Source organism: Microbacterium sp. NPDC087868, from assembly GCF_044900755.1.
In the GTDB taxonomy this organism is placed as follows: domain Bacteria; phylum Actinomycetota; class Actinomycetes; order Actinomycetales; family Microbacteriaceae; genus Microbacterium; species Microbacterium galbinum.
The window spans coordinates 1,061,753-1,107,697 of sequence record NZ_JBJDNO010000001.1 but is presented as its reverse complement, the minus strand read 5'-3'; the positions used below and the strand labels follow the sequence as shown (position 1 = coordinate 1,107,697).

Sequence of the window (45,945 nt, the reverse complement as noted above, 5' to 3'; positions counted from 1 at the left end):
GTATTTCGGTGTCGCCTTGGTTTAAGGAGTAAACTATTGTAAGTGTTTTGGTTAGATATGGGGCGGTATGGGGTCCCCCCCTCTGTATGGTCCCCTGAGCCTGTCGAAGGGCCCGATCCGGCCACCGTGTTACTTGTTGACGCTGAAGCCCTGCGAGTTGCCGTACTCGACCAGCGCGTCCTGCCAGGCGATGAGGCCCTCGTTCAGGTCGGTGCCGTTCTGGTAGGCCTGGCCGACGGTGTCACCGAAGATGCTGATGCCGTAGACCTGGTAGGGGAGGTAGCTCCAGTCGGGGACCACGTCCTCGGCCGCTGCGGCGAGCACCTCGTTGATCTTCTGGCCGCCGAAGTACTCCGGGGCGTCGGAGAGGAACTCCTCGCTCGACAGCTCGGCGGAGGTCGACGGGAAGCCGCCGCTCTCGAGGAAGAGCGAGATGCTGTCCTCGGAGTTGTTGAGCCACCACAGGAATCCGGCCGCGAGCTCCGGGTTCTCGCTCTGCGTGGTCACGGCCTGGCCGCCGCCGCCGTTCTCGGCGCTGGCGGGGGTGCCGTCGTAGGTCGGCATCGGAGCGACGCGCCAGTCACCGGCGCCGTCGGGCGCACCCGAGATGAGGTTGCCGGGCATCCAGGCGCCGATCACGAGGGTGGCGATGCTGCCGTCGCCGAGGGCGCGGAACCACTCGTCGCTCCAGCTGCTGACCGGGGCGACGAGGTCTTCCTCGACGAGACGGTTCCAGTTCTCGGTCCACTTCTTCGAGCCCTCGTCCTGAAGGTCGATCGTGACGTCGGTGCCGTCGGTCGAGAAGGGCTGGCCGCCGGCCTGCCAGATCATCGACGTCGCGAAGCCCGCGTCGCCGGTGTCGTTGGTGATGTACGCGTCGGGGTTCGCGGCGTGGATCGCCTTCGCGGCCTCGTAGTACTCGTCCCACGTGGTCGGCACGGCGATGCCGGCGGCGTCGAAGACGGCCTTGTTGTAGAACAGCGCCATGGGGCCCGAGTCCTGGGGGAGGCCGTAGATGGCGTCACCGTCGGTGACCGAGTTCCAGGTCGAGGCGGTGTAGTCGTCCTCGAAGTCGCCGAAGCCGTACTGAGACAGGTCGACGAAGGCATCCGTGAGGGCGAACTGCGGGAAGGCGTAGTACTCGACCTGCACGACGTCGGGAGCACCGGAGCCCGCCTTGATGGCGTTCTGCAGCTTCGTGTACTCGTCGGTGTTGGTGCCGGCGTTGACGACGTTGACCTTGACGTTCGGGTACTCCTCCATGAACGCCGCGGCCTGCGCCTCGGCGGAGGGGGTCCACGACCAGTACGTGATCTCGCCGCCCTTCTCGAGCGCGGCCTCGACCGAGTCGAACGATCCGTCGCCGGCGGCGCTGCCGCCGCCGGTGCCTCCGGTGCTGCAGCCGGCCAGGGCGAGAGCTGCGACGGTGCCGGCGGCGAGCACCGTCAGGGTGCGGCGCGCAGCGGGGTGAGGAAGGTGCTTCATTGCTGTGTCCTTTCGGGGGTGCGATCCAGCATCGGATCGACGTTTTCTGCGATGCGAGGTGCGGGAAGAGGGGTGCTTACTGCTTGACGCTTCCCGCGGTGAGACCTGACTGCCAGAACCGCTGCAGCAGCAGGAAGGCGATCACGATCGGGATGATCGTGAGCAGCGAGCCCATGATCACCAGGTTGTAGATCGGCTGGGATCCGGCCCCGATCGCCTGCGAGCTCCACTGGTTCAGGCCCACGGTGAGCGGGTACCAGGCGGGGTCGGAGAGCATGATCAAGGGCAGGAAGTAGTTGTTCCACGTCGCGACGACCGTGAAGAGGGCGACGGTCACGATGCCGGGTGCGAGCAGGCGCATCGAGATCGTGAAGAACGTGCGGAACTCCCCGGCGCCGTCGATGCGAGCGGCTTCCAGCAGTTCGGTGGGCACGGATTCCGAGGCGAACACCCAGATGAGGTAGAGGCCGAACGGGCTGATCAGCGAAGGGATGATGACCGCCCAGGGGGTGTTCGTCAGACCCAGCTCGCTGAAGAGCAGGAAGGTGGGCACCGCCAGCGCCGTGCCGGGCACCGCGACCGCACCGAGCACGATCGCGAAGACGGCGCGTCGGCCGGGGAAGCGGTACTTCGCCAGGCCGTAGCCGGCCATGGTCGCCAGCAGCGTCGCGCCGCCCGCGCCGACCACGACGTAGAGCAGGGTGTTGCCCAGCCAGCGCAGGAAGATGCCGTCGCGGAACGAGAACGTCGCGACCAGGTTGTCGATGAACGCGAAGTCGTCGGCGAACCAGAGGCCGAACGAGCTGAAGAGGCCCGACTGCGTCTTGGTCGAGCTGAACAGCAGCCAGACGAGCGGCACGAGCGTGTACAGCGCGTACACGACCATCACGATCAGCAGCGTCTTCGACGACCGCGGGTTCATCGGGTCGTTGCGCTTGCGTGTGGAGCGGGCGAGGGGGAGTGCCATCTCAGCGCACCTCCGACTTCGAGCCGCGCAGTTGCACGACGTAGGCGATCACGGCCGTGATGATGCCCATGATGATGGCGATCGTCGCGGCGTAGTTGAACTGCTGGCCCGCGAACGAGAGGTTGTACGCGTACATGTTGGGGGTGAAGTACGTCGTGATCACGTTCGGGGCGAGGGGGCGCAGGATGTTGGGCTCGTTGAAGAGCTGGAAGCTGCCGATGATCGAGAAGATCGTGGCGATGACGAGCGCGCCGCGCACGGAGGGGATCTTGATGGAGAAGATCGTGCGCCAGGCGCCGGCGCCGTCGAGCGAGGCCGCCTCGTACATCTCGGTGGGGATCGTCTTGAGCGAGGAGTAGAAGATCAGCATGTTGTAGCCGACGAACTGCCACGTCACGATGTTTCCGATCGACACGAGGATCCACTCGCGGGCGAACGGGGTGATGAGGTCGCTGCCGAGGAAATCGTTGAAGTTCGACGTCAGACCGAACTGGTCGCCGTAGATGTAGCCCCACATGAGCACCGCGACGACGGCGGGAACCGCGTACGGCAGGAAGATCAGGATGCGGAAGAACGAGGCGCCGCGCAGGCGCGCGCTGTCGAGGGCCAGGGCCGCACCCAGGGCGAGGGCGAGCATGATCGGCACCTGCACGACGAGGAAGATCAGCACTCGGCCGAACGCCTCCCAGAACTGGGGGTCGGTGAGGGCGCGCACGTAGTTGTCGACGCCGACGAACGCGTTGCCGCCGATGAGCTTCTCCTGGAAGAAGCTGAGGTACAGGGCGTACGCGAGCGGGGTGAGGAACACCAGCGCGAACACGAGCATGAACGGGCCGACGAAGGCCCATCCCTTCCAGTCGCGCTTCTCGCGGCGGCGGATGCCGGCGGCTCCGGGGGCCGCAATGATTTCAGTCGTCATCGACGAGACCTTCTCCAAGTCCAGGCGCTCACTGCGCCGTGTGTCAACGTCAACATATGCGATGCGCTGCTAGTGTGTCAACGTCAACACATGAATGGATGATCAATCGTGTCCCTGGAATCCTCGACAGAGCAGTCGCCGCGGCGGCGAGACCCCTCGATGGAAGACGTGGCGCGCGAGGCCGGCGTCTCCGGCCAGACCGTCTCCCGGGTGGTGAACGCGCGCGGCTACGTCGGTGCGGCGACCAGGGAGCGCGTCGAGCAGGCGATGCAGCACCTCGGCTATCGGCCGAACAGTGCGGCCAGGGCTCTGCGATCGGGCCGCTTCCGCGCCATCGGCGTGATCATGTTCTCGTTCAGCTCCTACGGCAACCAGCGCACGCTCGACGCGATCGCCGTGCGCGCCTCGCAGATGGGCTACGCGCTCACCCTGATCCCGGTCGAGTCCAGCGCCCGCGAGACGGTGGCGGGCGCGTTCCGCCGTCTCGAGGAACATGCCGTCGACGGCATCATCATCGTGGTCGAGGCCCACCAGCTCGACGAGGCGGAGGTCGAGATCCCCGACGGGTTGCCGATCGTGCTCGTCGACTCGAACCGCGGATCGACGCATCCGTTCGTCGACACCGACCAGGCGCAGGGCGCCCGGCTCGCCACCGAGCATCTGCTCGACCTCGGGCACGAGACCGTCTGGCACGTGTCGGGGCCGACCGAGTCCTACTCCGCCGAACGTCGCCGCGAGGCCTGGCGGTCGACGCTGGAGGCGCAGGGTCGCCGGGTTCCCGAGATGATCCCGGGCGACTGGAGCGCTGCCTCCGGGTACCGGGCCGGTGTCGAGCTGCGCGATCGCGACGACGTCACCGCCGTGTTCGCCGCCAACGACCAGATGGCGATCGGTGTGGTGCGCGCGTTCCGCGAGGCAGGCCGCGACATCCCGAGCGACGTCAGCGTGGTCGGCTTCGACGGACTGCCCGATGCGGCGCAGATCTGGCCGCCGCTCACGACGGTGCAGCAGCACCCCGAGAGGGTCGGCGCGCTCGCGGTCGACGCGCTGCTCGCCGAACTCGACGGGGGAGAGGCCGCGCAGACGCCCCTCGTCGGCACCGAACTCGTCGTCCGCGAGAGCACGGCACCCCCGCGCCCCGCTCCCTGAGCGATGGACGACGGGCGACGAACCGTCGAAGCGGGTGGGCTCAGCGCCAGATCGCGGCGATGGCGGCGTTCGCGGCGGTGAGGATTCCGACGAGCCAGAACATCACCGGGGGCACGGATGCTCCGCGCTTCTGCCGCGCGGTGCCGATGCCGAGCAGTGCGCCGATGACGAGCAGCAGCACGAGCTTCACGCCGATCTTGACGTAGTTCAGTTCGTACGAGATGCCCCACGGGGCGGCGAGAGCGAGACCGGCGACCGCGGCGATCGCCATGCCGATGCTCATCAGCCGCGTGAAGACGCGCTTACCGCCGAAGGCCTGCGCCGCCCACGCTCCGAAGAGCACGGCGAAGCCCATCAGGTGGACGAAGAGAACGATGTGGCGCAGGGTCTCCATGACCCTCACCGTACGATTCCGCGCCTTCCCTCCGCTACGAAGGGAAGGCTGGCCTCAGCGCGCTCTCAGCCCCGCAGCTCCTTGATGACGAGGGCGGTGCGCAGCGCGGCATCCGCTGCTTCGGCGCCCTTGTCCTCCTTCGATCCCTCGAGACCCGCACGGTCGAGACCCTGCTGCTCGTCGTCGAGAGTGAGCACGCCGAAGCCGACGGGCTTGCCGGTGTCGAGCGAGACGCGGGTGAGGCCATCGGTCGTCGCCGCCGACACGTACTCGAAGTGCGGGGTGCCGCCGCGGATGATCACGCCGAGCGCGACCACCGCATCCGCGCCACCGGCGAAGGCGGCCTGTGCGGCGACGGCGAGTTCGAAGGATCCCGGCACGCGCACGAGGCGGTGCGTGGCCCGCGCCTCGTTCAGCACGCGCTCGGCCCCGGCGATGAGGCCGTTCGTGATCTTGTCGTGCCAGGTGCCGGCGATGATGACGACGTCGAGTCCGCGTCCGTCGATGTTCCCGGTCGTGGGTGCTCCTGCGCCGCTCATGCGTCGTCCTTCCGTCCTGCGAGGGCGGCCTTGAGCTCGTCCTCGCCGATGATGTGACCCATGCGGTCACGCTTGGTCTCGAGATACTGGTGGTTGTTGGGTCCGACGCCGACGATGAGCGGCACCTGCTCGACCACGTCGAGGCCGAGCTCGCGCAGCTGATTCACCTTGTCGATGTTGTTCGTCAGCAGGCGCACCTTCGACACGCCGAGATCGGCGAGGATGCCGGCGGCCGCCGCGTATTCGCGGGCATCGGCCGGCAGCCCGAGAGCGAGGTTCGCGTCGACGGTGTCGAGCCCCTCCTCCTGCAGGCTGTATGCCCGGAGCTTGTTGATGAGCCCGATGCCGCGTCCCTCGTGACCGCGCATGTAGATGACGATGCCGCCGTCCTGCTCGATCGCGTCGAGCGCGGCGTCGAGCTGGGGGCCGCACTCGCACTTGAGCGAACCGAAGGCTTCGCCGGTCAGGCACTCGGAGTGCACGCGCACGAGCGAGGTCTCCTGCGGTTCGCCCGAGACGACGGCGATGTGGTCGGTGCCGGTGACGCGGTCCTTGTAGGCGAGGAACCGGAAGGTTCCGTGCGTGGTCGGCACGGTCGCATCGGCGCGCAGGCTCACGCGGCGGTTGCGCACCGGGCCGTTGTCGCCCTGCGGGTCGATCTCGTTGAGGTGGTCGATCAGCTGCTCGATCGTGATGACGGGCACACCGTCGCGGGCGCCGAGCTCGAGGAGCCCCGGCATCCGCATCATGCTGCCGTCCTCGGCGACGACCTCGGCGATCGCCCCCACCGGCTGCAGTCCCGCGAGGCGCATGAGATCGACGGCGGCCTCGGTGTGGCCGCTGCGCTCGCGCACCCCGCCGTCGACCGCGCGCAGCGGCAGCACGTGGCCCGGGCGGATGATGCTCGTGGCGGTCGATTCGGGGTTCGCGAGCACGTTGAGCGTGTGCGCGCGGTCATGCGCGCTGATACCGGTCGTGACGCCCTCGGCGGCATCGACGCTCACCGTGTACGCGGTGGCGCGCGCGTCTTCGCTCGCGGCGACCATCGGCTGCAGGTTGAGGTCGTCGGCGCGGTCGGCGGGCATCGGCGCGCAGATGAATCCGGACGACCAGCGCACGGTCCACGCGACCCACTCGGGGGTGGCGAGCTCTGCCGAGAGGATGACGTCGCCCTCGTTCTCACGGTTCTCGTCGTCGGCGACGAGAACGGGGCGCCCGGCGCGCAGGGCGTCGAGGGCGTCGGCGATCGTGGAAAGGCTCATCGCGAGCCTCCTTCCGGTGCGGTCCGGAACGCGAGCAGGCGCTCGACGTGCCGGGCGAGGATGTCGGTCTCGAGGTTGACGCGGTCGCCGACGGCGCGGGTGCCGAGGGTCGTCGCGGCGAGCGTCTCGGGGATCAGGGAGATCTCGAACCACTGCTGCTCGTCGGGTCCTGAGCCTGACGAAGGAGGGCCGCTGACCGCGCTGACGGTGAGCGAGGTGCCGTCGACCGAGATCGATCCCTTGTCGACGACGAGCGGGGCGAGGTCGGCGGGAAGGCCGATGCGCAGCACGCTCCACTGGGCTCCGGGCCGCACCTCGAGAACCGTGCCGACGCCGTCGACGTGCCCCTGCACGATGTGCCCGCCCAGGCGCGCGCCGACGGGCATCGCCTTCTCGATGTTGACGCGGGTGCCGACGGCGGCATCGCCGAGCGCCGCGACGTCGAGGGTCTGCTTCATGACGTCGGCGTCGAAGGAATCCGCATCCGAGGCGACCACGGTCAGGCACACGCCCGAGACGGCGATCGACTCGCCGTGCACGGCGTCGGCGGCGGCCTTCGGAGCGCGCACGGTCAGACGCCAGCCGTCGCCCGACGGCGAGATGGCGGTGATCTCGCCGATCTCCTCGATGATCCCGGTGAACATCAGACGGCTCCTTCGGTCGACGCGGTGGGGAGAGAAGCGGGATGGGCGATCGCGAGCAGATCGGCGCCGAGGGGCAGCCACTCGTCGATCGTCAGGCGGTGCGCCTCGCCGATGGACGAGACGCCGATGTCGGTGAGGGCGAGGCGGCTTCCGCCCAGCAGCACGGGGGCGATGTAGGCGAGCACGCGATCGGCCAACCCCGCCGCCACGAACGCGCTCGCGAGGGTCGGCCCGCCCTCGACGAAGACGCTCTGGATGCCGCGGCCGTGCAGGTCGGCGAGCACCGCGTGCAGGTCGTGTCCGTCGAAGAAGAGGGGAGTGTGCGGATGCCGGCGCACCGCCGCATCCGCCGGAGTGGGGCGCGAGCCGATGACCACCGGGACGGGCTGGTCGGGGAGGAGCGCGTCTCCGTCGCGGGCGGTGAGCGAGGGGTCGTCGGCCAGCACGGTGCCGGTGCCGACGACGATGGCATCGGATGCCGCGCGGCGGCGGTGCACATCGGCACGGGCAGCGGGACCGGTGATCCACTGGCTCGATCCGTCGTCGGCCGCGGCGCGTCCGTCGAGGCTCTGCGCCCACTTCACGGTGACGTGGGGGCGGCCGAGGCGCTGCGCGGTGAGCCATCCCTCGATCACGGCGTGCGCGGCATCCGCCTGCTCTCCGGCCTCGACGCTGACGCCCGCGGCCCGCAGCCGTTCGGCGCCTCCGCCCGACACGGCGCCGGGATCGTCGAGCGCGTAGACGACGCGGCTCACGCCGGCCTCGATCAGGGCGAGCGCGCAGGGACCGGTGCGTCCGGTGTGGTTGCAGGGTTCGAGGGTCACGACCGCCGTCGCGCCGCGGGCTGCGCCGGGGGCGAGCTTCGACAGCGCGTCGACCTCGGCGTGCGGGGTGCCGGCGCCGTGGTGCCATCCCTCGGCGAGGATCGTGCCGTCGGGGGAGAGGATGACTGCGCCGACCTGCGGGTTCACGCCGCGGGGGCCGAGCGCCGCGAGCGCGAGAGCACGGCTCATCGCCTCGCGCTCTGTCTCGTTCACTGCCATCCGTCGTCCTTCTCTGAAGGCTCCGGGGGAGGCGGACGGCGCGCACGGCGGCGCATCGTGCTGCCTCCCTTCCGGACTAGCGGGATCTCTCCCGCATCACCGTCGGTCCCGGATTTCCACCGGATCGGCACCTCGGTCGAAACCGAGACGCTCGCGGACTGTCACCGCCGGTTCGGATTCCCACCGACCCCGGAGCACGTTGATGTTCTGAGTGTACTCAACGCGCCCGCGCGGAATTCATTCCCCGTCATCCGGCGACGTCTCGGCTCATTTCAGCAGGCGCGACAGGCGTCGGTCGGCGAGCACCTTTCCGCCCGTCTGGCAGGCCGGGCAGTACTCGAGAGAGCGGTCGGCGAAGAAGACGCTGCGCACGGTGTCGCCGCAGACCGGGCAGGTCTCACCGCGGCGGGCGTGCACCTGCATCCCCCGGCGCTTCGCGTCTTTCAGCTCGGCCGGGGGCTTGCCGGATGCCTCGGCGAGCGCCTCGCGCAGAGTGGCCTGCATCGCCGCGAACAGCGAGTCGATCGCCGCGTCGTCGAGCGTCGCGGCGATCGCGTACGGCGACATGCGCGCGGCGTGCAGGATCTCGTCGGAGTAGGCGTTGCCGATGCCGGCGATCACCGCCTGATCGCGCAGCAGGCCCTTGATCTGCGTGCGCTTGCCGTCCAGGAGACCGGCGAACACATCGCGGGTGAAGGCGTCGTCGAGGGGGTCCGGGCCGAGACGGGCGATGCCCGGCACCTCCGCCGGGTCGCGCACGACGTAGATCGCGAGGGACTTCTTCGTGCCTGCCTCGGTGAGGTCGAACCCGCTGACGTCGTGGAGCGCGACGCGCAGGGCGATCGGCGTCTTGCCGGGCTTGATGATCGTCGTGGGCAGGGTCTCGTACCATCGCAGCCAGCCCGCCTTCGCGAGGTGGAAGACGAGGTGAAGATCGTCTCCGCACGAGAGCACGATGAACTTGCCCCGCCGCGTGGCGCCGCTGATCACGGCGCCATGCAGCGCGGTGTTGGGCGGGTCGTAGGTCTTCAGCGCGGCGATCGCCGCCACGCTCGTGCGCGTGATCGTGCGCCCCACGACGCGCTCGCCCAGGAAGTCGACGAGCCCCTGCACCTCCGGCATCTCGGGCATGCGAACATCCTGCCACCGGCATCCGACATCGTCACCCCCGGCTCCGGGCGCGAGGGGCGGCTCAGAGGACGGGCCAGGCCACCCGGGCGCGGTCGTCGGTGGGGAGGAGGCCCGCGACCCAGCCGTCGTCGCGGCCGCGCGGGCCGGTGAGCAGTTGCCGCTGAAGACCCTCGTAGCGGAAGCCGAGCGCGCGGGCGGCGCGAGCCGAGGGGACGTTCCCGACCACGGCGCGCCAGGTGAGGCGCGCGAGACCCAGCTCGTCGAAGCCCCAGTCGATGACGGAGCGGGCCGCCTCGACGAGATAACCCCGACCACGGGCGGATGCCGCGACCCAGTAGCCGAGTTCGGCATGCCCGCCCGCGTCGTGCGGGGTGATGCGGTGCAGCCCGATCGAGCCCACGAGCTCCTCACCCGCGTGCATGCTCCACACCGCCTGCGACCCGTCGGCCCACCACTCGCCGGTCAGACGCACGTAATCGGCGGCGTCGTCGCGCGAGTAGGGCGAGGGCACGGTGGTCCAGCGCGGGATCTCCGGGTCCTGGCACGCGGCCGTGATCGCGTCGATGTCGGCGTCGGTCGGCGCCGCCAGCACGAGGCGCTCGGTCTCCAGTCGCACAGCTTCCATCGGACTACGGTATCGCCCGCCGCGGGCGGCGCGGGGAGATGCCGGAGCCGATGTCGGAGGCGGCGGCTAGTCTTGTCCGGTGACTGTTCCAGGGATTCTGCGCGCCTTGGAAGAGGCGTCTCTGTACCGTGAAGCGCTCGGCTGGGCTCAGACCGATGCCGACCTCGGCCTCGTCGACGGGCTCGATGCTCCGGCCCTCGCGGGACTCCTCGCCAAGCGCGCCGCCGCGGGGCATCCGCAGGCGTTGCTCGCCGTCGTGCCCACGGGCCGCCGCGCCGAGAGCCTGGCGCAGGCGCTCGGCTCCTACATCCCCGACGCCGAGGTGCTCACGTTCCCGGCATGGGAGACTCTGCCGCACGAGCGCCTCAGCCCGAGCCCCGACACGGTGGGTCTCCGACTGCAGACGCTGCGCCGCATCCGCGAGTGGGCGGGCGATCATCCGCTCGTCGTCGTCGCCTCGGTGCGTGCGGCCCTGCAGCCGATCGCCGGCAACCTCGGCGAGATCGAGCCGCTCGAACTCGCGGTCGGCAGCCGCGGCCTCGAACTCGACACCGTGGCCGCCCGTCTCGTCGAGCGCGCCTACTCGCGCGTCGACATGGTCTCGCGTCGCGGTGAGTTCGCGGTGCGCGGCGGCATCCTCGACGTGTTCCCGGCGATCTCCGAGCATCCGTACCGCGTCGAGTTCTTCGGCGACGAGATCGATCAGATCCGCGCGTTCTCGGTCGCCGACCAGCGCTCCCTCCCCGGCGACATCGGCTCCGTCGACCTGCCGCCCAGCCGCGAGCTGCTGCTCACCGACGACGTGCGCGATCGCGCGCGTGCGCTGATCGGCGGCTTCCCGGCGATCGCGGGCATGCTCGAGAAGATGGCCGAGGGCATCCCGGTCGAGGGCATGGAGTCGCTCCTGCCCGCGGTCGCCGGTCCCCTCTCGTCGCTCGCCGAGTACCTTCCCGCGGGGGCGGCGACCGCCGTGGTCGACCCCGAGCGTTCGAGCGCCCGGGCCATCACCCTCGGCGACACCAATCGCGAGTTCCTCGATGCGGCCTGGAGCGCCGCGACCTCGGGTGCCTCCGCACCCATCGACCTCGGCGCGGGCGACTTCCTCACGATCGCCCAGTTGCGCGAGGTCGTCCGCGACCGCGGCGGTGTGTGGTGGCGGCTCAGCCCCTTCGGTGCGGGTCTCGGTGAAGACGAGGCCGAGGCGGCGAACCTCGACGCCACCGTGATCCCGTCGTTCCACGGAAACGTCGACGGGGCGATCTCCTTCGTCGCCGGGCGCATCTCCGAGGGCTGGCGCGTCGTGGTCATCGCCACCGGTTCGGGTCTCGTCGATCGCGCCCGCGACGTGCTCGCCGATCGCGGCATCGCCGCCCGCATCCTTCCCGAGTTGAACGATGCGCCCGAGCCCGGCGTCGCGACGCTGCTCACCGGCTCGGTCGAGGCCGGATTCCAGGTGCCGGAGGCGAAGCTCGCCGTCCTCACCGACAACGAGTTCTACGGTCGCACGATCGGCGGAGACCAGCGCGTCGTCAAGAAGCTCGCCTCCCGCCGCAAGAACGTCGTCGACCCGCTGCAGCTCAAGCCGGGCGACTTCGTGGTGCACAACACCCACGGCATCGGACGCTTCGTCGAGATGACCCAGCGCGAGGTCTCGACCGGTGGACGCAACGCCACGAAGTCGGTGCGCGACTACCTCGTGCTCGAGTACGCGCCCTCGAAGCGCGGCTACCCGGGCGACAAGCTCTACGTGCCCACCGACCAGCTCGACCTGCTCTCGAAGTACGTGGGCGGTGAGGGCCCGACCCTGTCGAAGATGGGCGGCAGCGACTGGTCGCAGGCCAAGGGCAAGGCCCGCAAGGCCGTGCGCGACATCGCCGTCGAGCTCGTCAAGCTCTATTCGGCGCGCATGAGCGCCAAGGGCTACGCCTTCGGGCCCGACACCCCCTGGCAGCGCGAGCTGGAGGAGGCGTTCCCCTTCGCCGAGACGGCCGACCAGCTGCAGACGATCGACGAGATCAAGGCCGACATGGAGCGGCCGATCCCGATGGACCGCCTGCTCTCGGGCGATGTGGGCTTCGGCAAGACCGAGGTGGCCGTGCGCGCGGCGTTCAAGGCCATTCAAGACGGCAAGCAGGTCGCGATGCTCGTGCCGACGACGCTGCTGGTGAAGCAGCACCTCGAGACGTTCACCGAGCGCTTCGCCGGATTCCCGGTGAAGGTGCGCCCGCTCTCGCGATTCCAGACCGACAAGGAGGCCCGCCTCACGCTGCAGGGTCTGCTCGACGGCACGGTCGACATGGTCATCGGCACGCACCGCATCCTCACCGACCAGGTGATGTTCAAGGACCTCGGCCTCATGATCATCGACGAGGAGCAGCGGTTCGGCGTCGAGCACAAGGACGCTCTCAAGAAGATGAAGACGAACGTCGACATCCTCGCCATGAGCGCCACGCCGATCCCGCGCACGCTCGAGATGGCGGTCACCGGCATCCGCGAGATGTCGACGCTGGCCACCCCGCCGGAGGACCGGCATCCGATCCTGTCGTTCGTCGGTCCGCGCAGCGACAAGCAGATGGCCGCGGCGATCCGTCGCGAGATCCTGCGCGAGGGTCAGGTGTTCTTCGTGCACAACCGGGTGCAGTCCATCCAGCGCGTCGCCGCCCAGCTCGCCGAGCTCGTGCCCGAGGCGCGCATCGCGGTCGCCCACGGGCAGATGGGCGAGCACGCGCTCGAGCAGGTCGTCGACGACTTCTGGGAGCGCAAGTTCGACGTGCTCGTCTCGACGACGATCATCGAGACCGGGCTCGACATCTCGAACGCGAACACGATCATCATCGATCGCGCCGACCGCTACGGCCTCAGCCAGCTGCACCAGCTCCGCGGACGCGTGGGCCGCGGTCGCGAGCGCGCCTACGCGTACTTCCTGTACGACGAGATGAAGCCGCTCAGCGAGACGGCGGCCGACCGACTGCAGACGATCGCCGTGAACAACGACCTCGGTTCGGGCATGCAGGTCGCCCTGAAGGACCTCGAGCTGCGCGGCGCGGGCAACCTGCTCGGCGGCGAGCAGGCCGGTCACATCGCCGGCGTCGGCTTCGACCTGTATCTGCGCATGATCGGCGAGGCGGTGTCGACGTTCCGCGGCGAGGAGGTCGAGTCCGGTCAGGAGCTGCGTCTCGAGTTGCCGCTCGACGCGCGAATCCCCGAGTACTACATCGACAGCGAACGCCTGCGGCTCGAGGCCTACCAGAAGCTGTCGGCGGCCTCGATCGCGACGGCGAAGGACGACGCGATCGACCTCGTCATCGACGAGCTCACCGACCGCTACGGCACGCCCCCGGCCGAGGTCGAGGGGCTCATCGCGATCGCCCGTCTGCGCCGCCGGGCCGCACGCGCGGGCCTCGCCGACGTCGTCGTGATGGGCTCGAACCTGCGCATCGCTCCGGCGCGTCTCGAGGATTCGATCAAGGTGCGCCTGCAGCGGCTCTACCCGAAGGCGAAGCTCGTCTCCGGCGGCGAGGCGCTGGTCGTTCCCATGCCCATGGTGCCGGCCGCGGTCGGCGTCGGGCTCGAACCCCTCCCGGATGCCGAGCTGCTCGAGTGGGTGGGGCAGTTGTTCACCGCGATCTTCCCGGAGCCCGTGAAGGCTGAGACGGCGTAGCCCGCGAGACCGCATAGCCCACTAGACCAGCCACGACCGCGCGTCAACGGGGTGTGGCACCGGCGCAGTGCGGCGGATGCTGAAGCCATGTGGACACTTCTGATCATCCTGCTCATCGTGTGGGCCGGCCTCGCCGTCTTCGGCTTCGTGGTCAAGGGCCTCCTCTGGCTCGCCGTCCTCGGCATCGTGCTGTTCCTGGCGACCCTCGTCATCGGCATGCTCCGCCGCACCGCAGCGACCAAGGAGTGACCGCGGAGCAGACCTCCCGCCGCGCGCTCCCGCGCCACTACGCTGTGAGCATGTTGTACGAGCACCTCGGGGCTCGGCCCCGGATCCACGACACCGCCGTCATCGCTCCCACCGCCGTCGTCTCTGGCGACGTCGAGATCGGAGCGGGCTGCCAGGTGCTGCACGGCGCCGTGATCACGGCCGAGGGCGGGCCGATCACGCTCGGCGCGCACGTGATCGTGATGGAGAACGCCCTCGTGCGGGCGACCGCCGCGAACGCCGTGCGCATCGGTGATCACACCCTCGTCGGTACGCTGGCGAGCATCGCCGGCGCGACGGTGGGCGAGGAGGTGTTCCTCGCCTCGGGTGCGCGCATCTTCAACGGCGCGATCGTGGGTGCGCGCAGCGAGGTGCGCGTCAACGCGATCGTCCAGAGGCGTGCGCGCGTTCCCGAGGGCACGGTCGTGCCGATCGGCTGGGTGGCCGTGGGCGATCCGCTCCAGCTGTTCTCGCCGGATCGGGATGCCGAGATCGCCGCGGCGCAGCCCGATCTCGACTTCCCGGGGCACGTGTTCGGCGTCGACCGCGACACCCCGGATCTGATGGTGCAGCTCACCGAGCGCTACGGCTCTTCGCTGGCGCGTCACGCCGACGACCTCCCGCTCGGCGACGCCCGTGGCTGAGGCCGGCGCGGGACTCGTCCGGCCGGACGTCGACGAGGAAGACGCCGCCCGGATCGCCCGCGATCTCTACGGAGCCGACGTCGTCGCACGCGAGCTCGGCAGCAACCAGGACCGCAACTTCCTGCTCACGGAGGTCGACGGCTCGCGCAGCGTCCTCCGTATCGACAACCCGGTGTTCGGCGACGAGGCGCGCGACGCCCAGCACGCGGCCCTCGATGCCTACCGGGCAGCGGGCGTGGCCGTGCCCGCCGTGCTTCCGGGACTCGACGGTGCGCTGACCCAGCGCTGGCGCGGATTCGCCGTGCGCCGCAGCGAGTTCGCCGTCGGGGAGGAGCTCGTCGACGCCGGTTATCTCGCGCCGGTCGTGCTCGCCGAGTTCGGAGCGCTCGCGGCGGCGTCGGTGAACGCGCTCGCGCCCCTCCGGCATCCGGGACTCGATCGCCCGCACATGTGGGACATGCGCGTGGCCTTCGACGAGACGGCGAAGCTCGCAGGCTCGATCACCGACGACGCGCTGCGCGGGCGCGTGCTCGCGGCGTCCGAGGAAGCTCGGAAGGCGCTCGCGGCGGTCGAGAGCGATCTGCCCGTCCAACCGATCCACGGCGATCTCACGGACGACAACGTCATGGGGCGGCGAGGAGCCGACTCCCGCCTGCACCCGCACACCGTGCTCGACCTCGGCGACCTGGCTCTCGGGTGGCGTGTGGCCGAGCTCGCGGTGTGCGTGTCCTCGATGCTGCACCACGAATCGGATCGCCCGCTGCGGGTGCTCGACACGGTCGCCGCCTTCCACGCCGATGCGCCGCTGAGCGACGCGGAGGCCCGCGCGGTCTGGCCTCTCGTGGTGCTGCGCGCCGCGCTCCTCGTCGCCAGCGGGTGGCGGCAGCTCGAGATCGACGGTGACAACGACTACGCCCGCGAGCGGATCGCGGGGGAGCAGGCGATCTTCGACGCGGCGACCCTCCTGCCGCTCGCGGAGGTCCGCGAGCAGGTGCTCGCACGAGTCGGGGTCGAGGCTCCGCAGTTCTCCGGTCGGGTCGAGGGGGCGCCGCTCACCGCTGTGCTGCCCGACTTCACCGGCACCGTCGAGGCGGTCGATCCGGGCGTCGAGTCCGACGCTCTCGACGCCGGACGCTGGCAGCGAGCGGATGCCGAGGCGGCCCTGGTCGCGTCGGCCCTGGCGGGGGGAGCCGGAGCCGCGCTGCTGCCCTACGGGGTGTTCCGGCTGACGCGCACGCGCGTGGACGTCGCGGATGCCGCCCCCACCTGGCCCGTGCACACCGAGATCCATCTCGGCGCCGGCCCTCGCCTCCGCGTGACGAGTCCCGTCGACGGAGCGCTGCGGGCGAGCCGCGAAGAGCCGCGCATCGTGCTCGGGGACGGCTGGATCCTCGATCTGCGCGGGGTCGAGATCGACGACCGGGCGGCGCTGCACGTGTCGGCGGGTGACATGGTGGGGTGGCTCCCGGCGTCCGACACGGATCGCGTGCTCACCCTCGGCCTCCGACGGTCGGATGCCCCCGAACGACCTCCGCGCACTCCCGGCGCCGCCCTGGTCGAGCCCGAGCGGGTGCCGGCCTGGCGCCGTCTCACGGCCGATCCCGCGCCGTTGCTGGGTGTGCCGTCGCGCGCGCAGCACGACGAGTCCGCCGACGAGCTCGCACGCCGGGAGCGGATCTTCGCCGCCGCCCAGGAGCGGTACTACGCGCACCCGCCGCAGATCGAGCGCGGCTGGCGACACCACCTGGTCGATACGACGGGCCGCGCCTACATCGACATGGTCAACAACGTCGCCGGCCTCGGGCACGGACACCCGAGGATCGCGGAGGCGGCGGCCCGCCAGCTGCGCACACTCGGCACCAACTCGCGGTTCCTGTTCCGCGACCTCGCGGAGTACAGCGAGCGACTTCTCGCGCTGATGCCGCAGGGGAGCGGCCTCGACACGGTGCTGCTCGTCAACAGCGGCTCGGAGGCGGTCGACCTCGCGATACGGCTCGCGCAGGCGGCGACCGGGCGGCGCACGGTCGTGGCGCTGCGCGAGGCGTATCACGGCTGGACGATGGCCAGCGATGCGGTGACCACGAGCGCCTACGACAACCCGTTCGCCCTCGAGACGCGACCCGACTGGGTACACGTCGCCGACGTGCCCAACCGGTACCGCGGCACGTATCGCGGCGACGACACCGCGGGACGCTATCTCGACGACCTCTCGGTCGATCTCGCGGCCCTCGATCGTGACGGCCGCGATGCGGCCGCCTTCCTGTGCGAATCCGTGCTCGGCAACGCCGGGGGAGTGCTCCTGCCCGAGGGGTACCTCGCGGGCGCCTACGAACGCGTCCGGGCCGCGGGCGGTCTGTGCATCGCCGACGAGGTGCAGGTGGGCTTCGGCCGCCTGGGATCGACGTTCTGGGGTTTCGAGCGGGCGGGCGTCGCGCCCGACATCGTCACGATCGCCAAGCCCATGGGCAACGGCTTCCCGATCGGCGGAGTGATCACCTCGAAGCGCATCGCCGACGCCCTCGCCACGCAGGGGCAGTTCTTCTCCTCGGCCGGGGGCAGCACCCTGAGCTGCCGCGTCGGACTCGCCGTGCTCGACGCGATGGTCGAGGACGACCTCCAGCGCAACGCCGAGAACATCGGCGCGCGGCTGGCCGACGGGCTGCGGGCGCTCGGCGACGAGCATCCGATGGTGGCCGTCGTGCACGGAGCCGGGCTGTATCTGGGCGTCGAGCTCGTGCGCGATCGCGCGACGATGGAGCCCGCGGATGCCGAGGCCGCCGCGATCTGCGAACGGATGCGCGAACTCGGGGTCGTGGTGCTGACGACCTCGGAACGATCGAACGTGCTGAAGATCAAGCCGCCGCTGTGTCTGACGGCGCAGAGCGCCGACCATGTCGTCGCGATGCTGGGGCGGGTGCTGCGCGAGGGCTGGTGATCCGGTGAACTTCGAATCGCGCGCATTTTCGTCATGTTAAATGCGCATTTCGAATCGAAATTAGGGGTCGCGGTGAGGAATACCTGTGCTCCATACTGATCCTCAACCGCCGGACGACCCGAGTCCGGCCCCTGGCGCTGTTCCAACGAGGAGTACCCATGGCACTGAAGACGAAGCCGCTCGCTCAGGGCGGCGGAACGCTCAGACGGAATCTCGGCCTGTGGGCCATCGTCGGTCTGGGCCTCGGATACATGACTCCCACCGTGGTGTTCGACACGTTCGGCATGGTCGCGCGCGACACGAACAACGTGGTCCCCGCCGCGTATCTCGTCGCCCTCGTGGTCATGGTGTTCACGGCCATCAGCTACGGCAAGATCGCCGGCGCCATCCCGAGCGCGGGATCGGCGTACACCTACGTGCGCGAATCGATCCACCCGAATCTCGGATTCATGGTCGGGTGGACGTCGTTGATCGACTACGTGCTGTTGCCCATGGTCAACTGCCTCATCGTCAAGAGCTACCTCGAGGCGATGTTCCCCGACATCCCGGCGTGGATCTGGGTGGTGCTGTACTGCATCCTCGTCACCAGCATCATCTACATGACCATGCGCGGCACCTCGAACCTGAACGTGATCCTGCTGATCTTCTCGATCATCGTCATGGTCGTGTTCGTGGTGCTCGTGGTCGCGCAGCTGATGCGCGGCGACGGGGCGGCGACCATCCTCTCGGTCGGCGCGTTCCTGCACGACGACGTCACCTTCACCGCCGTGCTGACCGGTGCGACCATCGTCTGCTTCTCGTTCATCGGATTCGACGCGGTCACGATGTACGCCGAGGAGGCGAAGGATCCGAAGGTCATGCCGAAGGCGATCCTGCTCACCGTCCTCATCGGCGGCGGCATCTTCCTCGTCTCCTCCTACGTGTCGCAGCTGCGGTTCCCGGACTGGAACGAATTCGCCCCCGGGGGCGACATGCAGTTCGTCGAGGACTCGACGCTCCCGATCATCGGCGACCTCGTCGGCGGCAACGTCTTCATGGCGGTGCTGACCGCCGCCGGTTTCTGCGCGACGCTCGCCTCGGGCCTCGCCTCGCACGCCTCGGTCTCGCGCATGCTGCTCGTGATGGGCCGCAACAACGTGCTGCCGCAGAAGGCCTTCGGCTACATCAACCCGCGCACCCACACGCCCACGTTCAACATCGTGCTCGTCGGCGCGATCTCGCTGCTCGCGATCCCCTTCACCCTCGAGCTCATCGCCGCGTGGATCAACTACGGTGCGCTGATCGCCTTCACCTTCGTGAACATCTCGGTGATCGCCTGGTTCGCGATCCGCAAGGGACGCCGTAAGACGCCGGCCGACATCTTCAACTTCATCGTGATGCCGACCATCGGCATGCTGCTCACCGGGTTGCTCTGGGTCAACCTGCACCAGGACGCCCTCATCGGCGGCCTCACCTGGACGGCGATCGGGTTCGTCTACCTGCTCGTGATCACGCGCGGCTTCCGCCGGAAGGTCGCGGCCTTCGACGAGAACCAGGCGGTGACCGGGTTCAATAAGGTCGTGAAGGTGCCGGTCGACGAGAGCTGACTGCGCCCGCGCGCACGAAGGGCCGTCTCCCGAGGGTCGTGGGAGACGGCCCTTCCGCAGGGGTCAGATGACGCCCTGCGCGAGCATCGCCGCAGCGACGCGCTCGAAACCGGCGATGTTCGCGCCGGCCACGTAATCACCTTCGACGCCGTAGCGCGCGGCCGCGTCGAAGGACGCCCGGTGGATGTCGCCCATGATCTCGCGCAGCTTGTTCTCGCTGTCGCCGAAGGTCCAGCGCTGACGGGAGGCGTTCTGGCTCATCTCGAGGGCCGAGGTGGCCACGCCGCCGGCGTTCGCCGCCTTGCCGGGGGCGAAGAGCACGCCCGCCTTCTGGAACGCCTCGACCGCTTCGGGAACGCACGGCATGTTCGCGCCCTCGGAGACCGCGTGCACGCCGTTCGCGATGAGGGCCTGAGCGTCGGCGAGGGAGACCTCGTTCTGCGTCGCCGAGGGCACGGCGATGTCGACCGGCACCTCCCAGACGCTGCCGCCCTCGACGAAGCGGGCGCCGGGGCGGCGGTTCGCGTACTCGACGATGCGGGCCCGTTCGACCTCCTTGATCTGGCGCAGCAGATCGACGTCGATCCCGGCGTCGTCGACCACGTAACCGGAGGAATCGGATGCCGTCACCGGCACGGCACCGAGCTGGGTGGCCTTCTGGATCGCGTAGATCGCCACGTTGCCCGAGCCCGAGATGCCGACGCGCTTGCCCTCGAAGGAGTCGCCCTTCACGGCGAGCATCTCCTGCGCGAAGAAGACGGCGCCGTATCCGGTGGCCTCGGTGCGCACCTCGGCACCGCCCCAGCCCGTGCCCTTGCCGGTGAACATGCCCGACTCGTGACGGTTGGTGACCTTGCGGTACTGGCCGAAGAGGTAGCCGATCTCGCGGCCGCCCACTCCGATGTCGCCCGCGGGCACGTCGGTGTGCTCGCCGAGGTGACGGTAGAGCTCGTTCATGAACGACTGGCAGAAGCGCATGACCTCGGCGTTCGAGCGGCCGTGCGGGTCGAAGTCCGAGCCGCCCTTGCCGCCGCCGATGCCCTGGCCGGTGAGCGCGTTCTTGAAGATCTGCTCGAAGCCGAGGAACTTGATGATCGAGAGATTCACCGAGGGGTGGAAACGCAGTCCACCCTTGTACGGCCCGAGCACCGACGAGAACTGGATGCGGTAGCCGCGGTTGACCTGCAGCTTGCCCGAGTCGTCGACCCACGGCACGCGGAAGAGGATCTGCCGCTCCGGCTCGACGAGACGCTCGAGGATGCCGCCGTCGACGTACTCCGGGTGCGCGGCGAGCACCGGTGCGATCGACTGCAGCACCTCGTGCACCGCCTGGTGGAACTCGGGTTCGTGCGGGCTGCGGGTGAGCACCGTGTCGAACACGGGCTGCACGGCGGCGTCGAGCGGGTGGAAGGCGGCAGGGGAGAGTGCGGTCACGCGAAAGACTTTCTGGGGTGGGGGAGGGTGGTGCAGGCGATCGTGTCGCGTGAGGCTTCGCCGGATCAGGCGCGAGTTTTCACTCTATCGCGCGTCCTCCGCGCGCCCTCCCGCCCGGCACCGCCCCCCACGAAGACGCGCGGGTCACCCGGTGTTCTGCAGGCCCGCCGCGACGCCGCTGACCGACAGCAGCAGCAGTCGCTGCTGCTCGGCGTCGGCTCCGGAACCCGTCGCCTCGGCATCCGCCGGCGCGCGCAACGCACGCAGTGCGCGCAGCTGGAGCAGCGAGAGCGCGTCGACGTACGGGCTGCGCAGCTGCACCGCGCGCTGCAGCACGGGCTTGTTCTCGAGCAGTCCCTCTCCGCCGGTGAGGCGGATGACCCACTGGCGCGTGAGAGCGAGTTCATCGAGCACGAGAGCGGCCAGGTCGTCACGATCGCCGAGCGCGAGGTACTCGCGGGCGATGCGCTCGTCGGTCTTGGCGAGGCTCATCGCGACGTTGTCGATCATCGTGCGCAACAGCGGCCACTCGCGGTAGGCCTCGGTGAGAAGCGCCTCGTCGCCCACGGCCTCGAGCGCGGTGCCGAGACCGAACCAGCCGGCGAGGTTGATGCGGGCCTGGGTCCAGGCGAACACCCACGGGATGGCGCGCAGGTCTTCGAGCGACTCCACCGACAGGCCGCGGCGCGCGGGGCGCGAACCCAGCGCGAGCAGACCGATCTCCTCCATCGGGGTCACTGTCGCGAACCAGGGTGCGAAGCCCTCGGCCTTCACGAGCGAGAAGAAGCGATCGCGCGAGGAGCGGTCCATCACCGCGGCCACCTCGGCGTACCGGGCGGCGGCACCGCTCGTGCGCTGCTCGACCGAGGGGGAGGAGGCGAGCAGAGTCGCCGCGGCGACCTGGTCGATGTGGCGCATCGCGATGGCCGGCTCGCCGTAGCGGGCGAAGATGACCTCGCCCTGCTCGGTGAGCTTGAAGCGGCCGTCGACCGAGTGCGGCGGCTGGGCGAGGATCGCCGAGTTCGCGGGTCCGCCGCCGCGCCCGAGGGCACCGCCGCGGCCGTGGAACAGCGTCAGCTCGATGTCGGAGTCCTGCGCCCACTGCGCGATCTTCTCCTGCGCCTCGTAGAGCGCGAGGTTCGCGGCGACCGGGCCGACGTCCTTCGACGAGTCGGAGTACCCGAGCATGACTTCGAGGCGGTTGCCCGTCTCGGCCATGCGCGCCCGGAACTCGGGGAAGGTCACGGCCTCGGCGAGGATGCCGGGGGCCGCCTGCAGGTCGGCGAAGGTCTCGAACAGCGGCACGACGTCGAGCACCGGGGCGTCGTCGCCGAGCGCGTGGCGGGCGAGACGGTGCACGTTCGCGAGGTCGGAGGCCGCCTGGGTGAACGAGACGACGTAGCGGCCGGCGGCGCGCAGACCGCGGTCCCGCTGGATCTCGGCGATCGCGCGGAAGACCTCGAGCACCTCCTCGGTCTGGGCGCTGATCGGCTCGTCCGACTCCAGCTCGGCGAGGGCCTTGGCGTGCACCTGGGAGTGCTGGCGCACCTCGAGCTCGGTGAGGTGGAAGCCGTAGGTCTCGACCTGCCAGATGAGGTGCTGCACCCCGCCGAAGGCGTGGCGGCGCGCGCCGGAGGCGACCAGCGAGGCCTGCACCGCGCGCAGATCGGCGAGCAGTTCCTCGGGCGTCGCATAGCGCTGAGCGCCATCGCCCCGGCGCGTCGCCGCGACCCGGTGCGCGAGCAGCAGCAGCACGCGCCGGTGCGGTTCGTCGGGGGAGCGGGTGGCCAGGGCCGCCGCGGCGTCCGCATCGGCGCCGGCGAAGTCGTTCCACAGGGCGGTGACCTCGGCGCTGGGTGGCGTGGTCTCGGCATCGAGCGTGAGCGTGCGGCCGATGCGCTCGAGAGCGCGCTCGAGGCCGCGGAGCACGTGGTCCGAAGCGATCTGCGATGCCTCGCGGGTGACGGATGCCGTCACGAACGGGTTGCCGTCGCGGTCACCGCCGACCCACGACCCGATGCGCACGAACGCCGGGACGACCGGTGCGCTGGCGCCGGACTCCTCGCCGCGGAGGGCGTCGTCGATGCGACGGTAGACGTGGGGGACCGTCGTGAAGAGGGTCTCGTCGAAGACACCCATGACCGTGCGCACCTCGTCGGTCGGAGACGGCTTCTGCGAACGCAGCGGCGCGGTGCGCCACAGGGTGTCGATCTCCTCGAGCATGCGGCGACGGGCGCGGTGCTGCTCGGCCCCGCCCGCGCTCGCCGCATCGTGCTGCGTCAGCAGATCGGAGAGACGGCGGATGCTCGACGAGACGGCGCGGCGGCGAGCCTCGGTCGGGTGGGCCGTGAAGACGGGGTGGAAGCGGAGACCCGCCAGGCGACGGCGCGCCTCCTCGTCGCCGACCTCGGTGCGCAGACGCGCGTATGCGGTCGCGACGGTGTCGGCGGCATCCTCGCGGCCGGGCTGACCCGCGCGTTCGCGCAGCACGCGCACGCGCTGGTGCTCCTCGGCGAGGTTCACGAGGTGGAAGTAGCAGGTGAAGGCGCGGGCGACCTCGTCGGCGCGGGCGATCGTGAACGACTCGGCGATCGCCGAGGCCCGCTCGAAGGCATCCGAGGTCGAGTCCTCGTACGCCTGGATGGTCGCCAGACGCAGCCGCTCGACGTCGTCGAACAGGTCGTCGCCGCCCGCCTCGCGCAGCACCTGTCCGAGGAGCCCACCCAGCATGCGCACGTCGGAGCGCATCGCGTCGGGTATGCCCTGGCCTGCCTCGAAGCGCCCGATGACGCGGATGGCTTCGGTGTTGGTGGGCTCGGTGAAGACGTGTTCGGGGGTCACCCGTCGAGCGTATCCCGGTCGACGGGGGTGCTCCGAACGCATGACGGCGTGCGACACCGGTGCGCCGCCTAGCATGAGGGGGATGCGCATCTCGGTGAACCCCCTTCGCGGGCAGCAGTTCCCGGCCGTCCTCCTGCTGGTGGCAGCGGGGCTCGGCCTCCTTCTCGCGAATCTGCCGACGCACGATCCGATCGCCGCGGCGCTCGACGTGCATCTCGCGGTGCCGGGCACGAGCCTCGACCTCTCCCTCGCGCACTGGGTGTCGGACGGTCTGCTCGCCGTCTTCTTCTTCGTGGTGGCGATCGAGCTGCGGCACGAGCTCACCCATGGCGAGCTCGACTCGCCCCGCAAGGCCCTCCAGCCCGCCATCGCGGCGACGGGCGGAGTGCTCGTGCCGATCGCGATCTACCTGCTGATCGCGGGTGACGGAGCGACGGCATCCGGCTGGCCGATCCCCACGGCCACCGACATCGCGTTCGCGCTCGGAGTGCTGGCGATGTTCGGACGGGGCCTGCCGTCGACCGTGCGGGTGTTCCTGCTCGCCCTCGCGATCCTCGACGACATCATCGGCATCGTCTTCATCGCGGTGCTGTTCGCCCACGACGTGCAGTGGGTGCTGCTCGCCGCAGCGGTCGTCGCGGTCGCGGTCTTCTGGGTGCTGAGCAGGTGGCTCGGTGCGACCGGGCACGCGGGCATCGCCGTGCTCATGGTGCTGGTCGGCATCCTCTGTTGGGGTCTGGTCGCGGCCTCCGGCATCCACGCCACGATCGCCGGGGTGATGCTGGGCCTGGTGATGGCGCCGACCCCCGCCGGACGTTCTCGTCATGCGCTCGAGCCCACGGTCAACGGCGCGATCCTCCCGCTGTTCGCGTTCGTCGCCGCGTTCGTGGTGATCCCCGCCGTCTCCCCGACGCAGCTGTCCCCGGCATTCTGGGCGATCGTGGTCGCCCTGCCGATCGGCAAACTCGTCGGCATCGGTCTGTTCGGCTGGCTCGCGATGCGCATCCGACCGCGCGGGACGGCGCCCGCGCTGGTGCTGCCCGACATCCTGGCCGCCGGCGCCCTCGGCGGCATCGGCTTCACGGTCTCGCTGTTGCTCGCGAACCTCGCGTTCGCGTCAGACGACGGCATCCGCGACCAGGCGATCCTCGGCGTCCTGGTGGGGTCCCTCCTTTCGCTCCTCTTCTCGGGGGTGGTCGTGTCGGCGCGAGCGCGGCACTATCGTCGGATCGCAGCGGCGTCGTCCTGACACCCGAGAGGCCGCACCGAGTGAAGGAGAATCCATGACCGCGCAGGCCTCGGACCACGGCGACGGATCTCCCCGCGATTCCCTCCGCGCGGCGGCCGACACCATGCGCGCCGTGCGCGAGCGCTGCGTGTGGTCGCAGCGGATCACGCACCACGACCTCGTGCCGTACCTCATCGAGGAGTCTCACGAGGTGATCGACGCGGTCGAGAGCGGCACGCGCGACGACCTGCGCGAGGAGCTCGGAGACCTGCTGTGGCAGGTGCTCTTCCACGCCGCGATCGCCGCGCAGGACCCCGACGACCCCTTCGACATCGACGACGTGGCCGACACCCTCACCGAGAAGATGGTGCGGCGGCATCCGCACGTCTTCGCGGGCGAGACCGCGACCACGCCCGAAGAAGTGCTCGTGCATTGGAACGCCGCGAAGGCGGCCGAGAAGCGCACGCGCACGAGCGTGCTCGACGGGGTGCCCCGGGGGATGCCGGCGCTGGCGCTCGCGCAGAAGCTCGCCGGTCGCGCGGCCGGCGCAGGGATCGATGCGCCGGTGGCCGACGGTCCGTCGAGCGAGGCCGAACTCGGAGAGGCTCTCCTCGCCCTCGTGGGGCGCGCACGCGCCGAGGGCTGGGACGCCGAGCGGGCGCTGCGCGAACGGCTCCGCGTCCTCGAGCAGGACGTACGGTCCGCCGAGGGCTGAGCGGCGCTGGGTCGCCGAGTCGCCCGGGGTCGCTGAGTCTCCCCGGGGTCGCCGAGCCTGTCGAAGCGTCCCAGGCCTCGCAGCAGACCTGGAAAGATGGAGTCGTGGCTACTGTGAACCCGCCGCGCGGCATGCGCGACATCCTCCCCGCCGACAAGGCCCGCCGTGAGCGCGTGCTCTCCGTCATCCGCGAGCGCTACCGGGCGCACGGATTCGACGAGATCGAGACGCCCGTCGTCGAGGAGTACGCGCGTCTGCACGCCGGCATCGGCGGCGACAACGAGAAGCTCGCCTACAACGTGCTGCGCCGCGGACTCGACGCCGATGCCATCCGCGCGGCCGCCGACGACCCGGCCGCGCTGTCCGACCTCGGGCTGCGCTACGACCTGACCGTGCCGCTCGCGCGCTTCTACGCGAGCAACCGGGCGCAGCTCCCCGCTGTCTTCCGCTCGATCCAGATCGGCGCGGTCTGGCGGGCCGAGCGTCCCCAGAAGGGGCGCTACCGCCAGTTCGTGCAGTGCGACATCGACATCATGGGCGACGACTCCTCGCGTGCCGAGGCCGAGCTCATGGTCGCGTCGCTCGACGCCGTCGACGCTCTGGGGCTGGACGGCGCGACGGTGCGCATCAACGACCGTCGCGTGCTCGACTGGATGCTCGAGAGCTTCGGTTTCGCCGCGGACGAGCGTCCCGGCGTGCTCATCACGATCGACAAGCTCGACAAGATCGGACCCGACGGCGTCGCCGCCGAACTGCACGAGCGGGCCGCGACCCCGGGCGCCGTCGACGCGTTCGAGGCATTCCTGCGTCGCCCGCAGACCCGCGAGTACCTGCCCTACGGCGAGGCGCAGATCCGCAAGGCGCTGCCCGCGGACGCCCCCGACGTGATCGTCGATCACCTGGTGGGCATCGGCGAGGCCGTCGCGGTCGGCCGCGCGTCCGAGGCGACGGATGCCGCCGGCATCCCGCTCGTGTTCGATCCGTTCCTCGTGCGCGGCATGGGCTATTACACCGGCACGATCTTCGAGCTCGCGCACCCCTCCGTCAGCTATTCGCTGGGCGGTGGCGGTCGCTACGACGGCATGATCGGTCGCTTCCTCGGGCAGCAGGTGCCGGCGGTGGGCTTCTCGCTCGGGTTCGAGCGCCTCGTCGACCTCGTGACGGCTGGCGGCGACGACCGTGAGGAGTCGATCGTGCTGGTGCACGACGCCGACGTCCCGGTCGCCGAACTTCTCGCGCACAAGACCGCACTGATCGCCGAGGGCGCGCGCGTGCGTCTCGAGCGTCGCCCGAAGAACCTCAAGGCGCTGCTCGAGCGGGCGTCCGCCGACGGCTTCACATCGTTCGCCACGGTGTCGGCCGGGGCGGCCTCGCTGGAGCGCAAGCCGCTCGCCTGACGGTCGGCTCCGCGCCCGCGTTCACGCGGCGTTCACGTCACCGCGGTCGAATCGGGGCATGGGACGAACACGCCTCCCCATCCTCCTCGGCGCCACCGCCCTGACCGCGGGCTTCGCGGTCGGCGGGCGGGTTCTCCTCACGCGCCAGGCGGCGATCGCTCGGCGCCGGATCGGCAAGCCGCTGGGCGAGGACTCGCTGGATGCGGACCGCATCTGGCGACGCTCGCTCGACGGTGAGCCGATCGAACTCCTCGTGCTCGGCGACTCGCTCGCCGCGGGCCTCGGTGCGGCGCGGCGCAAGGAGACCCTCGGCGGACGCATCGCCAAGGGCCTGGCCGTTCGTCTGCACCGCCCGGTGCGGTTGCGCACCGCCGCGATCGTCGGCTCGGAGTCGCCGGATCTCGACGCGCAGCTCGACGGTCTCGCGGCGGGCTACCGGCCCGATGTCGCGGTGATCGTGGTGGGGGGAAACGACGTGACGCATCGTCTTCCGGTCGCGACATCGGTGCGGCATCTCGATGCGGCCGTCCGGCGGCTGCGGGCGCTGGGCACGGAGGTGGTGGTGGGCACCTGTCCCGATCTGGGATCGCTGCGACCGGTGCCGCAGCCGCTGCGTCGGATCGTGTCGAGCCTGTCGCGGCGGCTCGCGGTCGCGCAGACGGATGCCGCGCGCCTCGCCGGCGCCGAGCCCGTCGACCTGCGCCGATCGGTCGGTCCGATGTTCTTCGACGAGCCGGAGCGGATGTTCAGCCTCGACAGATTCCACCCCAGCGCCCTCGGCTACCGCCGGACGGCCGAGGCCCTGCTGCCGGCGGTCTGCCGAGGAGCGCAGCGGTCGGTCAGGGCGCGTCCTCACTCGGCGTCGCGCTGAACGAGGCGGCCCTACCGGTCGGATGCCGGGGGCTGAGCGCGAGGTCCGCTTCTGCGCCGGGCACGCAGCCGGATCGCTCGTCCGCCCACGCCGATGATCACGACGGCCGTGCCGATGAGCGACGCCAGCACGGGGAGCGTGTTCACGAGCATCAGGCACCCGAGCGCGCCGACGACCTGCAGTGCGCGGGGGAACCGCCGGGCAGCTCGCTCCTGCCGGAACGCCGCGGCGTTCGCGATCAGGTAGTACAGCAGCACTCCGAACGACGAGAATCCGATCGCGCCGCGCAGATCGGCCACCAGGACGATGCCGATCACGACCACGCCGATCGTGATCTCGGCGCGACGGGGCACCTGCCAGCGGGGATCGACCTTCGCGAGCACCGCGGGAAGGTCGTGTTCGCGCGCCATCGCGAGGGTCGTGCGCCCGATGCCCGTGAGCAGTGCCAGGAGCGCCCCGAGCGATGCGGTCGCCGCCGCGACGCGCACCACGGGCGCGAGCCACTCCGTGCCGGTCGCCGTGAGCACATCGACCAGCGGGGCGGGGCTGGTCGCGGCATCCGCTCCCAGTGTGAGCATCACGACGGCCGCGACCGCGCCGTAGACGACGACCGCGCCGCCGAGCGCGAGCAGGATCGCGCGGGGGATCGTGCGCGCGGGATCCACGACCTCCTCGCCCATCGTCGCGATGCGGGCGTACCCGGCGAACGCGAAGAAGAGCAGCCCGGCACCCTGCAGCACGCCATATGCCGTCGCATCGGGGAGCGCAGGGGCAGGGATGGCGGGCGATGCGCCGAACCCCGCAGCGACGACGATCGTCAGCCCGATCAGCGAGAGCACCACCAGGATGCGGGTGACCAGTGCCGTGCGCGTCACGCCGAAGCAGTTCACCGCGACGAGGGCGGCGACGGCCACCGCCGCGACGAGCGTCTCCCACCCCGCGGGGGCGGCGTAGGCGGCGAAGGTCATCGCCATGGCCGCGCAGCTCGCGATCTTGCCGATCACGAAGCTCCACCCGGCGACGAACCCCCACCAGGGACCGATCTCGGCGCGGGCGTACGCGTAGGTCCCCCCCGCGACGGGGTGGGAGGCGGCGAGCTGGGCGGAGGCGGTGGCGTTCGCGTAGGCGACGATCGCGGCGATCGCCAGGGCGACGGGCAGCCCGGCGCCGGCGACGCCGATCGCGGGCGCCCAGACCGAGAAGACCCCCGCTCCGATCATCGAGCCGAGACCGATGAAGACGGCATCGGCGAGTCTCAGTCGGCGGGCGAGGGGCATCCCGTCATCGTCGCATCGATCGGTGAACGGCGGGTGACCCGCGTCAGCGGCGGGCCTCGGCGACCCGCTTCTTCTCGCGGATGTAGACCTCGCGCCGCACGCGGGCCACGACATCCCCGTCGCGATCGGTGATCACGGTCTCGAACCACTCGAGCACCTTCCCACCGCCGTGCGCCTTGCGCCGGATGTCTTCGGCGCGCGCCTTCGACACCGCGAACTCGGCGGTCAGCACTCCGCGTCCCGGCTTGATCAGATCGATCTCGCCGCGGGTGTCCCACACGACGTAGTCCCGGCCGAGCTGGTGCATCACGAGCATGAAGAAGTACGGGTCGGTCATCGCCGACATCGATCCGCCGAACGCCGTCTTGACGTAGTTGCGGGTGAAGACGTTGACGTGCAGCTCGACGGTCGCGTGGGTCCAGTCGTCGCTGAAGCGACGGACGCGGATGCCGCTGAACAGGTTCGGGGCCCACAGGCTCATTCCGATCGCGAGGCGGCGGGGAGTGATGCGCATGGCGCCAGTGTGGCCGAGCGTGTCCGCCGGACGAAGTTCGCTGGAGGATTGCGACAGTTGTTATAGTTCTCCTATAATTAATAGAGAAACGAGGAGGCGAGATGCTCATCAGGGTCGACATCGACAGCACGCGGCCGCTGTACGACCAGGTCGCCGCGTCCGTGCGGGCCGACATCCTCTCGGGAACCCTTCGCCCCGGCGACCGGCTTCCCTCCGCGAAGGAGGTCGCAGCGGCCCTCGACATCAACCAGCACACCGTGCTGCACGCGTATCAGGGGCTCCGCGACGAGGGGCTCCTCGATCTGCGTCGGGGGAGGGGCGCGGTCGTCGCCGCCTCGGCCGCCCCGCTCGCCGAACTCGCGAGCGATGTCGCCGAGCTGGTGCAGCGCGCCGCCCGGCTCGGCGTCTCCTCCGACACGCTCGCCGCACTGATCCGCTCCCACCGCGCCGGTACGCCCGGCACCGCAGGCCCCGAGGAGGTGGCCCCATGACCACGCACCCATCCGCGCAGGCATCCGAGAGCCGTCGCGCCCGCGCGGCGTTCCTCGCCGTCGGTGTCGCCCTTCCCGTCGCGCTCGTGGCGATCGGCTCCGCCGTGATCGCCGCGTGGCTGCCCACTCTGCCCGACCCCGTCGTCATCCACTGGGGAACCACCGGCGCCGACGGGTTCGCCGCGCCGACCGCATACTTCTGGTTGCTCCTCGCGGTCGGTCTCGTGCTGCCGCTCGCGCTCGCGCTCACCTCCTTCGGAGCATCGCGCGGCAGGTGGGGAGCGACCACGCGACTGATGGGCGGCTTCGCCGCCGGACTCTCGGCGTTCGCGCTCACGCTGTGCCTCGGGTCGCTCGCGCTGCAGCGCGGACTGGCCGATGCGGCCGACACCCCCGACGTCGGGCTCGTCCTCCTGCTCGCGTTCGTCGTGCTGGCCGCGGGAACGGTCGCGGGGTGGGCCGTGCAGCCGCGCGTCATCGACGAGGCGGCGGGCGTCCTCGAACCCCGGCTCGCGGTGCGGGTGGCCGACGGCGAACGGGTGGTCTGGCTCGGCACGACGACGATGCCGCGCGCGGCGCTGCTGTCGATGGCGGGGGTCACGCTCCTCCTCGCCGTGATCGCGGCCTACATGCTCGCGGCGGGTGCCTCGGGCGGGTGGGTCACCGCGATCAGCGTGATCGTGGTGGGCGGTGCGCTCGCCGTCACCTCCGCGTTCCGCGTGCGCATCACGCCGTCGGGGTTCGCCGCGCGGTCTCTGCTCGGGTGGCCGCGGGCGGTGATCCCGATCGAACGGATCGTCTCGGCGCGCGCCGTCGACATCTCTCCGTTCGGGGACTTCGGGGGCTGGGGATGGCGGATCGCGGTCGACGGCCGTACGGGGATCGTGATGCATCGGGGCGCCGCGATCGAGATCGCACGCCGTGACCGCAAGCCCTTCATCGTCACGATCGACGGCGCCGAAGAAGCCGCCGCGCTCCTCCAGGCCTACGCCGAGCGCCATGCATCCGACAGCGAACGAGAGGCCTCCTGATGACCGCTGCACGCCCCTCCCTTCCCCGACGCGTTCCGTGGAGCGCGGTGATCGTGTTCGTCGCGCTCGCCTGCGGCCTCGCCTGGCTCGTGGCGCTGCCGCTGTGGCTCGGCGCGGGGCTCGCCTCGCCGCTCACCCCGGTGCTGCTGCCGGTGATGATGTTCACGCCGGCGGTCGCCGTACTCATCGTGACCTTCGCGCTCAGGGTCCCCGCCCCGGGCGGTCGCGCCCGGTTCCTCGGACTCTGGCCGCTCCGCCCGGCGAAGCGCGTCGTCTGGCTGATGGTGGCGGGATGGCTCGTTCCGCCCGTCCTCGTGGCGCTCACGATCCTCGTCGCCGCCGCACTCGGGTTCGTGCAGATCGACCTCGCCTTCGGCGGATTCGCCGCCCAGATCGCCGCCGCTCTCCCGCCCGGCACCCCGATGCCGCCGATCGAGCTGTTGGTCGTCGCGCAGTTCGCGATGATCCCGGCCGGCGCCCTCCTCAACAGCGTCCTCGCGTTCGGCGAGGAGCTCGGGTGGCGGGGATGGCTCCTCCCGGCCCTGCGACCGCTGGGCACGTGGCCGGCGCTCCTCCTCAGCGGAGCGATCTGGGGACTGTGGCACAGCCCGGTCATCCTGCTCGGGTACAACTTCGGCCGGATCGACTTCTCGGGCGTGCTGCTCATGGTCGCCGGATGCATCGCGTGGGGCATCCTGCTCGGGTGGCTGCGCCTGCGGTCGGCATCGCTCTGGCCCGCGGTCCTGGCGCACGGAGCGCTCAACGCCGCCGCCGGGCTCGTGCTGGTCGTCGCCGCTTCCGCACCCGACATGGCGCTGGCCGGCCCCCTGGGGGTCGCGGCCTGGATCGTGATCGCCGTCGTGGTGCTCGTGCTCGTCGTGACCGGCCAGTTCCGCCATCAGCCCGAGCTCGCCGACGGGCACGGCCGACTGCTCTCGGTACCGCGCGAGGGGGCGGTGAACCCACCCTCTTGACGGTGTCGGGCTCGGCGGGTTGGCTGAGGCCATGGAATCCACACCGCAGACCTGGTCGGACGCCGACGTCTACCTCGCCGACACCCTCGTCGGGCACGACGATGCCCTGGAGGCCGCGCTCGTCGCGCAGCGCGCGGCGGGCCTCCCCGAGATCGAGGTCGCGCCTGTCGGCGGCAAGCTCCTGCACCTCCTCGCCCGCATCAGCGGTGCGCGCCGGGTGCTCGAGATCGGCACGCTCGGCGGGTATTCGACGATCTGGTTGGCACGAGCGGTCGGTCCCGAGGGGCGCGTCGTGACCGTCGAGGCCGAGGCGGCGAATGCGGCCGTCGCGCGGGCGAGCATCGACGCCGCCGGGGTGGGGGAGCAGGTCGACATCCGGATCGGCCGCGGCGCGGACGTCCTGCCGACCCTCGTCGGCGGGTTCGACCTCGTCTTCATCGACGCCGACAAGGAGTCGAACACGATCTACCTCGACTGGGCGGCGAAGCTCGGTCACCCCGGCACCGTGATCGTGCTCGACAACATCGGCCGCGAGGGCGAGATCGTGCGCGCGGACTCGACCGATCCGAAGGTGATCGGCACGCGCGAAGGACTGCGGATGCTCGGAACCGATCCGCGATTCGACGCGACCGCGCTGCAGACCGTCGGCATCAAGGGTTGGGACGGCGTGGCGATCGCCCTGGTCGTCTGACGTTCGGCTGCTGTTCGCCCCGGGAGGGCTTCGAGGCGTCGGAGGGGGCGGGCTAGACTGGGCGACGGATCGAAGACGCTCCACATCACTCTTCCCCCTGAACAAGGAGCACATCAGTGGCACTGATCGAGGCTGTAGGCGCACGTGAGATTCTCGACTCGCGCGGAAACCCGACCGTCGAGGTGGAGGTGCTCCTCGACGACGGCATCGTCCAGCGTGCCGCCGTTCCCTCCGGTGCCTCCACGGGTGCGTTCGAGGCGTACGAGCTGCGCGACGGAGACAAGAGCCGCTACGGCGGCAAGGGCGTGCTGAAGGCCGTCGAGGCCATCATCGACGAGCTCGGTCCGGCCCTCGAGGGTGTCGAGGCGAGCGAGCAGCGCATCGTCGACGAGATCCTCATCGAGGTCGACGGCACCGAGAACAAGAAGCGCGTCGGCGCGAACGCCATCCTCGGCGTCAGCCTCGCCGTGGCGAAGGCCGCCGCCGACTCGGCCGACCTGCCGCTGTTCCGCTACCTCGGCGGACCGAACGCTCATGTCCTGCCCGTCCCGCTGTTCAACGTCATCAACGGTGGCGAGCACGCCGACAACGGCATCGACATGCAGGAGTTCTTCCTCGCGCCGATCGGTGCCGAGACCTACTCGGAGTCCCTGCGCTGGGGCGTCGAGACCTACCACGTGCTGCGCAGCGAGCTGAAGGCCGCCGGTTACGCCACTGGCCTCGGCGACGAGGGCGGCTTCGCCCCCGACCTGCCCAGCAACCGCGAGGGCCTCGACTTCCTCGTCAAGGCGATCGAGAAGGCCGGCTTCACGCCGGGCCGCGACATCGCGCTCGGGCTCGACGTCGCCGCGACCGAGTTCTTCACCGACGGCGTCTACCGCCTCGACAACAAGGACTGGGACGCCGAGGCGCTCACCGAGTACTACGTCGGCCTCGTCAACGACTTCCCGATCGTCACGATCGAGGACGCCCTCGCCGAGGACGACTGGGACAACTGGAAGCACCTCACCGAGGCGCTCGGGTCGAAGGTGCAGCTCGTCGGCGACGACCTGTTCGTGACGAACCCGGCCCGTCTCGCCGACGGCATCAAGCGCGGCGTCGCCAACTCGCTGCTGGTCAAGGTCAACCAGATCGGAACGCTCACCGAGACGTTCGACGCGGTCAGCCTCGCGCAGCGCTCGGGCTACACGGCGATGCTCTCGCACCGTTCGGGCGAGACCGAGGACACCACGATCGCCGACCTGGTCGTCGCGACGAACGCGGGTCAGATCAAGGCGGGTGCGCCTGCTCGCAGCGAGCGCGTCGCGAAGTACAATCAGCTTCTGCGCATCGAAGAGGAACTGGGCGATGCGGCGGTCTTCGCCGGCCGCTCGGCGTTCCCGCGCTACCAGGGCTGATCGCAGCTGAGACATCGATGAAGGAGGAGCCGTGGTACGACGACCGGCTCCTCCTTCGGCGTCTCCGGGGCAGTCCGCGACGGCATCCGGAAAGGCTTCCGTGACCACGCCCGCGTCGCGCCGTCGTCGCGGGGCCGAGGCGAAGGTCGACGTGCGGGAGTGGGCCGCCGGCATCCGTCTCTCGGCGTTCTCGGTCATCATGCTGTCGCTCGTGGTGCTGGGTGCCTGGGTGCTCGTGCCGACGCTCGGCACGTTCATCGACCAGCGGCAGAAGATCGCTGCCCTCGAGGCTTCGGTGCAGGTCAGCGAGGAGCAGATCGCCGAACTCGAGCAGGAGCGCGAACGCTGGGACGACCCGGCGTACATCACGACGCAGGCGCGTGAGCGCCTCTACTACGTCAAGCCGGGCGAGGTCGTCTTCCTCATCGACAACGACCTCGACGCCACCGACCTCCCGCGCGCGCAGGAGCCGGTGAGCGACACGCTCGAGGAGAAGCCGGCCGACTGGATGCCGCAGCTCCTGCGCACCCTGGTGTCGAGCGGTCTGAGCGACACCGCCGCCGTCGCGCAGTGACCGGCGCTCCGAGCATCCTCTCGGCAGCCTCCCCTACGCTGGTGGGGTGACCACGCCGCCTTTCCCCGCGCCCACCGCCGCCGAGCTCGCCGTCGTGACGGCCCAGCTCGGGCGCCCCGTCCGCGGAGTCGTCGGCATCGCCGCGCGCTGTGCCTGCGGCAACCCGACGGTCGTCTCCACGACGCCCCGCCTGCCCGACGGAACCCCGTTCCCGACGTTCTACTACCTGACGCATCCGGCGGCGACGGCCGCGATGTCGACGCTCGAGGCCACGCAGGTGATGCCCGAGCTCGCCGCGCTCCTCGAGACCGATGACGACGTGGCCGCCGGCTACCTCGCCGCGCACCGGGCGTATCTCGCCGACCGTGCGCAGTTCGGCGAGGTCGCCGAGATCGACGGCATCTCCGCCGGGGGAATGCCGACGCGCGTGAAGTGCCTGCATGCACTGGCCGGGCACGCGCTCGCGGCAGGCCCGGGAGTCAACCCGATCGGCGATCTCGCCCTCGCCCGCTCGAGTTGGTCGCCCGAGGTGTGCCGCTGCGATGCGCCCGGAGCGGCGCTCCGCGACGAGACGGATCCGTCGGCGTGACGGTCCGGCGGACGCTGCGCACCACCGCCGCGGCGGCGCTGGTGGCGGTGTCCGTCCTGCTCCTGGGCGCGACGGCGACCCCCACTCCAACTCCGGGGCCGGGCACCGGTCCCGTGCCCGACGATCCCTCCGATCCGGTGCGGGCGCAGGAGTACTGGCTCGACGGCGCACGGATTCGCGAAGCCTGGCAGACAACGCGTGGAGAAGGCGTCACGATCGCGGTGATCGACACCGGCATCGGCAAGGTGCCCGAGGCCTTCGGCGACGCGGTCATCGGCGGCACCGACGTGTCGGGAACCGGATCGCCCGACGGCCGCACCGCGTTGGGCGCGGTCGACGGCAACCACGGCTCCTGGGTCGCGTCGCTCGCGGCCGCCCGAGGTGCCGCCGACGGCACCGGCATGATCGGGGTCGCCCCCGAAGCGAATCTGCTGTCGATCTCGGTCGGCTTCGGGGCAGCGGCCGCCGTGCCCTTCAGCGAGCAGGTCGCCGAGGCGATGCGCTGGGCGGTCGATCACGGCGCCGACGTGATCAACCTCTCCTTCACCACGAACACGCTCGACTGGGACGAGAGCTGGGACGACGCGTTCCTCTACGCCTTCGACCACGATGTCGTCGTGGTGGTCGCCGCCGGCAACCGGGGGAGCGGCACGAGCATCATCGGTGCTCCCGCAACCATCCCGGGCGTGCTCACGGTCGGCGGCGTCGATCAGACCGGCACGGCCAGCGTCGAGGCGTCGACGCAGGGCATCACGATCGGCATCTCGGCGCCGAGCGAGGGGCTGCTGGGCATCTCGGCCGACGGCAAGCTCGCCTCCTGGAACGGCACCAGCGGCGCAGCACCGATCGTCGCGGGCATCGCCGCGCTGATCCGGTCGGCCCACCCCGACATCCAGGCCATCGACGTGATCAACCGCATCATCAAGACCGCGATCCCGGTGCCCGGTGTCACCGACGTCCCCGATCCGCTCTACGGATACGGACTCGTGGATGCCGCGGCGGCGATCTCCGCCGATCTCCCCTCGGTCGACAAGAACCCGATGGGAGATCTCGCCGAGTGGGTGCGGCTCTATCGCCGGGCCGCGGCGGCCGATCCCGAGCCGGAACCCGAGGCGACGCCGGTGGAGGTTCCCCCGCTCCCCGCCGCCGACGCACCGACCGAACCGGGTTCCCCGCTCCTTCCCAGCGCCGATTCACTGCGCTACGGTACCCTGCCGCTCGTCGCACTCACAGTCCCTGGTATCCTGGTGGGGCTTGGCGTCACCGCAGCTGCCCGGCGCATCCGATCGGCGCGCGTTCGACGTACGCCACATTCCTGACTCCGAGGAGTTGTCCCCCTGTGCCTCAGAACAGCACTGTGCCCAAGATTCTGATCGTCGGTGGAGGCTACGCAGGCTTCTACAGCGCATGGAAGCTCGAGAAGCACCTGCGCAAGGGCGAAGCCGACGTCACCATGGTCGACCCGCTGCCGTACATGACGTACCAGCCGTTCCTGCCCGAGGTCGCCGCAGGTTCGATCGAGGCGCGTCACTCGGTCGTCGCGCACCGTCGCCACCTCAAGCGCACGAACGTGATCACCGCCAAGGTGACGAACATCAACCACGCCGAGAAGGTCGCCACGATCACGCCGCCGTCGGGTGAGCCGTACGAGTTCGCCTACGACCAGATCGTCGTCACCGCCGGTGCCGTGTCGCGCACGTTCCCGATCCCGGGCATCGCCGACAACGCGATCGGCCTCAAGACGATCGAAGAGGCCGTCGCGATCCGCGACCGCGTCATGTCGAACTTCGACAAGGCCGCGTCGCTGCCCGCCGGCCCCGAGCGCGACCGCCTGCTGACCGTCGTCGTCGTCGGTGGCGGGTTCGCCGGCATCGAGGTGTTCGCCGAGCTGCGCTCGCTCGCCTCGTCCCTCGTCGGCAAGTACCCGCAGCTGAGCTTCGAGGACACCCACTTCCACCTCATCGAGGCGATGGGCCGCATCATGCCCGAGGTCTCGCTGCCGACCAGCGAGTGGGTGCTCAAGGACCTCGCCAAGCGCGGCGCCAACGTGCACCTCGACACGCAGCTCACGAGCGCGGTCGACGGCAACGTCGAGCTGTCGACCGGTGAGGTCATTCCGACCGACGTGATCGTCTGGACCGCCGGTGTCATGGCGAACCCGACCGTCGTGCGCGGCGGCGACCTGCCCGTCGAGGAGCGCGGCCGCATCCAGACCCGCGCTGACCTGCGCGTCGGAACCCCGGAGGCCTTCGTCGAGGGCGCCTGGGCTGCCGGTGACGTCTCGGCCGTCCCCGACCTCTCGGGCGGTGGCGTCGGCGGCTTCTGCGTGCCGAACGCGCAGCACGCCGTGCGTCAGGCCAAGCTGCTCGCGAAGAACCTCGTGGCCGTCCTCCGTGGTGAGGACCCCAAGGAGTACTTCCACAAGAACCTGGGTGCCGTCGCCGGTCTCGGCCTCTACAACGGTGTGTTCCAGTCCGGGAAGATCGCGCTCAAGGGCTTCGTCGCCTGGGTCGCGCACCGTGGCTACCACGGGCTCGCGATGCCGACGTGGGAGCGCAAGTGGCGCGTGCTGTGGGGCTGGTGGAACAACCTGTGGCTCGGTCGCGACATCGTGAACCTGCAGACCGTGCAGAACCCGCGCTACGTCTTCGAAGAGTTCGCCGCTCGTCCGCGTCCGGCCGCTCCGGCCGCAGCGCCCGCCGCCGAGACGGCTCCGGCCAAGACGGATGCCGCGGCCGAGAAGGCCGAGAAGGCTCCGGCTGACAAGGCTCCGGCTGACAAGGCTCCGGCGAAGAAGGCTCCGGCCAAGAAGCCCGCCGCGAAGAAGCCGGCTGCCGAGAAGGCCGCCGAGCCCGCCGCAGCGAAGTAATCCGCGCCATCGAACGCCCCGACTCCCGCCCGGAGTCGGGGCGTTCGTGCGTCAGCCCGTATTCGCACGGGGCTCATAGGTGCGATCGCTACTCTCGAGCATGCAAGGGGAGTACTCCCGTCTGCGGTGGTGTCGTCATTACGGACATGTCGATGTGTCCCGGCCCACCGGCCCCGTCCGGGGTGGAGGAGACCTGGCGTCCGCCGTCGCGGACAGCCGTGGATCCCTCGTCTCCTCCCGTCGTGGCTCCCGTGGTCGTCCGCACACGACCCGAAGGAATCGCATCATGGGAAAGCTCTCCCGCCTCATCGGAATGGCCACGCAGGCGCTCGACCTCGACTCCGGTGATCGCCGCCGGGATCAGGCCGCGCCGCAGACCGCGGCTCCGCGACAGCCGGCGCGCGGCCACGACCCCTACTCGCCGCCGACCGCGCCGGGAGCGTATGCCCCCGCTCCGCGCGCCGGCGCCGCGGCCTCCGACGCCGACCGCGCGGCGATCGCGCGCTACGACTACCTGATGCAGACCGCCGACCCGCAGCGCATCGAGCAGATGCATCGCGAGGCTTTCGAGCGCCTCACGCCGGCGCAGCGTGCGCAGATCGAGGACCGCATGCGCGCGGAGCTCCCTCCGCACGAGCGCCCGGCGTCCGCGTCGGCCGACAACCTCGCCCGGGCGGCCGGCCGAGCCGAGGCGGCGAAGCCCGGACGGATGCGGGGGCTGCTCTCGCGCGTCCGCGGCGGCGGACGCGGGCTCGGCGCGGCGGGTGCCGTCGGTGGCGCAGCGGTCGGTGTGCTCGGGGCGGTCGCGGGCGGGGCGGTGCTCAGCACCGTCGCCGGCCCGCTGCTCGACCAGGCGGCGAGCCTGGGTGTCGACTTCACCGCCCTCGCCGAGGGCGTCGATCTCGAGGCGATCGCGGCCGGCGTCGACGTCGAGGGGCTCGCGGGCGCGGCTGAGGGCGTCGTCGGTTCGGCCGGCGAGGCGGTCAGCGGGCTGGGCGAGACGGCGAGCGGCTGGGGGGACAAGCTCGGGGAGCTCGGGCTTCCCGACATCCGCGATCTCTTCGGGCGGTGATCCGCGACCACGAGGAGTGCCCCCGCTGGGACTCGAACCCAGACTGAAGCGATTTTAAGTCGCCTGCCTCTGCCATTGGGCTACGGGGGCCTCGTCGTGGCCAGCCTATCGAAGCCTTCGCGTGCGATCCGGTCCCGCGACCCGTGACCCTGAGTCCGAGAAGCCGTAGGGTGGGGGAGTGCTCGACCTCACAGCCGAACTGAGCCCCGATCCGCACCGCACCGGGGTGTCCCCCGAGTGGGAGGACCCCGCCAGGTACTGGCCGCGCCTGTCGGCCGTGACCGCGCATCTGCCGGCCCCCGTGGCCGTGATCGATCGCGACGCGCTCCGCTACAACGCGATGGACATGCTCGTCCGCGCGGGGGGTCTGCCGATCCGGGTCGCGTCGAAGTCGGTGCGCGTGCGCGCCGTGCTCGACGCGGTGCTGGCTCTTCCGGGCTACCGGGGCATCCTCGCCTTCACGCTCGCCGAGGCGCTGTGGCTGGCCGAGACGCACGACGACATCGTCATCGGCTATCCCACGGTCGACCGGGTCGCACTCGCGCGACTCTTCGCCGACGAGCAGGCGGCCCGGCGCGTCACCCTGATGGTCGATGACCCTGCGCACCTCGATTTCATCGACAGCGTCGCCGGTCCCGGTCATCGGCCGGAGGTCCGCGTCGCGATCGACGTCGACGCGTCGTGGCGCTCGGCCCTGCTCGGTCACATCGGGGTTCGCCGCTCGGCCCTCTTCAGTGCGGGTGAGGTCGCGGCGTTCGCCCGCGAAGTGGCGGCACGCCCCGGGTTCCGGCTGGTCGGGTTGCAGATGTACGACGCCCAGATCGCCGGGCAGGGCGACGACGCAGGGTCGGATGCTCCGCTCATCCGTCTCGTCCAGGCGCGTTCCCGGGCCGAGCTGCGGGAACGGCGGGCCGCCATCGTCTCGGCGGTCGCCGAGGTCGCCCATCTCGACTTCCTCAACGGCGGCGGCACGGGTTCGCTCGAGTTCACGGCGAGTGACGAATCGCTCACCGAGGCGAGCGCCGGGAGCGGTCTTCTCGGGGGCCACCTCTTCGACGGGTACCGCTCGTTCCGACCCGCACCGGCCTCCGCGTTCGCGTTCGACGTCGTGCGACGCCCCGCCGCCGACATCGCCACCGTTCTCGGCGGGGGATGGATCGCGTCGGGTCCGCCCGTCGCCTCCCGTCAGCCCCGACCGGTGTGGCCGGAGGGTCTGCGCACCCTGCCGCGCGAAGCCGCGGGCGAGGTGCAGACGCCGTTGCAGGGCCCGGCTGCCGCCTCGCTCGGTGTCGGCGACCGCGTCTGGTTCCGGCACGCGAAGAGCGGCGAACCGGCGGAGCGCATCGATCGCTATCAGCTCGTCTCGGGCGACGAGATCGTCGACGAGCTTCCCACCTATCGCGGCGAAGGAAAGGCGTTCCTGTGACGAGAATCGGCGGCACCTGGCAGAACTGGGGGCGGTCGGCATCCGTCAAGCCCGTCCGTGTCGAGCGCCCGCGCACGCCCGAAGGGGTGCAGCGCGCCGTCGTGGCCGCCGCCTCGCAGGGGCTGACGATCAAGGCCGTCGGCGCCGGGCACAGTTTCACCGGGATCGCGGTCGCCCCGGGCGTGCTGCTCGAGCTCGACGATCTGCAGGGCCTGGTGTCGGCGGACGCCACGACCGGCCGCGTGACCCTGCTCGCCGGCACTCGTCTGCACCGCATCCCCGGTCTGCTCGCCCCGTTCGGCCTCGCGATGGAGAACCTGGGCGACATCGACCGGCAGTCGATCTCCGGGGCGATCTCCACGGGAACGCACGGCACGGGTACCGGTTTCGGGGGACTCGCAACGCAGGTCGTCGGCGTCACACTGGTGACCGCCGCGGGCGAGTTCCTCCGGGTCGACGACGAGCAGAACAGCGATCTGCTTCCGGCCGTCGCTCTCGGACTCGGAGCCCTCGGGGTCCTCGTCGAGGTGACGCTGCAGTGCGTTCCCGCCTTCGTACTGCACGCCGTCGATGCGCCGGCCCCGCTCGCAGATGTGCTCGCGACGCTCCACGATCGCGCGGCGGCATCGGATCACTTCGAGTTCTACTGGTTCCCGCACACCGACGTCGCGCTCACGAAGCGGCAGACCCGTCTCGACGAGTCGGCAGTGCGCAAGCCGCTCCCTCTCTTCGGCAAGTGGGTCGACGAGTCGCTGCTCTCGAACGGCGTCTACCGCGCGGTGTGCGCCGCGGGCCAGGTGGTGCCCGCGGTCACGCCCCCGTTCAGCCGCCTCGCCGTCAAGCTCACGGGCGATCGGGAGTACACCGACCGCTCGCACCGGGTGCTCACGCAGTCGCGCAACGTGCGCTTCCGCGAGATGGAGTACGCCGTGCCGGCGGAGCGGATCGTTCCGGTGTTCCGCGCCGTGCAGGCGCTGATCGCCCAGCGCGGATGGCGCATCGAGTTTCCGCTCGAGGTGCGGTTCGCGGCGGAGGACGACCGCTGGTTGTCGACGGCCTACGGGAGAGCCAGCGCCTACATCGCCGTGCACCGCTACTGGCGGGCCGACCCGACGGAGTACTTCGAGGCGGTCGAGCAGATCATGCACGAGCACGGCGGGCGCCCGCACTGGGGGAAGCTGCACACACTGAACGCCGATCAGCTGCGTGAGCGGTATCCCCGATTCGACGATTTCGTCGCGCTGCGCGACCGGCTCGACCCCGATCGGCTCTTCCGCAATCGGTATCTCGATCGCGTTCTCGGAGCCTGAACGCATTCACAGGTCCGAGACGCGTCATGCCCAGTCCACGTGCAGGCGCGGTGGATAGGATGAGAGAAACACGAGGAAGGGTGGGCCTCTGATGGAATGGCTCGTGCCGGTACTGATCATCGTCGGCGTGATTCTGCTGGTCGGCATCTATCTGTGGGCCACGTACAACTCGCTGGTTCAGTTGAACGTCCGCGTCGATGAGGCATGGAGCGGCATCACCGTCCAGCTCAAGCGTCGAGCCGACCTCATCCCCAACCTCATCGAGACCGTCAAGGGCTATGCCTCGCACGAGAAGGCCGTCTTCGAGAACGTGACCCGTGCGCGCGCCGAGACGCTCTCCGCGAGCGGGCCCGGTGCGGCCGGCATCGCCGAGGGCCACCTGCAGCAGGCATTGCGCAGCCTGTTCGCCGTCGCCGAGGCGTACCCGCAGCTGCAGGCCAGCACGAACTTCCTCCAGGTGCAGCAGGCTCTCGTCGACACCGAAGACAAGATCCAGGCTGCGCGCCGGTTCTACAACGGCGGTGTGCGCGAGCTCAACACCAAGATCAAGGTTTTCCCGAACAACCTCTTCGCCAAGGGCCTGGGATTCACCGAGCGCGAGTTCTTCGAGGTCGCTGACAGCGGAGCGATCTCCGAGCCGCCGCGCGTCCAGTTCTGATCGCGTTCCGCATTCCGCTTTCGTGAATGACCCTCACCACACGGTGAGGGTCATCTCGTTTCCGGCGAACGTCACGTCTCCCCGCACCGCCCAGTCCTCGCTGCGATAGGTGGTCGTGCGCGAACCGCCGTCGCGGGCGGTGCCGGTGAGGGTCGCCACGAGCTCCCCGCCGCTCGCGGTGAAGCTCGCGCCGTCGTCGGCGAGCATCACGGTCGGCATCGTGTCGATGCGGAATGCGACGTCGTCGACCGTGCGGAACTCGGTGCCCCAGGGGATGCGGATGCCGCAGCCGTCGGCCGGGAGGGCCGTCTCTGCCGCGCATGCCTCGAGGAGTTCGTCGAGTCGCTGCTGCGCCGCTTCCGTCGCCTCGGGTCGCAGCGACGTCTCGACCTCGACGTCGTCGGCCGCGCCCGGAAGCGCCACGACGTCGATCGACCCCGACAGGTACGCGGTCGGCGCGGCCGCGACCGTGTAGACGGCGGGGACGAGGAAGAGCGCCTCGGAGGCATCGAGCACCGTGCCTTCGATCGCAACGGCCGTACCCGCGGTCGTCGAGACCGTCACCTCGGCGAGGCCCGATCCGTCCGGGACCCACCGACCGTCGGAACGGGTGAGAGCGAGGTCGGCGTCGTGCTCGGCATCACCCAGCACGAACGACACGTGCGCCACCGCGCTCGATCCCGTCTCCTCCACCGAGACCACGGTGGCCTCGGAGACGAGCGAATGCGCGCCGTCGAACGCCTGGAGCGCCTCGTCCGAGACGTCGATCCCGGTGGCCTGCACCGCCGCGGCGTCGCCGGACTCGAGCGCCCGGAGGTACGCGTGCGCGGCCTCGTCGGCCGAGCCCGCCCGCGACTGCGCCTGCCAGATCACGATGCCCGCACCGACGAGGAGCACGGCGACGATCGCGGCGACGAGCCATACCCAGGGCCGAGTGCTCCTGCGTCGTGGGCTCGGGTGCCAATCCGTCGTGCTCCGGTCGGTCATCCGTCCGTCTCCCGAGCGTGAACGTGCCGGCGAACGACGCCGCCGAGGGCATGCAGCGCTCCGTGGATCGCGTCGGACGCATCGCCCCAGCCCGACACCGATACGTGCTCGAGCCGCTGCCAGGCGGCGGCGAGAGCGAGTTCGCGGGCGATCGGTTCGGCGTCTTCGGGGCGGGCCTGCGGCTCCCACCAGGCCGACTGTACCTGCAGCGTGGACGTGGAACGGTCGGCCTTGAGATCGACGCGGGCCACGATGCGGTCGCCGACGAGCACGGGCAACGAGTAGTAGCCGTAGCGACGTTTCTCGGCCGGGACGTAGATCTCGATGCGGTAGTCGAGGTCGAAGGTGCGCAGCGCTCGATCGCGGAACCACACGACGGGATCGAACGGGGTGAGCAGTGCGGCGCTCCCGAGGGCGCGGGGCAGGACGCTGTCCCGATGCCGCCAGGCGGGGAGGGGGCGCCCGCCGCGCTCCCATCCGCGAACCCGTACGGGGAGGAGCTCCCCGGCATCCGAGAGATCGGCGATCGCCTGGGAGACCGCAGCGCGGTCGCGGATGCGGTAATAGTCGGCGAGATCGGACTGCGTCGCGACGCCGGACGAACGTGCGGCGCGGCGCACGAGCTCGCGGATCGCATCGGAGCGGGGAATCGTCCGGGCGCGCACATCGGCGGGGATCACGTGCTCGGCAAGAGCGTAGGTGCGCTCGAATCCCTTGCGACCGCTGATCGCCACGTCGCCCGTGCGCCAGAGGTGCTCGAGGGCGAGTTTGACGTCGTCCCAGTCCCACCACGTCCCTCGCTCGCGCGGTGCATCTTCGCGCAGGTCCACCGGCCGCAGCGGGCCGCGGGCGCGCAATTCATCCTGCACCCAGGTCAGGGTGCGCGCGTTCTGGCTCATCCAGGACTCGTCGCCCGACCAGCGTCGGCGGAAGTCGTCCATCCGGAACTGCCAGAGCGGCCAGTCCTCGATCGGGATGAACGTCGCCTCGTGGGCGAGGTACTCGACGTAGTGAGTGGTGCGTGAGAGGAACACGCGGTCGAGGAGGGCCGGCTCGTAGGCGCCCAGACGGGAGAACAGGGGCATGTAGTGCGACCGGGCGAAGACGTTGACGGAGTCGATCTGCAGCACACCGAGTCGCTCCATCGCCCGGTGCACGTGCCGCGAGGAGACGTCTTTCGGGCGCGCACGTGTGAACCCCTGGGCGGCGAGGGCGATGCGCCGCGCCTGAGCGGCGCTGAGGGTTTCGGTCACGTCGGAAAGCGTAGCCCCGGCCGCCGACATCGCGGGCTCGTGACCGGCCGCCGAAGGATGCGTCTGACGGCATACGGCATCGCCGTAGACTTGGGCGATGAGCGACGAGCAGCGACCGCGGTTGAGGGATCTCCTGCGTCCGCGCCCGGTCTCGACCGACCGGACGGTGACGACCGAGGCGGAGGAGGCCGTGCCCCTCCCGTTGCGCATCACGGCGGGCTACGCGTGGCGTCTGCTCCTGATCGCCGCGGTCGTCGCGGGGTTCATCTGGATCGTCATCCAGCTCAAGCTGCTCGTGATCCCGCTGATGGTCGGCATCCTCATCACCGCTCTGCTGTGGCCCGCGTTCGAGTGGATGCTGCGGCACCGGTTCCCCCGGTGGCTCGCCGTCGCGATCTCGATCCTCGGCACGATCGCGATCGTCTCGACCCTGCTCTGGCTCGTGATCTGGCAGATCCGCGCCCAGCTCCCGGACGTGCAGGCGCGCACGGGGGCCGCGGTCGAGCAGTTCCGGCAGTTCCTCCTCGACGGTCCGCTGCACCTGACCGAGAAGCAGATCCAGGGCTACATCGATCAGGCGTTCGAACTCGTCAACGAGCAGGCCCAGCTCCTCCTCAACGGGGCTCTCGCCGTCGGAACCACGGCCGCCCACGTCGTGACCGGCGCCGTCCTGTCGCTGTTCATCCTCATCTGCCTGCTGGCCGACGGAGCGGGGATCTGGCGGTGGACGCTCCGGCTCTTCCCGCGCAAGGCGCGTCCCGCCGCCGACAGCGCGGCCCACAACGGCTGGTCGACGATCGTCAACTACGCACGCACGCAGCTGCTCGTCGCCGCGATCGACGCGGTCGGCATCGGCACCGGAGCGGCCCTTCTCGGTGTTCCCCTCGCCCTCCCCGTCGCGGTGCTCGTCTTCCTCGGATCTTTCATCCCGATCGTCGGTGCCGTCGTGACCGGCGCGATCGCGGTGCTGCTCGCCCTCGTCTACAACGGCCCGTGGATCGCCCTGGCGATGCTCATCGTCGTGCTCGGGGTCCAGCAGCTCGAGGGCCATGTCCTGCAGCCGATCCTGATGGGGTCCGCCGTGAAGGTGCACCC

The 45,945-nt window shown here is 70.4% G+C and carries 40 protein-coding genes and 1 tRNA gene (1 of these 41 running past the window's edge); 24 read left to right on the top strand and 17 right to left on the bottom strand.

All coding sequences use genetic code 11. The features are described from left to right. Positions 1-129: 129 nt before the first annotated feature. The 3 genes from ACI2JZ_RS05440 to ACI2JZ_RS05430 form a co-directional block, all read right to left on the bottom strand. A complete protein-coding gene (locus ACI2JZ_RS05440; protein ID WP_336640751.1) occupies positions 130-1,485 on the bottom strand; it encodes a sugar ABC transporter substrate-binding protein in 1,356 nt (451 codons plus the stop codon). Between the two features lie 76 nt (positions 1,486-1,561). Continuing rightward, positions 1,562-2,407 carry a carbohydrate ABC transporter permease gene (locus ACI2JZ_RS05435; protein WP_247624713.1) on the bottom strand — a complete coding sequence of 282 codons (846 nt, stop codon included), beginning with the start codon at positions 2,405-2,407 and terminating at the stop codon, positions 1,562-1,564. Positions 2,408-2,453: 46 nt separating this feature from the next. After that, a complete protein-coding gene (locus tag ACI2JZ_RS05430) occupies positions 2,454-3,371 on the bottom strand; it encodes a carbohydrate ABC transporter permease (RefSeq protein WP_247623054.1) in 918 nt (305 codons plus the stop codon). 159 nt (positions 3,372-3,530) lie between these two features. Here ACI2JZ_RS05430 and ACI2JZ_RS05425 point away from each other — a divergent pair, with 159 nt between their 5' ends. Next, on the top strand, positions 3,531-4,520 hold the full coding sequence (locus tag ACI2JZ_RS05425; protein ID WP_404596783.1) for a LacI family DNA-binding transcriptional regulator: 990 nt from the start codon (positions 3,531-3,533) through the stop codon (positions 4,518-4,520). A 40-nt stretch (positions 4,521-4,560) separates the two neighbouring features. Here the strand turns inward: ACI2JZ_RS05425 and ACI2JZ_RS05420 are convergent, their stop codons facing one another. From ACI2JZ_RS05420 to ACI2JZ_RS05390, 7 genes are all read right to left on the bottom strand, one after another. Next, positions 4,561-4,914: a Fe-S protein gene (locus ACI2JZ_RS05420; protein ID WP_404596765.1), complete on the bottom strand. Its 354-nt coding sequence runs from the start codon at positions 4,912-4,914 to the stop codon at positions 4,561-4,563. Positions 4,915-4,979: 65 nt separating this feature from the next. Next, entirely contained in the window at positions 4,980-5,453 is a 474-nt protein-coding gene (gene ribH, locus ACI2JZ_RS05415) for a 6,7-dimethyl-8-ribityllumazine synthase (RefSeq protein ID WP_404596764.1), read from the bottom strand. Beyond that, positions 5,450-6,715 (bottom strand): GTP cyclohydrolase II, encoded by a 1,266-nt coding sequence (gene ribA / locus ACI2JZ_RS05410; protein WP_247623051.1) that lies wholly within the window; start codon positions 6,713-6,715, stop codon positions 5,450-5,452. Before ribA ends, ribH begins: the two co-directional genes overlap by 4 nt. Beyond that, entirely contained in the window at positions 6,712-7,359 is a 648-nt protein-coding gene (locus ACI2JZ_RS05405; protein WP_404596763.1) for a riboflavin synthase, read from the bottom strand. Before ACI2JZ_RS05405 ends, ribA begins: the two co-directional genes overlap by 4 nt. Further along, positions 7,359-8,402: a bifunctional diaminohydroxyphosphoribosylaminopyrimidine deaminase/5-amino-6-(5-phosphoribosylamino)uracil reductase RibD gene (ribD, locus tag ACI2JZ_RS05400; RefSeq protein ID WP_247955803.1), complete on the bottom strand. Its 1,044-nt coding sequence runs from the start codon at positions 8,400-8,402 to the stop codon at positions 7,359-7,361. Before ribD ends, ACI2JZ_RS05405 begins: the two co-directional genes overlap by 1 nt. A 267-nt stretch (positions 8,403-8,669) precedes the next feature. After that, positions 8,670-9,533, bottom strand: a complete 864-nt coding sequence (locus tag ACI2JZ_RS05395) for an Fpg/Nei family DNA glycosylase (RefSeq protein ID WP_404596762.1) — start codon at positions 9,531-9,533, stop codon at positions 8,670-8,672. A gap of 61 nt (positions 9,534-9,594) precedes the next feature. Continuing rightward, the gene (locus tag ACI2JZ_RS05390) at positions 9,595-10,158 is read right to left on the bottom strand and encodes a GNAT family N-acetyltransferase (RefSeq protein WP_404596761.1); all 564 of its coding nucleotides are present in this window, start codon (positions 10,156-10,158) and stop codon (positions 9,595-9,597) included. A 79-nt stretch (positions 10,159-10,237) separates the two neighbouring features. Here ACI2JZ_RS05390 and mfd point away from each other — a divergent pair, with 79 nt between their 5' ends. The 5 genes from mfd to ACI2JZ_RS05365 all read left to right on the top strand — a co-directional run bounded on the left by mfd (position 10,238) and on the right by ACI2JZ_RS05365 (position 19,251). Continuing rightward, positions 10,238-13,819, top strand: a complete 3,582-nt coding sequence (gene mfd, locus ACI2JZ_RS05385; protein ID WP_404596760.1) for a transcription-repair coupling factor — start codon at positions 10,238-10,240, stop codon at positions 13,817-13,819. Positions 13,820-13,906: 87 nt separating this feature from the next. Then, positions 13,907-14,068, top strand: a complete 162-nt coding sequence (locus tag ACI2JZ_RS05380) for a hypothetical protein (protein WP_247623045.1) — start codon at positions 13,907-13,909, stop codon at positions 14,066-14,068. Positions 14,069-14,118: 50 nt separating this feature from the next. After that, entirely contained in the window at positions 14,119-14,730 is a 612-nt protein-coding gene (locus ACI2JZ_RS05375) for a gamma carbonic anhydrase family protein (RefSeq protein ID WP_247623044.1), read from the top strand. After that, entirely contained in the window at positions 14,723-17,665 is a 2,943-nt protein-coding gene (locus tag ACI2JZ_RS05370) for an aminotransferase (protein ID WP_404596759.1), read from the top strand. The genes ACI2JZ_RS05375 and ACI2JZ_RS05370 overlap by 8 nt, the downstream gene beginning before the upstream one ends. Positions 17,666-17,823: 158 nt before the next feature. Further along, entirely contained in the window at positions 17,824-19,251 is a 1,428-nt protein-coding gene (locus tag ACI2JZ_RS05365; RefSeq protein WP_247632641.1) for an APC family permease, read from the top strand. 63 nt (positions 19,252-19,314) lie between these two features. On the opposite strand, the gene gdhA is transcribed toward ACI2JZ_RS05365, so the two are convergent. Next, the gene (gdhA, locus tag ACI2JZ_RS05360; RefSeq protein WP_404596758.1) at positions 19,315-20,685 is read right to left on the bottom strand and encodes an NADP-specific glutamate dehydrogenase; all 1,371 of its coding nucleotides are present in this window, start codon (positions 20,683-20,685) and stop codon (positions 19,315-19,317) included. 144 nt (positions 20,686-20,829) lie between these two features. Continuing rightward, positions 20,830-23,526: a phosphoenolpyruvate carboxylase gene (locus ACI2JZ_RS05355; RefSeq protein WP_247623040.1), complete on the bottom strand. Its 2,697-nt coding sequence runs from the start codon at positions 23,524-23,526 to the stop codon at positions 20,830-20,832. 82 nt (positions 23,527-23,608) lie between these two features. On the opposite strand from ACI2JZ_RS05355, the gene ACI2JZ_RS05350 reads away from it, so the two are divergent. The 4 genes from ACI2JZ_RS05350 (at position 23,609) to ACI2JZ_RS05335 (ending at position 27,737) form a co-directional block, all read left to right on the top strand. Further along, on the top strand, positions 23,609-24,775 hold the full coding sequence (locus tag ACI2JZ_RS05350) for a Na+/H+ antiporter NhaA (RefSeq protein WP_404596757.1): 1,167 nt from the start codon (positions 23,609-23,611) through the stop codon (positions 24,773-24,775). Positions 24,776-24,809: 34 nt separating this feature from the next. Then, entirely contained in the window at positions 24,810-25,469 is a 660-nt protein-coding gene (locus ACI2JZ_RS05345; protein WP_404596756.1) for a MazG family protein, read from the top strand. A 131-nt stretch (positions 25,470-25,600) separates the two neighbouring features. Next, on the top strand, positions 25,601-26,866 hold the full coding sequence (hisS, locus tag ACI2JZ_RS05340) for a histidine--tRNA ligase (protein ID WP_404596782.1): 1,266 nt from the start codon (positions 25,601-25,603) through the stop codon (positions 26,864-26,866). Positions 26,867-26,924: 58 nt separating this feature from the next. Next, positions 26,925-27,737, top strand: a complete 813-nt coding sequence (locus ACI2JZ_RS05335) for an SGNH/GDSL hydrolase family protein (protein ID WP_404596755.1) — start codon at positions 26,925-26,927, stop codon at positions 27,735-27,737. Positions 27,738-27,748: 11 nt separating this feature from the next. On the opposite strand, the gene ACI2JZ_RS05330 is transcribed toward ACI2JZ_RS05335, so the two are convergent. Together ACI2JZ_RS05330 and ACI2JZ_RS05325 are read right to left on the bottom strand one after the other, a co-directional pair. After that, positions 27,749-29,014, bottom strand: a complete 1,266-nt coding sequence (locus tag ACI2JZ_RS05330) for an APC family permease (protein WP_404596754.1) — start codon at positions 29,012-29,014, stop codon at positions 27,749-27,751. 43 nt (positions 29,015-29,057) lie between these two features. Next, positions 29,058-29,528, bottom strand: a complete 471-nt coding sequence (locus ACI2JZ_RS05325; RefSeq protein WP_404596753.1) for a PaaI family thioesterase — start codon at positions 29,526-29,528, stop codon at positions 29,058-29,060. A gap of 101 nt (positions 29,529-29,629) precedes the next feature. Between ACI2JZ_RS05325 and ACI2JZ_RS05320 the strand changes: the two genes are divergently transcribed. From ACI2JZ_RS05320 to ACI2JZ_RS05275, 10 genes are all read left to right on the top strand, one after another. Beyond that, positions 29,630-30,019 (top strand): GntR family transcriptional regulator, encoded by a 390-nt coding sequence (locus ACI2JZ_RS05320; protein WP_247623034.1) that lies wholly within the window; start codon positions 29,630-29,632, stop codon positions 30,017-30,019. Further along, positions 30,016-31,050: a DUF1648 domain-containing protein gene (locus tag ACI2JZ_RS05315; RefSeq protein ID WP_404596752.1), complete on the top strand. Its 1,035-nt coding sequence runs from the start codon at positions 30,016-30,018 to the stop codon at positions 31,048-31,050. The genes ACI2JZ_RS05320 and ACI2JZ_RS05315 overlap by 4 nt, the downstream gene beginning before the upstream one ends. Next, positions 31,050-32,024: a lysostaphin resistance A-like protein gene (locus tag ACI2JZ_RS05310; RefSeq protein WP_404596751.1), complete on the top strand. Its 975-nt coding sequence runs from the start codon at positions 31,050-31,052 to the stop codon at positions 32,022-32,024. The genes ACI2JZ_RS05315 and ACI2JZ_RS05310 overlap by 1 nt, the downstream gene beginning before the upstream one ends. A gap of 31 nt (positions 32,025-32,055) precedes the next feature. Next, the gene (locus ACI2JZ_RS05305) at positions 32,056-32,715 is read left to right on the top strand and encodes an O-methyltransferase (RefSeq protein WP_404596750.1); all 660 of its coding nucleotides are present in this window, start codon (positions 32,056-32,058) and stop codon (positions 32,713-32,715) included. 116 nt (positions 32,716-32,831) lie between these two features. Then, positions 32,832-34,112: a phosphopyruvate hydratase gene (gene eno, locus ACI2JZ_RS05300; RefSeq protein WP_247623030.1), complete on the top strand. Its 1,281-nt coding sequence runs from the start codon at positions 32,832-32,834 to the stop codon at positions 34,110-34,112. Positions 34,113-34,212: 100 nt separating this feature from the next. Continuing rightward, positions 34,213-34,686: a septum formation initiator family protein gene (locus tag ACI2JZ_RS05295; protein ID WP_404596749.1), complete on the top strand. Its 474-nt coding sequence runs from the start codon at positions 34,213-34,215 to the stop codon at positions 34,684-34,686. Positions 34,687-34,732: 46 nt separating this feature from the next. Next, entirely contained in the window at positions 34,733-35,275 is a 543-nt protein-coding gene (locus ACI2JZ_RS05290) for a DUF501 domain-containing protein (RefSeq protein WP_247623028.1), read from the top strand. Further along, positions 35,272-36,594 carry a S8 family serine peptidase gene (locus tag ACI2JZ_RS05285; RefSeq protein ID WP_404596748.1) on the top strand — a complete coding sequence of 441 codons (1,323 nt, stop codon included), beginning with the start codon at positions 35,272-35,274 and terminating at the stop codon, positions 36,592-36,594. Before ACI2JZ_RS05290 ends, ACI2JZ_RS05285 begins: the two co-directional genes overlap by 4 nt. Positions 36,595-36,632: 38 nt before the next feature. Beyond that, complete coding sequence (locus tag ACI2JZ_RS05280) at positions 36,633-38,144, top strand: NAD(P)/FAD-dependent oxidoreductase (RefSeq protein WP_404596747.1); 1,512 nt, start codon at positions 36,633-36,635, stop codon at positions 38,142-38,144. Positions 38,145-38,430: 286 nt separating this feature from the next. After that, a complete protein-coding gene (locus ACI2JZ_RS05275) occupies positions 38,431-39,216 on the top strand; it encodes a cation-transporting ATPase (RefSeq protein ID WP_404596746.1) in 786 nt (261 codons plus the stop codon). Positions 39,217-39,233: 17 nt separating this feature from the next. Here ACI2JZ_RS05275 and ACI2JZ_RS05270 read toward each other — a convergent pair. Beyond that, positions 39,234-39,306 (bottom strand) — tRNA-Leu (locus tag ACI2JZ_RS05270). An 88-nt stretch (positions 39,307-39,394) separates the two neighbouring features. Between ACI2JZ_RS05270 and ACI2JZ_RS05265 the strand changes: the two genes are divergently transcribed. From ACI2JZ_RS05265 to ACI2JZ_RS05255, 3 genes are all read left to right on the top strand, one after another. Next, on the top strand, positions 39,395-40,642 hold the full coding sequence (locus tag ACI2JZ_RS05265) for an alanine racemase (protein WP_404596745.1): 1,248 nt from the start codon (positions 39,395-39,397) through the stop codon (positions 40,640-40,642). Next, on the top strand, positions 40,639-41,952 hold the full coding sequence (locus ACI2JZ_RS05260; protein WP_404596744.1) for a D-arabinono-1,4-lactone oxidase: 1,314 nt from the start codon (positions 40,639-40,641) through the stop codon (positions 41,950-41,952). The genes ACI2JZ_RS05265 and ACI2JZ_RS05260 overlap by 4 nt, the downstream gene beginning before the upstream one ends. A gap of 91 nt (positions 41,953-42,043) precedes the next feature. Further along, positions 42,044-42,610: a LemA family protein gene (locus ACI2JZ_RS05255; RefSeq protein ID WP_247623022.1), complete on the top strand. Its 567-nt coding sequence runs from the start codon at positions 42,044-42,046 to the stop codon at positions 42,608-42,610. Positions 42,611-42,643: 33 nt separating this feature from the next. Here the strand turns inward: ACI2JZ_RS05255 and ACI2JZ_RS05250 are convergent, their stop codons facing one another. Together ACI2JZ_RS05250 and ACI2JZ_RS05245 are read right to left on the bottom strand one after the other, a co-directional pair. Then, positions 42,644-43,597 carry a hypothetical protein gene (locus ACI2JZ_RS05250; RefSeq protein ID WP_404596743.1) on the bottom strand — a complete coding sequence of 318 codons (954 nt, stop codon included), beginning with the start codon at positions 43,595-43,597 and terminating at the stop codon, positions 42,644-42,646. Next, a complete protein-coding gene (locus ACI2JZ_RS05245; protein ID WP_404596742.1) occupies positions 43,594-44,850 on the bottom strand; it encodes a winged helix-turn-helix domain-containing protein in 1,257 nt (418 codons plus the stop codon). Before ACI2JZ_RS05245 ends, ACI2JZ_RS05250 begins: the two co-directional genes overlap by 4 nt. 97 nt (positions 44,851-44,947) lie before the next feature. Here ACI2JZ_RS05245 and ACI2JZ_RS05240 point away from each other — a divergent pair, with 97 nt between their 5' ends. After that, positions 44,948-45,945: the 5' portion of an AI-2E family transporter gene (locus ACI2JZ_RS05240; RefSeq protein ID WP_247623019.1), read on the top strand. It continues 199 nt past the right edge of the window; 998 of the gene's 1,197 nt are visible here — the first part of the coding sequence; the start codon lies at positions 44,948-44,950; its stop codon lies beyond the right edge, outside the window.

Excerpts from the sequence above, each read along its gene's own strand:
- ribD (WP_247955803.1), bottom strand. The coding sequence starts at position 8,402 with ATGGCAGTGAACGAGACAGAGCGCGAGGCGATGAGCCGTGCTCTCGCG.
- hisS (WP_404596782.1), top strand. The coding sequence starts at position 25,601 with ATGCGCGACATCCTCCCCGCCGACAAGGCCCGCCGTGAGCGCGTGCTC.
- ACI2JZ_RS05310 (WP_404596751.1), top strand. The coding sequence starts at position 31,050 with ATGACCGCTGCACGCCCCTCCCTTCCCCGACGCGTTCCGTGGAGCGCG.
- ACI2JZ_RS05375 (WP_247623044.1), top strand. The coding sequence starts at position 14,119 with ATGTTGTACGAGCACCTCGGGGCTCGGCCCCGGATCCACGACACCGCC.
- ribH (WP_404596764.1), bottom strand. The coding sequence starts at position 5,453 with ATGAGCGGCGCAGGAGCACCCACGACCGGGAACATCGACGGACGCGGA.
- ACI2JZ_RS05255 (WP_247623022.1), top strand. The coding sequence starts at position 42,044 with ATGGAATGGCTCGTGCCGGTACTGATCATCGTCGGCGTGATTCTGCTG.
- ACI2JZ_RS05335 (WP_404596755.1), top strand. The coding sequence starts at position 26,925 with ATGGGACGAACACGCCTCCCCATCCTCCTCGGCGCCACCGCCCTGACC.
- ACI2JZ_RS05430 (WP_247623054.1), bottom strand. The coding sequence starts at position 3,371 with ATGACGACTGAAATCATTGCGGCCCCCGGAGCCGCCGGCATCCGCCGC.
- ACI2JZ_RS05275 (WP_404596746.1), top strand. The coding sequence starts at position 38,431 with ATGGGAAAGCTCTCCCGCCTCATCGGAATGGCCACGCAGGCGCTCGAC.
- ACI2JZ_RS05380 (WP_247623045.1), top strand. The coding sequence starts at position 13,907 with ATGTGGACACTTCTGATCATCCTGCTCATCGTGTGGGCCGGCCTCGCC.
- ACI2JZ_RS05350 (WP_404596757.1), top strand. The coding sequence starts at position 23,609 with ATGCGCATCTCGGTGAACCCCCTTCGCGGGCAGCAGTTCCCGGCCGTC.
- ribA (WP_247623051.1), bottom strand. The coding sequence starts at position 6,715 with ATGAGCCTTTCCACGATCGCCGACGCCCTCGACGCCCTGCGCGCCGGG.
- ACI2JZ_RS05390 (WP_404596761.1), bottom strand. The coding sequence starts at position 10,158 with ATGGAAGCTGTGCGACTGGAGACCGAGCGCCTCGTGCTGGCGGCGCCG.
- ACI2JZ_RS05435 (WP_247624713.1), bottom strand. The coding sequence starts at position 2,407 with ATGAACCCGCGGTCGTCGAAGACGCTGCTGATCGTGATGGTCGTGTAC.
- ACI2JZ_RS05315 (WP_404596752.1), top strand. The coding sequence starts at position 30,016 with ATGACCACGCACCCATCCGCGCAGGCATCCGAGAGCCGTCGCGCCCGC.
- ACI2JZ_RS05305 (WP_404596750.1), top strand. The coding sequence starts at position 32,056 with ATGGAATCCACACCGCAGACCTGGTCGGACGCCGACGTCTACCTCGCC.
- ACI2JZ_RS05440 (WP_336640751.1), bottom strand. The coding sequence starts at position 1,485 with ATGAAGCACCTTCCTCACCCCGCTGCGCGCCGCACCCTGACGGTGCTC.
- ACI2JZ_RS05250 (WP_404596743.1), bottom strand. The coding sequence starts at position 43,597 with ATGACCGACCGGAGCACGACGGATTGGCACCCGAGCCCACGACGCAGG.
- ACI2JZ_RS05320 (WP_247623034.1), top strand. The coding sequence starts at position 29,630 with ATGCTCATCAGGGTCGACATCGACAGCACGCGGCCGCTGTACGACCAG.
- ACI2JZ_RS05425 (WP_404596783.1), top strand. The coding sequence starts at position 3,531 with ATGGAAGACGTGGCGCGCGAGGCCGGCGTCTCCGGCCAGACCGTCTCC.
- ACI2JZ_RS05345 (WP_404596756.1), top strand. The coding sequence starts at position 24,810 with ATGACCGCGCAGGCCTCGGACCACGGCGACGGATCTCCCCGCGATTCC.
- ACI2JZ_RS05365 (WP_247632641.1), top strand. The coding sequence starts at position 17,824 with ATGGCACTGAAGACGAAGCCGCTCGCTCAGGGCGGCGGAACGCTCAGA.
- ACI2JZ_RS05420 (WP_404596765.1), bottom strand. The coding sequence starts at position 4,914 with ATGGAGACCCTGCGCCACATCGTTCTCTTCGTCCACCTGATGGGCTTC.
- ACI2JZ_RS05325 (WP_404596753.1), bottom strand. The coding sequence starts at position 29,528 with ATGCGCATCACTCCCCGCCGCCTCGCGATCGGAATGAGCCTGTGGGCC.
- ACI2JZ_RS05405 (WP_404596763.1), bottom strand. The coding sequence starts at position 7,359 with ATGTTCACCGGGATCATCGAGGAGATCGGCGAGATCACCGCCATCTCG.
- ACI2JZ_RS05330 (WP_404596754.1), bottom strand. The coding sequence starts at position 29,014 with ATGCCCCTCGCCCGCCGACTGAGACTCGCCGATGCCGTCTTCATCGGT.
- ACI2JZ_RS05395 (WP_404596762.1), bottom strand. The coding sequence starts at position 9,533 with ATGCCCGAGATGCCGGAGGTGCAGGGGCTCGTCGACTTCCTGGGCGAG.